Origin of the sequence: Microbacterium sp. OR21 (assembly GCF_047306785.1) — a bacterium.
Lineage (GTDB): Bacteria > Actinomycetota > Actinomycetes > Actinomycetales > Microbacteriaceae > Microbacterium > Microbacterium esteraromaticum_E.
Window position 1 is genome coordinate 398270 of the sequence record NZ_JAZEXJ010000002.1, and the last position, 57412, is coordinate 455681.

At 70.2% G+C, this 57412-nt stretch carries 51 protein-coding genes, 3 tRNA genes and 1 pseudogene (2 of these 55 cut by a window edge); 22 read left to right on the top strand and 33 right to left on the bottom strand.

The genetic code is table 11. The features are described 5' to 3' along the window. Positions 1-236, bottom strand: partial view of a PIG-L family deacetylase gene (locus tag V2S04_RS06440; protein WP_413637658.1) — the start only. It extends 3022 nt beyond the left edge of the window; the window shows 236 of its 3258 coding nt (coding positions 1-236); it begins with the start codon at positions 234-236; its stop codon lies beyond the left edge, outside the window. 178 nt (positions 237-414) lie between these two features. Between V2S04_RS06440 and V2S04_RS06445 the strand changes: the two genes are divergently transcribed. Continuing rightward, a complete protein-coding gene (locus tag V2S04_RS06445) occupies positions 415-1263 on the top strand; it encodes a hypothetical protein (RefSeq protein WP_413637659.1) in 849 nt (282 codons plus the stop codon). Here the strand turns inward: V2S04_RS06445 and V2S04_RS06450 are convergent. The 4 genes from V2S04_RS06450 to V2S04_RS06465 are packed head-to-tail and all read right to left on the bottom strand — an operon-like array spanning position 1253 to position 5045. Continuing rightward, on the bottom strand, positions 1253-2695 hold the full coding sequence (locus tag V2S04_RS06450) for a glycosyltransferase family 4 protein (RefSeq protein ID WP_413637660.1): 1443 nt from the start codon (positions 2693-2695) through the stop codon (positions 1253-1255). The genes V2S04_RS06445 and V2S04_RS06450 overlap by 11 nt on opposite strands. A 31-nt stretch (positions 2696-2726) precedes the next feature. Continuing rightward, positions 2727-4145, bottom strand: a complete 1419-nt coding sequence (locus tag V2S04_RS06455) for a lipopolysaccharide biosynthesis protein (RefSeq protein WP_413637662.1) — start codon at positions 4143-4145, stop codon at positions 2727-2729. Positions 4146-4164: 19 nt separating this feature from the next. Further along, entirely contained in the window at positions 4165-4779 is a 615-nt protein-coding gene (locus V2S04_RS06460; protein ID WP_413637663.1) for a serine O-acetyltransferase, read from the bottom strand. Positions 4780-4793: 14 nt separating this feature from the next. Beyond that, on the bottom strand, positions 4794-5045 hold the full coding sequence (locus V2S04_RS06465; protein WP_413637664.1) for a hypothetical protein: 252 nt from the start codon (positions 5043-5045) through the stop codon (positions 4794-4796). A 132-nt stretch (positions 5046-5177) separates the two neighbouring features. On the opposite strand from V2S04_RS06465, the gene asnB reads away from it, so the two are divergent. After that, a complete protein-coding gene (gene asnB / locus V2S04_RS06470; RefSeq protein WP_413637665.1) occupies positions 5178-7208 on the top strand; it encodes an asparagine synthase (glutamine-hydrolyzing) in 2031 nt (676 codons plus the stop codon). 1 nt (position 7209) lies between these two features. Then, positions 7210-8205 (top strand): NAD(+) synthase, encoded by a 996-nt coding sequence (gene nadE, locus V2S04_RS06475; RefSeq protein ID WP_413637666.1) that lies wholly within the window; start codon positions 7210-7212, stop codon positions 8203-8205. A 126-nt stretch (positions 8206-8331) separates the two neighbouring features. On the opposite strand, the pseudogene V2S04_RS06480 reads toward nadE, so the two are convergent. The 5 genes and pseudogenes from V2S04_RS06480 to V2S04_RS06500 form a co-directional block, all read right to left on the bottom strand. Next, positions 8332-8634: pseudogene (locus V2S04_RS06480) on the bottom strand (holo-ACP synthase); the annotation flags it as partial. Then, entirely contained in the window at positions 8631-9383 is a 753-nt protein-coding gene (locus V2S04_RS06485; RefSeq protein WP_413637667.1) for a hypothetical protein, read from the bottom strand. The pseudogene V2S04_RS06480 and the gene V2S04_RS06485, both read right to left, overlap by 4 nt. A gap of 80 nt (positions 9384-9463) precedes the next feature. Further along, the gene (locus V2S04_RS06490) at positions 9464-10957 is read right to left on the bottom strand and encodes a class I adenylate-forming enzyme family protein (RefSeq protein ID WP_413637668.1); all 1494 of its coding nucleotides are present in this window, start codon (positions 10955-10957) and stop codon (positions 9464-9466) included. A 298-nt stretch (positions 10958-11255) separates the two neighbouring features. Continuing rightward, positions 11256-12761: a hypothetical protein gene (locus V2S04_RS06495; RefSeq protein ID WP_413637669.1), complete on the bottom strand. Its 1506-nt coding sequence runs from the start codon at positions 12759-12761 to the stop codon at positions 11256-11258. After that, positions 12758-13528 carry a glycosyltransferase family 2 protein gene (locus tag V2S04_RS06500; RefSeq protein WP_413637670.1) on the bottom strand — a complete coding sequence of 257 codons (771 nt, stop codon included), beginning with the start codon at positions 13526-13528 and terminating at the stop codon, positions 12758-12760. Before V2S04_RS06500 ends, V2S04_RS06495 begins: the two co-directional genes overlap by 4 nt. Positions 13529-13589: 61 nt before the next feature. Here V2S04_RS06500 and V2S04_RS06505 point away from each other — a divergent pair, with 61 nt between their 5' ends. Then, a complete protein-coding gene (locus V2S04_RS06505) occupies positions 13590-14045 on the top strand; it encodes a GtrA family protein (RefSeq protein ID WP_413637672.1) in 456 nt (151 codons plus the stop codon). A 69-nt stretch (positions 14046-14114) separates the two neighbouring features. Here V2S04_RS06505 and glmM read toward each other — a convergent pair whose 3' ends face one another. The 5 genes from glmM to truA form a co-directional block, all read right to left on the bottom strand. Beyond that, complete coding sequence (gene glmM, locus V2S04_RS06510; RefSeq protein ID WP_413637673.1) at positions 14115-15479, bottom strand: phosphoglucosamine mutase; 1365 nt, start codon at positions 15477-15479, stop codon at positions 14115-14117. Between the two features lie 17 nt (positions 15480-15496). Further along, a complete protein-coding gene (rpsI, locus tag V2S04_RS06515; RefSeq protein ID WP_099195945.1) occupies positions 15497-15982 on the bottom strand; it encodes a 30S ribosomal protein S9 in 486 nt (161 codons plus the stop codon). 27 nt (positions 15983-16009) lie between these two features. Then, positions 16010-16456: a 50S ribosomal protein L13 gene (gene rplM, locus V2S04_RS06520; RefSeq protein WP_071640481.1), complete on the bottom strand. Its 447-nt coding sequence runs from the start codon at positions 16454-16456 to the stop codon at positions 16010-16012. A 193-nt stretch (positions 16457-16649) separates the two neighbouring features. Next, a complete protein-coding gene (locus tag V2S04_RS06525; protein WP_413637674.1) occupies positions 16650-17318 on the bottom strand; it encodes an endonuclease/exonuclease/phosphatase family protein in 669 nt (222 codons plus the stop codon). 63 nt (positions 17319-17381) lie between these two features. After that, complete coding sequence (gene truA, locus V2S04_RS06530; protein WP_413637676.1) at positions 17382-18230, bottom strand: tRNA pseudouridine(38-40) synthase TruA; 849 nt, start codon at positions 18228-18230, stop codon at positions 17382-17384. A 223-nt stretch (positions 18231-18453) separates the two neighbouring features. Here truA and V2S04_RS06535 point away from each other — a divergent pair, with 223 nt between their 5' ends. The 8 genes from V2S04_RS06535 (at position 18454) to V2S04_RS06570 (ending at position 27024) form a co-directional block, all read left to right on the top strand. Beyond that, positions 18454-18774 (top strand): GIY-YIG nuclease family protein, encoded by a 321-nt coding sequence (locus tag V2S04_RS06535; RefSeq protein WP_413637677.1) that lies wholly within the window; start codon positions 18454-18456, stop codon positions 18772-18774. A 355-nt stretch (positions 18775-19129) separates the two neighbouring features. Next, positions 19130-20305, top strand: a complete 1176-nt coding sequence (locus V2S04_RS06540; protein ID WP_413637679.1) for an ABC transporter ATP-binding protein — start codon at positions 19130-19132, stop codon at positions 20303-20305. A 23-nt stretch (positions 20306-20328) separates the two neighbouring features. Then, entirely contained in the window at positions 20329-21516 is a 1188-nt protein-coding gene (locus V2S04_RS06545) for a spermidine/putrescine ABC transporter substrate-binding protein (protein WP_413637680.1), read from the top strand. Then, the gene (locus V2S04_RS06550) at positions 21509-22399 is read left to right on the top strand and encodes an ABC transporter permease (protein WP_413637682.1); all 891 of its coding nucleotides are present in this window, start codon (positions 21509-21511) and stop codon (positions 22397-22399) included. The genes V2S04_RS06545 and V2S04_RS06550 overlap by 8 nt, the downstream gene beginning before the upstream one ends. Continuing rightward, on the top strand, positions 22396-23370 hold the full coding sequence (locus V2S04_RS06555; RefSeq protein WP_413637683.1) for an ABC transporter permease: 975 nt from the start codon (positions 22396-22398) through the stop codon (positions 23368-23370). The genes V2S04_RS06550 and V2S04_RS06555 overlap by 4 nt, the downstream gene beginning before the upstream one ends. Positions 23371-23470: 100 nt before the next feature. Further along, positions 23471-25108: an amidohydrolase gene (locus tag V2S04_RS06560; RefSeq protein ID WP_413637684.1), complete on the top strand. Its 1638-nt coding sequence runs from the start codon at positions 23471-23473 to the stop codon at positions 25106-25108. A 132-nt stretch (positions 25109-25240) separates the two neighbouring features. After that, a complete protein-coding gene (locus V2S04_RS06565) occupies positions 25241-26680 on the top strand; it encodes an NAD(P)/FAD-dependent oxidoreductase (RefSeq protein ID WP_413637686.1) in 1440 nt (479 codons plus the stop codon). Between the two features lie 23 nt (positions 26681-26703). Next, positions 26704-27024 carry a cupin domain-containing protein gene (locus V2S04_RS06570; protein WP_413637687.1) on the top strand — a complete coding sequence of 107 codons (321 nt, stop codon included), beginning with the start codon at positions 26704-26706 and terminating at the stop codon, positions 27022-27024. 125 nt (positions 27025-27149) lie between these two features. Here V2S04_RS06570 and V2S04_RS06575 read toward each other — a convergent pair whose 3' ends face one another. Beyond that, positions 27150-27818, bottom strand: coding sequence for a TetR/AcrR family transcriptional regulator (locus V2S04_RS06575; RefSeq protein ID WP_413637689.1), 669 nt, complete (start codon positions 27816-27818; stop codon positions 27150-27152). Between the two features lie 134 nt (positions 27819-27952). Between V2S04_RS06575 and V2S04_RS06580 the strand changes: the two genes are divergently transcribed. Together V2S04_RS06580 and V2S04_RS06585 are read left to right on the top strand one after the other, a co-directional pair. Next, positions 27953-28111, top strand: coding sequence for a hypothetical protein (locus tag V2S04_RS06580; RefSeq protein ID WP_193598081.1), 159 nt, complete (start codon positions 27953-27955; stop codon positions 28109-28111). Next, the gene (locus tag V2S04_RS06585; protein WP_413637690.1) at positions 28108-29547 is read left to right on the top strand and encodes a purine-cytosine permease family protein; all 1440 of its coding nucleotides are present in this window, start codon (positions 28108-28110) and stop codon (positions 29545-29547) included. The genes V2S04_RS06580 and V2S04_RS06585 overlap by 4 nt, the downstream gene beginning before the upstream one ends. A gap of 146 nt (positions 29548-29693) precedes the next feature. On the opposite strand, the gene V2S04_RS06590 is transcribed toward V2S04_RS06585, so the two are convergent. Beyond that, positions 29694-31316: a PucR family transcriptional regulator ligand-binding domain-containing protein gene (locus tag V2S04_RS06590; RefSeq protein WP_413637691.1), complete on the bottom strand. Its 1623-nt coding sequence runs from the start codon at positions 31314-31316 to the stop codon at positions 29694-29696. 195 nt (positions 31317-31511) lie between these two features. On the opposite strand from V2S04_RS06590, the gene V2S04_RS06595 reads away from it, so the two are divergent. From V2S04_RS06595 to V2S04_RS06605, 3 genes are read left to right on the top strand one after another with little or no spacing between them, the layout of a single operon-like run. Then, positions 31512-33062, top strand: coding sequence for a CoA-acylating methylmalonate-semialdehyde dehydrogenase (locus tag V2S04_RS06595; protein ID WP_413637692.1), 1551 nt, complete (start codon positions 31512-31514; stop codon positions 33060-33062). 7 nt (positions 33063-33069) lie between these two features. Beyond that, positions 33070-34440 carry an aspartate aminotransferase family protein gene (locus tag V2S04_RS06600; RefSeq protein ID WP_413637694.1) on the top strand — a complete coding sequence of 457 codons (1371 nt, stop codon included), beginning with the start codon at positions 33070-33072 and terminating at the stop codon, positions 34438-34440. Beyond that, positions 34437-35861, top strand: a complete 1425-nt coding sequence (locus tag V2S04_RS06605) for a gamma-aminobutyraldehyde dehydrogenase (RefSeq protein WP_413637695.1) — start codon at positions 34437-34439, stop codon at positions 35859-35861. The genes V2S04_RS06600 and V2S04_RS06605 overlap by 4 nt, the downstream gene beginning before the upstream one ends. A 64-nt stretch (positions 35862-35925) precedes the next feature. Here V2S04_RS06605 and V2S04_RS06610 read toward each other — a convergent pair whose 3' ends face one another. Beyond that, positions 35926-37281: an NAD(P)/FAD-dependent oxidoreductase gene (locus V2S04_RS06610; protein ID WP_413637697.1), complete on the bottom strand. Its 1356-nt coding sequence runs from the start codon at positions 37279-37281 to the stop codon at positions 35926-35928. A 109-nt stretch (positions 37282-37390) separates the two neighbouring features. On the opposite strand from V2S04_RS06610, the gene V2S04_RS06615 reads away from it, so the two are divergent. After that, complete coding sequence (locus V2S04_RS06615; protein WP_413637698.1) at positions 37391-37861, top strand: Lrp/AsnC family transcriptional regulator; 471 nt, start codon at positions 37391-37393, stop codon at positions 37859-37861. Continuing rightward, positions 37858-39267 (top strand): aspartate aminotransferase family protein, encoded by a 1410-nt coding sequence (locus tag V2S04_RS06620; RefSeq protein ID WP_413637699.1) that lies wholly within the window; start codon positions 37858-37860, stop codon positions 39265-39267. Before V2S04_RS06615 ends, V2S04_RS06620 begins: the two co-directional genes overlap by 4 nt. Before the next feature lie 289 nt (positions 39268-39556). Here the strand turns inward: V2S04_RS06620 and V2S04_RS06625 are convergent, their stop codons facing one another. The 3 genes from V2S04_RS06625 to V2S04_RS06635 are packed head-to-tail and all read right to left on the bottom strand — an operon-like array spanning position 39557 to position 45250. Beyond that, positions 39557-42910 (bottom strand): ATP-binding protein, encoded by a 3354-nt coding sequence (locus tag V2S04_RS06625; RefSeq protein ID WP_413637700.1) that lies wholly within the window; start codon positions 42908-42910, stop codon positions 39557-39559. Next, complete coding sequence (locus V2S04_RS06630) at positions 42907-43788, bottom strand: DUF4194 domain-containing protein (protein ID WP_413637701.1); 882 nt, start codon at positions 43786-43788, stop codon at positions 42907-42909. Before V2S04_RS06630 ends, V2S04_RS06625 begins: the two co-directional genes overlap by 4 nt. Next, positions 43781-45250, bottom strand: a complete 1470-nt coding sequence (locus V2S04_RS06635) for a DUF3375 domain-containing protein (protein ID WP_413637702.1) — start codon at positions 45248-45250, stop codon at positions 43781-43783. The genes V2S04_RS06630 and V2S04_RS06635 overlap by 8 nt, the downstream gene beginning before the upstream one ends. A 106-nt stretch (positions 45251-45356) precedes the next feature. Here V2S04_RS06635 and V2S04_RS06640 point away from each other — a divergent pair, with 106 nt between their 5' ends. Both V2S04_RS06640 and V2S04_RS06645 read left to right on the top strand, forming a co-directional pair. Next, positions 45357-45824, top strand: a complete 468-nt coding sequence (locus V2S04_RS06640) for a hypothetical protein (protein ID WP_413637703.1) — start codon at positions 45357-45359, stop codon at positions 45822-45824. After that, positions 45821-46819: a cation transporter gene (locus V2S04_RS06645; RefSeq protein WP_413637704.1), complete on the top strand. Its 999-nt coding sequence runs from the start codon at positions 45821-45823 to the stop codon at positions 46817-46819. The genes V2S04_RS06640 and V2S04_RS06645 overlap by 4 nt, the downstream gene beginning before the upstream one ends. A gap of 39 nt (positions 46820-46858) precedes the next feature. Here the strand turns inward: V2S04_RS06645 and V2S04_RS06650 are convergent. From V2S04_RS06650 to V2S04_RS06695, 10 genes are all read right to left on the bottom strand, one after another. Beyond that, positions 46859-46932, bottom strand: a tRNA-Met gene (locus V2S04_RS06650). Positions 46933-46964: 32 nt separating this feature from the next. Further along, positions 46965-47036, bottom strand: a tRNA-Thr gene (locus V2S04_RS06655). A gap of 66 nt (positions 47037-47102) precedes the next feature. Further along, positions 47103-48389 (bottom strand): peptidoglycan DD-metalloendopeptidase family protein, encoded by a 1287-nt coding sequence (locus V2S04_RS06660; RefSeq protein WP_413637705.1) that lies wholly within the window; start codon positions 48387-48389, stop codon positions 47103-47105. Positions 48390-48518: 129 nt separating this feature from the next. Next, the gene (locus tag V2S04_RS06665; RefSeq protein WP_413637706.1) at positions 48519-49313 is read right to left on the bottom strand and encodes an inositol monophosphatase family protein; all 795 of its coding nucleotides are present in this window, start codon (positions 49311-49313) and stop codon (positions 48519-48521) included. Further along, entirely contained in the window at positions 49310-50515 is a 1206-nt protein-coding gene (locus tag V2S04_RS06670; RefSeq protein WP_413637707.1) for a hypothetical protein, read from the bottom strand. The genes V2S04_RS06665 and V2S04_RS06670 overlap by 4 nt, the downstream gene beginning before the upstream one ends. Positions 50516-50590: 75 nt before the next feature. After that, positions 50591-51412 carry an enoyl-CoA hydratase/isomerase family protein gene (locus V2S04_RS06675; RefSeq protein WP_413637708.1) on the bottom strand — a complete coding sequence of 274 codons (822 nt, stop codon included), beginning with the start codon at positions 51410-51412 and terminating at the stop codon, positions 50591-50593. Positions 51413-51482: 70 nt separating this feature from the next. Next, positions 51483-51974, bottom strand: coding sequence for an FBP domain-containing protein (locus V2S04_RS06680; RefSeq protein WP_413637709.1), 492 nt, complete (start codon positions 51972-51974; stop codon positions 51483-51485). 141 nt (positions 51975-52115) lie between these two features. Beyond that, positions 52116-54797, bottom strand: a complete 2682-nt coding sequence (locus V2S04_RS06685) for a multicopper oxidase domain-containing protein (RefSeq protein WP_413637710.1) — start codon at positions 54795-54797, stop codon at positions 52116-52118. Continuing rightward, positions 54794-55861, bottom strand: coding sequence for a hypothetical protein (locus V2S04_RS06690; protein WP_413637711.1), 1068 nt, complete (start codon positions 55859-55861; stop codon positions 54794-54796). Before V2S04_RS06690 ends, V2S04_RS06685 begins: the two co-directional genes overlap by 4 nt. A 137-nt stretch (positions 55862-55998) precedes the next feature. Beyond that, the gene (locus V2S04_RS06695) at positions 55999-56658 is read right to left on the bottom strand and encodes a helix-turn-helix transcriptional regulator (RefSeq protein WP_413637712.1); all 660 of its coding nucleotides are present in this window, start codon (positions 56656-56658) and stop codon (positions 55999-56001) included. Between the two features lie 57 nt (positions 56659-56715). Here V2S04_RS06695 and V2S04_RS06700 point away from each other — a divergent pair, with 57 nt between their 5' ends. Continuing rightward, a complete protein-coding gene (locus V2S04_RS06700) occupies positions 56716-57033 on the top strand; it encodes a DUF2249 domain-containing protein (RefSeq protein ID WP_413637713.1) in 318 nt (105 codons plus the stop codon). Between the two features lie 51 nt (positions 57034-57084). Here the strand turns inward: V2S04_RS06700 and V2S04_RS06705 are convergent. Together V2S04_RS06705 and V2S04_RS06710 are read right to left on the bottom strand one after the other, a co-directional pair. Beyond that, a tRNA-Tyr gene (locus tag V2S04_RS06705) sits at positions 57085-57165 on the bottom strand. 86 nt (positions 57166-57251) lie between these two features. Next, positions 57252-57412 carry the 3' end of a PfkB family carbohydrate kinase gene (locus V2S04_RS06710; protein ID WP_413637714.1) on the bottom strand. It continues 745 nt past the right edge of the window, so 161 of the gene's 906 nt are visible here — the last part of the coding sequence; its start codon lies beyond the right edge, outside the window — the gene reads right to left on this strand; it ends in the stop codon at positions 57252-57254.

Consider the following 57412-nt stretch of genomic DNA (forward strand, 5'->3'; position numbering starts at 1 on the left):
TCGCCTGCGGTGAGGAAGAGGGTGGTGATGCACGCACCGGCGTCGAAGTCGTGCTGCAGGTCGGGATTCATGAACAGCAGGTCGTCGTCCTGATGGGCGACGATCGTCAGAGCTCTGCTCGTACACGCGTCGGCTGCCTGCGCAGGCAACGCGGCCAGACTCGTGAGCGTCGCGGCCATCACGGTGACGACGGCCGCCGAAAGCGCCCTCGCCAGTCTTCCCCTTGTTCTGAACACGTCAGATCCCCAGTGCGTGTCGACATCCGCCTCACAGCGGATGATCCCCATAAGACAGTCACCCCAGATGACTGCTGGCACTGACTCTAGTCGTAGCGCCTCTCGCGCACAATGAGATCCATGCTGGCGACGACCGCGCCGGTCGCCTACCCTTTCCCTATCACTGGGGGTGATCATCGTGGCCAAGCCCTACGCTCTGTGCGCCGTCATCGCCGCGTTCGGTGCCATGCTGATCGGCTGCACGGCATCGGCGGGCGCGCCCGCGCCCTCCCCGCCTGCGCCCTCCTCGCCTGCGCACACCGACACGGCGTCGCCGGCTCCGGCCTCCCCGACCGCCGCCGCCGAAGCGCCACCGCTGAGTCCCGAGGCCCTCGAGCGGGTCGACGAGCAGCGCATCTTCTTCGCCCACCGCTCGGTGGGCGAAGACATCGTGACGATGGGCATGCCCCAGGTCTTCAGCCGCTACGGAGTCGCACCGCTGCGCGTCGTCGACGGTCTGCCCGACGGTGCGGGGTCGCTGGGCGACCACTGGCTGGATCAGACCGACGATCCCGCCACCAAGCTCGACGACTTCGAGGCGTGGATCCGCGATGAGGGTGTGCCGGCGCATGCCGACATCGCGGTCATGAAGCTCGGCTATGTCGATGTGACCGCCGAGACCGACGTGCCGGCTCTCTTCGACGCCTACCGTTCGATGATGCAGGAGCTCGAGAGCGCGTACCCCGAACTCGCGTTCCTGCACGTGACCGTGTCGGTGACCGACTGGGTTCCAGAGAACAACGCCGCGATCGAACGGTACAACCAGCTGATGCGCGGGGAGTACGGGGCCGACGGGCGGCTCTTCGATCTCGCCGCGACGATCTCGACGTGCTCGGACGGCGAAGCGAGACTCGACATCACCGAGGCCGGCGAGACGTACCGTCGGATCTGCCCCGAGTACACGAGGGACGGCGGTCACCTGAACGAGCGTGGCGCCGAGGTGGCCGCGGAGGAGTTCCTGCGCCGGCTCGCCGCGATCAGCGGCTGAGCCGACGAGCTGTCTCGCCTTCGTCCGCCGGTGCGACCGACGCTGCCGCTCGCACGTCGGACAGCCCGTGCCCCGCGACGTCACGCAGCACACGCGCATGCGCAGACAGCATCGTCTCGAGCGCGAACACCTCCGGCAGCACCGCGGGTGGTCTCGACGTGCGCGCCGCCTGACGGTTCAGAGCGTCGGCGAGGAGGGCGCGATTGCTCTGATGATGACGGCGTCGCTCCCGTGCGACGGCTCGGTGCGAGACGTCGCGACTCGCGCGCGGCACCACTTCGCCCACCCGCGGATCGGACGCGATCAGCTGCCCTGCGAAGCCGACGTCGGAGAGCACCACGGGCACGCCCGCCGCGACCGCCTCCAGGGCCACCAGCGGCCCGCCCTCGGCGAACGAGTCCAACGCGAAGAGATCGGCCGCTGCCAGCAGTGCCTCGGGATCGGAGTCGGCGAGCAGGTGCACCCGATGCCCGAGCGGATGCCGGCGGCGCACGGCATCCGCTCGGCGCACCTCGAGCCAGCTCTCGGGAGCTCCGGCGACGACCAGACGCAGTCGCGGGTCTCTCTGTGCCGCGAGCAGAAGGGCGTCGACCAGCCCCGCCGCGTTCTTCTGGTCGCTGTAGCGCTGCAGCCCGACGACGAGCACGTCGTCGTCGGCGAGCGGCGTGCCGATGGCGGCCGACACCCTCGCGCGTGCCTCGACGCGGGCCGGCCGCGGGCGCGCAGCGGAGCCGGGAATGCCGTTGACGACGACGTGGATGTCGCGCGGGCCGAGACGGGCGACGAAGAAATCCCGCACTGCGGCGCTCACCGCGATGCTGGGCCCCGCGTGCGCGGTGAATTCTGCGAGCGCCCGCCAGGCCCGACGGTTCAGGTACGCCTCCATCGCGTGGAACACGACGACGCTCCGGTGCGCATACGGAGTGAGCGCGGCGAGCATGCCCGGTTCGAGGCGGTGCAGCTGGATCACGTCGGGGTCGCGGCCTCGCACGTGCTCAGCCAGCATCTCGGCAGGCACCACCGCGACGCGCCCACCGCGAGCACGGATGTCGTCGGCGCAGCGCCCGCCCGACGTGCAGACGACCTCCACGTCGACCCCCTGCGACGCGAGCCCGAGCGCGAGCGCGACGACGACCGCCTCCACGCCGCCCGTGTCCAACGCGCCGGCCACGATCATGCAGGTCGTATCGGACGCCTCAGCCGCGTGCGGGTCCGCCTCGGGGCACGCCGACGCATCGGGCCGCGCGACCCCGGCCGCCGGCCCGGCCGCAGGCTCGGCCGCCAGCCCGTCCCGTGGCACGCTCGGCAGCCCGCCGGGGAGGCGCAGCATGTCCATCGCGCGTCGCCAGTGTCCGAAACGGTATCGGGGCGGGATGACGTCGGTGATGACCGTCAGCGCCTGCAGCACGACACCGGGCACACCTCCGCGCATCCGGGTCTCACGACGCTCCGGCCGGCGACGCTCAGGCCGCGCCGCGCACAAAACGAAGCTCCCTTCGTCCCCATGTCCACATCGCGGCACCGTAGACCGCCACGGCGGCGAGGCCGCCGACCAGCAGCGCGACGATCGGCTCGTCGATGAGCATCCTCGTCACGGCGGCGACCGCGATCGCCGGCACCGCACCGAGCGTGGGGGCGAGGGCGTCACGCAGCACCTGGCGGATGCGCACGCCGGATGCGCGCAGCACGATCAGGTGCAGCGGCAGGATGACGATCACCGAGACCGCGACGTGCACCCAGGCCGCTCCTTCGATGCCGTAGTCGGGGATCGTCATGATCATCCCCGCGGTGAGCAGCACGATCCAGACGACCTGGATGTAGAGCACGGGCCGTGACCGGCCCTGCGCATAGAGAAAGCCCGTGGCGATGTCGAACACCACGCGCAGCGCGCCGTAGATGCCCAGTGCTGCCAGCACCGGCGCGGCCGGCAGCCATCGTTCGCCGTAGAGCACTCTGATGACCGGTGCGCTCAGCGCCGCGAGAAGTCCGCAGGTGGGCAGTGCGAGCGCCCAGCCGATCGCCATGAGCTTCGAGACGGCGCGACCGGCGTCGTCGGCGCGCGAGAAGTACGGCAGCGAGATCGAGCGCACGACCTGCGAGAGCGCGGTCATCGGCCAGCTCGCTATGTTGAACGCCAGCGTGTAGAAGCCCAGCGCCGTCACGCCTGCCATGCGCGCGAGCACGATGTTGTCGACGTTGAGCAGCGCCCAGGCGATGAGGTTCGCGGTGGCGATCGGCAGACCGAACGCCAGGATCGGGCGCAGCCGCTCGCGGTCGAGCCCGAAGCGGGGCCGCACCCCTGCGACCACGAACTGCAGGATCGATGCGATCAGCTGAGCGCTGACACGCCCGATCGCGAGCCCGACCACCCCGAACCCGAGGGCGACCAGCGTGAGAGTCACACCGGTGTAGACGACGAAATCGACGACCCCGATCCAGAACAGCTCCCGCTGCTGGAAGCCGCGCAGCATCATGGCGTAGGGCACGATGCTCACCCCCGCCAAGAACAGTGTCAGCGAGAGGATCGCCAGCGCCGGGGCGGCTTTCGCGCTGCCCAGCAGCTCCGCGAGCCCGGTGCTGGTCACCATCGTCAGAGTGGTGGTCACCACCCCGGTGATCAACCCGAGCGTCGCGATCGTCGGCGCGATCCTCTCTGGCTCCTCGCTGCGCACCAGATCCGACGACAGGCCCAGATCGGCCACGGTCATGACGATCGACTGCACCGCCAGCGCGATCGCGAAGACGCCGAACTGCTCGGGTGTGAGGATGCGGGCGAGGATGATCCCCACCACCAGGCTGCCGGCTCGTAGCACGATCGAGCTCACACCGCTCCAGGCCGCCCCGCGGACCGCCCTGGTGCGCAGCGAGCGATCGTCGCTCACCGTGCTCCGACCCGCGCGCTCACGCAACGACATGACCGAGCATCTCGCGATTGTCGTAGTCCTGCGTCACCACGCGGCCGGGCACGCCGGCGACGAGTGCGCGCGCAGGCACATCGCGCGAGAGCACGGTGCCCGCCGAGATGGTCGCACCCTCGCCCACCCGGATCCCACCGACGATCGTCGCCCCCGGGCCGATCCAGACGTTGTCGCCGATCTCGGGAAGGCCGTGGTCGCCGCGCGACACCCGCTGCCCGATCGTGACGTTCTGGTGGATCACGACGTTCCGGCCGATCCGCGATCCGCCGACGATCACCCCGTGGCGGTGCATCAGCAGCAGACCTGGACCGATGTCAGCATGCGTCGAGATGTCGCAGTGGTCGATGTGCGTCGTCCAGCGATTCCAGAGACGATGCATGACGATCAGCGGTAGAGCCGCGATCGGCGCGCTCGCCCGCATCCGGTCGGCCAAGCGCCCGAACCGATAGCACGCCACGCAGTGCAGTTCGGAGTTCGAGAGCACGAACGCGATGCGGCGCCACATCGGCGTGCGATCGCCGTCGAGGATGGACGCGATCATGCGCGTGAAGTCAGCGGCGAGCGCGCCTTGCGGGCGCCTCGCGGTGGTGTTCGACATCTCGGCGGACGAGATCAGGAGCGCGTCTTGGACGCGACGAAGCGTGTGAGGTTCTCGATCGAGTCGAGGTTCTCGGGCACCGATTCGTCTTCGAGCACCTGCAGATCGAACTCCGTCTCCAGGAATTCGATCAGCTCGAGCACACCGGTCGAGTCGATCACCCCGGTCTCCAGCAGCGACTCCGTTCGCGACGGCATCCTCTCGGCATCGCCGAACAGGAAGCTGCTGAGGATGAAATCCTCGATGCGCGCGTCGACAGTGAGCATGGTCGTTCCCCTTTTCCCCAGACGCGGTGAGTGCTGCTCCCCTCAGAACAGCCTCTTGTCCCCAGACCCGCGTGCTCTATTGTGCTTAGCACGGCAGCGTTGCCGGACCTCGCTCAGCCAGAAGGATACTCCATGTGCGGCATCTGCGGCATCTACGATCCAGGCGGTCCTCCGCCGGATGATCTGATCCTGCGTATGATCACCGCGCTCAGCCATCGCGGACCCGACGGCAGCGGGTGGTACCGCGACGACGTGATGACCCTCGGACACACCCGGCTGTCGATCGTCGACCTCGCCGGCGGCACTCAGCCCATGGCCGGCGAGGATGAACGCGTCTGGGTGGTCTTCAACGGCGAGATCTTCAACCATGTCGAACTGGCGCGGGAGCTGAGGGCACGCGGACACCGGTTCCTGACCGCCTGCGACACCGAGGTCATCGTGCACGCCTGGGAGGAGTGGGGGGCGGACTGCTTCCGCCGGTTCAACGGGCAGTGGGCGCTCGCCCTGTGGGATCGTGACGCCCAGCGCCTGGTGCTCTCGCGCGACCGCTACGGCATCCACCCGCTCTTCTACGCCCAGACCGGCCGGCGCGTCGCCTTCGCCTCCGAGATCAAGGCGCTGTTCTGCGATCCGCGCGTCCGTCGCGAGCTGGATGCGGACGGCCTCGACGACCTGCTGACCACGTGGTCGCCCACCGCACCGAGAACCCTGTTCGAGGGCATCCGGCAGGTGCAGCCCGGAACCTGGCTTAGGATCGACGCCGACGGGATCACCGCACACGAGTACTGGAATCCCGTCTTCCCGCCGGAGGGCGAGGAACCCGATAGCGACATCCACGAGAACGCCGAGCGACTGCGCGCGGCCGTGATCGACGCGACCCGGCTGCGCTTCCAGCGAAGCGATGTGCCGGTCGGAGCATATCTCTCGGGTGGGATCGACTCGGCAGTCACCGCGGCGGTCATCGCCGAGTTCGCAGAGACGGACGTGCACACGTTCTCGCTGCGCTTCGCGGATGCAGAGTTCGACGAGGGGCACCATCAGCAGCTCATGCACGAGCGGCTGGGCACGACGCATCGAGAGCTCGTCGTGCACGGCCGCGACATCGCCGAGGCGCTTCCCGACGCTGTGTGGCACGCCGAGAGCGCCCTGCTGCGCTCCGCGCCCGCCCCCATGATGCTGCTGTCGCGGCTGGTGCACTCCGAGGGGTACAAGGTCGTGGTCACCGGTGAAGGGGCCGACGAGGTGCTCGCCGGCTACGACATCTTCCGCGAGGCGAAGGTGCGGTCGCTGATGGCCGCCGAGCCGGATGCCGACGCCCGCGTCCGGCTCGTCGAGCAGCTGTACCCGTGGATGCGCCGGTCGCCGGCGCAGGTGCCCGCCTTCGCCCAGTCGTTCTTCAACCGGCCTTTCGACCCGGACGACCTCGCCCTCTCGCACCGGCCGCGGTGGCAGACGACCTCTGCGATCCGCAGCATGCTCGCACCGGAACGTCGTTCGAACGCCGATGGGGCGGCAGACCGCGTGATCGGCTCGATGCCGGCGGGCGCCGCCGGCTGGGATCCGCTCTCGCGAGCGCAGTGGCTGGAGATGCGCACGCTGCTGCCCGGCTACCTGCTCTCGTCGCAGGGCGACCGCATGCTCATGGCCGCTTCGGTCGAGGGGCGCTTTCCGTTCCTCGACCACCGGGTGTTCGAGGCGGTGGCGCGGGTGCCGGCCGAGCACAAGCTGCGCGGGCTCGACGAGAAGCATCTGCTCAAGCGAGCCTTCGCCGACCTCGTGCCACGCGAGATCATCGATCGCCCCAAGCAGCCCTATCGCGCGCCGGACGCAGCGAGTATCTTCATCGCTGATGCCCCTGACTGGGTGGCAGAGGCCATGTCGCCCGGAGACGTCGCCTCTGCCGGCATCTGGAATCCGCGGGCCGTGCAGCTGCTGTGGGACAAGGCCCGCCGAACCGAGGGGCGCGGCATGGGAAACACCGACAACATGCGCGTGATGGCCGTGCTGACCTCGCAGCTGCTGCATCGGATGCTCGTGCGGGACTGGCATCCGCCCGACCCGATGCCGCCCCCACCGGTTGCGTCTTTCGACCGCTCGACCACCGGCGCCCGAGCCGGCGAACACAGGATGTCCGGTATGGGGCCGGCTGATCAGGGGAGATGACATGACGGATTTCTCATCGCAGAGCCTCGCGATCGACGAGGCGGCGGAGGTGGAGCGCATCTGCGAGCGACTGCGACGATACGTCTCGGCGGCGAGGCGACGCGGGCTCGTGGTGGCGGTGTCGGGAGGCATCGACTCGAGCGTGGTGGCGGCGCTGAGCGTGCGTGCGCTGGGGCCCGAGCGCGTGTTCGCGCTGCACCTGCCGGAGCAGGAGTCGTCGACGCAGACGCTGTCGTACAGCACCGAGCTCACGGACTGGCTGGGGGTGGACTCGGTGACCGAGAACATCACGCCGATCCTCACGGCCGCCGGATGCTATCGCCGCCGCGATGACGCGATCCGCTCGGTGATCCCGCAGTTCGGCGAGGGGTGGAAGTCGAAGATCGTGCTGCCGAGCGTCGTCGACTCCGATTCGCTGCGGCTGTTCTCGGTGGTCGCCGAGTCGCCGCAGGGCGAGCAGGTGACCGCCCGGCTGAGCGCCGCCGCGTATCTCGAGATCGTCGCAGCATCGAACTTCAAGCAGCGAACCCGCAAGATGCTCGAGTACTACCACGCCGATCGGCTGAACTACGCCGTCGCGGGCACCCCGAATCGCCTCGAGTACGACCAGGGCTTCTTCGTGAAGCTCGGCGACGGCGCGGCCGACATCAAGCCGATCGCGCACCTGTACAAGACGCAGGTGTACGCCCTCGCCGCTTACCTCGGCGTGCCGGAGTCGATCCGCTCACGTCAGCCCACCACCGACACGTACTCGATGCCGCAGTCGCAGGAGGAGTTCTACTTCTCGCTGCCGTATTCGCTGATGGACCTATGCCTCTTCGGCATGAACCACGGCGTCGATGCCGAGACCGTGGCAGAGGCGGCGGGTCTGCGAGCCGATCAGGTCGAGCGCGTGTTCCGCGACATCGAGCAGAAGCGGCGCAGCACGGCCTACCTGCACGAGGCGCCGGTGCTGATCGAACCCGTCCCCGAGCGGGGTCGTCTCGACCTCGGCTGACCCCTGACCGGATGCCGGGCGCGTGACGTGCTCGGCATCCGGGACGACGGCCGTGTGCGCGATCGCCAGAGCGACATCGCCGAGGGTGCGGGAGTGCGCACCGACCCGGAGGCCCTCCGGCGCGCGGGCACCCACCCAGCCGCGCAGCTCGACACGCCAGCGATCGGCCCGCGCATCGGCGCGCACGGTGATCTCCCGCCAGGGCACCGGGTCGCCGGGGCGGGCCACACCGATGGCCTTCCACGCGGCCTCCTTCACCGCGAAGCACACCGCGAACGCGAGCCCGGGATCGGCAGCCGACGCGGCCATGTCCCGCTCGGATGCCGAGAACCAGCGCGCGGTGACGGCATCGCCGCGCCCGATGATCCGTGCCATCCGAGGCACGTCGACGACATCGATGCCGACACCGTGCAGGGCCGGCTCACTCATCGAGATCGGCGATGACGCGCATCAGCTCCGCCGCGGCCACCCGCGCCGACCTCGTTCAGGTGACCGGCATCGGCTCCGAGCGCGTTGTTGAGCACGTGATACCGCTCCCCGTGATGCTCCCGGGTCATCGGGTCGGTTGACAGGGTGGCCTCCACCGCCGCGATGTCGAAGAGGCGGCCGCTCGATGCGTACTCGTCGCGGATGAGCGTGTTGTAGGTCTCCCGCACGAGGTTGTCGGCCGGGCCGCGCTGGTCGTCCGACCCGAAGAGCGCCTTGAGATTGGCGCGCCAGCTGCGGTCTGTGGTCAGCGGAACCGTCGCGTACAGGAACGTGATGTCGGGATGCCGCATCTCGAGGTCGGACATGAGCGCACGATACTCCTCGAACACCTTCTGCGCGTCGGTCGTCGAGGTGATGTCGGTGTAGCAGAGCTTCACCAGGGCCACGTCGGGCGCCGCACCCGCCGTCGCGTCGACCAGCTCGCGGAAGGCGTCGAACTTGCCGAGCGGGTCGCCGTTCACGCCGACGAAGGCGTGCACGATCGACGGGCCGTCCTCGGTTCCGGTGGCGCCGGCCTCGACGATGGTCGGCGGCGGGCGCGACGCGTCGTGGTACACGCCGGCGATGCCGTCGAGGACGTTCATGCCCACCGACTGGTGTCCGAACAGCAGAGAGGTGCCGGAGAGGGCGTCGAGCTGCTCGTCGCTCACCGTCGGAGCCGCCACCTGCGCGACCGGTCTGGGTGCCACGAACCACACTCCTATCCCGACGAGCGTCGCGAGCGCCGCCGAAGTCACGATCCATCGCCATCTGCGCTTGACCGACCATCTCATGCCGGCACGCTCCCTGCGGTCACGAGGTCGCACAGGCGCTCGCGGACGTCGCGCTTGAGCACCTTGCCGCTGCTGTTCAGCGGCAGCCGATCGACGGCCTGCACGAGGTCGGGCACCATGTGCTTCGGCAGCCGCGCTCGGCAGTGCGCGATGAGTTGCTCGGAATCGAGCGTCGTGCCGGATCTCGTCACGACGGCCAAGGCCACCACCTCCCCCGCCAGAGGATGCGGGACCCCGACCGCCGCAACCGAGACGATCTCGGGCAGCTCCATCACCACCGCCTCGACGTCCTGGCTCGCGATGCGGTGGCCCCACGACTTGATGAAGTCCTCAGCGCGGTCGACGACGTAGATGAAGCCGTCGGCGTCGACCGTCGCCAGGTCGCCGGTGTGCAGCACTCCGTCCGGCATCTTCTCGGCGGTGCGCTGCGGATCTCGCAGGTACCCGGGCGAGACGTTCGCGCCGCTCGCCCAGATCTCACCGACCTCCCCCGGGCGCACGCCGGAGCCTGTCTCGTCGACGACCCGCAGAGACACGCCGCGAAGCCCACGGCCGATCGACCCGGGTCGCACGTCGATCTCCTCCGGCGGCAGGTACGACAGCCGTGCCGTCGCCTCGGTCTGGCCGTACATGATCAGCAGCCGGGCATCCGGATGCGCGGCTCGCAGCTCGTCGATGATCGCGGGCGGCAGCTTGCCGCCCGCCTGCTGCATGTATCGGAGATCGGGCAGCCTGCGCGACGCGAACGAGCTGTTGCGCATGAGCGCCTGGTACGTCGACGGCACGCCGGCGATGCCCGTGCAGCGCTGTGCTTCGAGCCTGTTGACCACGGTCTCGAGATAGACGAACGTCGGCTGGTTGACCAGGCAGGCGCCCGCCCGCAGATGCGTGTGCAGCAGCGATGCGCCGAAGACGTAGAAGAAGGGCAGCACTACCAGCATCCGGTCACTCGACGCGATGTCCGCATAGTCGAGGATCGACTCGGTGTTGGCGCGGATGTTGCCGTGCGTGATGCGCACCACACGCGGAGCGGCCGTGGTGCCCGACGTGAACAGATAGGCGGCATCCTGATCGTCGTCGACGTCGCGCGCCACGAACCGCTGCTGCCTCGCGTCGCTGAGGGCCTGCTCGCCGATCACCGGCATGTCGGCTGGAACGGCGTCACGGGGTGCGCCACGGGCACCGAGCAGCACTGCCCGGCATCCGACCCACTCCATCCTCGAGCGTGACTCGGCCGCTGTCAGAGCCGTCGACATCGGCACGCTCACCAGCCCGGCGGCCAGGGTCGCAAGGTATCCGGCTGCCCAGAAGAAGCTGTTCTGACCGAGGAGAGCGATGGGAGCCCCCGGCGGAAGATCGAGTTCGAGCAGGCGTGCCGCGAGAGTGGCGGCGGCGACCCGAAGATCGCCATAGCTGTGCGTCGTGTCCCCGTCGACGAACGCGGGCGCGTCATCGGGCGCCGTCTGCAGCAGATACCGCGCAATGTTCATGACTCCCCCATCGAGTCAGCGACTCCCCCACAGAGCCGTGCACGATCAGATCATACGCGCAGAGATGCGGCACGGGGAAGGCGACCTGACGCGTCATCGACCGCGTCGTGGCTAGACTTGATCTGCGGCATCGTCACACGTGCCGCTGGCGCGCCCGGCATCCCCAGTGCCTGTGCGTCAGGCTCGGAGCTTCCCCAGAGCTCCAGGTCAGCGGCCTCAGCCGAGTCCCCACTCGCTGGGGCCGCGTGTCCTTCATGCGGCTTCTCCGTGCCGGTTGCGCCGAGAGCGCGGCGCCTGTTCAGCGCGCGGGCGGGGCGCAGACCCGGTAGCGCGAACCCTCGACGAGGGTCTCACTGTCGCACGGCATGCCGGTGAGTCGCGGCACACCTCCCATGGCGGGCGCATCGAACAGGCCGACGTGCGCTCCCGACATCACGATCGGCGCGACTGCCGCGCCCCACGGCTGGGCGGCCAGCCACTCGGTGCCGGTCTTCTCGACCCAGTCGGCGATCACCGCGACATCCGCCCGCTGCGTGGCGAGCGTCTCGTTTCGCGGAAGCGTCGTCTGCTGCACATGCCCCGCGACGCTCCATGCGAGCGATGCCGCCAGCGCGGCCGCCGTGACGCCGCCGGCGATGCGACGCAGGTTCACCGGCTCCTCGGCGCCGTTCACCGGCGCGTCGCGCAGGATGCGCGCGGAGGCGAGCTCACGCGCTCCCCAGCACGCCACGATCACGAGCACGGGGAAGAAGGCGAGAACACCCACCGCCGGATGCCTGACCCACAGCGGAGTGTGCGCGGCCGTCGCCCACCACCCCACGAACGCCACCGATCCGACGCCTCCGGCGAGCGCCAGCGCCATGGATCGGCGCTTCAGCCGGCCGCGCCGGCGCACCTCGACGAAGCCGCCGACGATCAGCACGATCACCAGTGCGGCGGTCAGCCAGGCCACCCAGCCCGGCACGAACCACGCGCTCGTCAACGTGTCGAGCTTCTGCGCGACGGTGGTCGACTGCCCTCGCTGACCACCGCTGCGCACGAAGCGCACCATCTCGCGCAGATGCTCGACGAATCCCGCAGGCCCCAGAGACACCAGAGCCCACAGCTCGAACAGCAGCGTCGGCACGCCCGCGAGAAGCAGCGGCAGCCAGCCGCGCCGGACGGTCTGCCCGATCCGCGACCATCCGCGACCCGGAGAGCGCACCCAGATCGCGACGGCGAATGCGGGCAGGGCGAGCAGCGCGATCAGCTTGCACTGCACCGCGAGTCCGACGAGAAGACCCGCGAGCCAGGGCCGCCGACGCAACGTGATCAGCGCCCAGACCAAAAGCGCCGCCGCGGCGACCTCGCCGAGCAGGTCGGCCGGGCCCTGGATGGGCGAGTAGCTGCCGAGTCCGTTGAACGCCAGCGGAGCGGCCGCGCCCGCGAGCGCCGCCCATCGGCCGGCGACGCGCCAGCCGAGCAGTGCGAGGCCGGCGATCAGCAGTGCCCAGAAGGCCACGGGCACGAGACGGGCGCTGATCACCGGATCGCCGCCGAAGAGCAGCATCCCGGCGACCGGCAGAAGCACGACGGGACCGGTCGAGATCCGCGCGTCAAACGGCGTGATCGTCGATCCCGAGAGCGCACCGTCGCTGGAGTATCCGAGGCCGGCGAGCAGGTTGAGCGGAACCGTGAGGTTGAACGCCTCGTCCTCCCAGAACCGCGCGGTGAGGCTGTGCTGGATCACGATCAGGTGACACACCAGCAGCGCGGCCGCGAGAAGCCAGAACGCGATGGTGCGCAGCCGCCGCCTCATGCTCACGGCTTCCGGATGCTGCGCAGCGGGGCGTTCGGGCGCAGCGACAGCGTCCACGCCTCGCGCAGCGCGCCGGCGACGAACGCCCGCAGCCGCGGCGGCGGCACGAGGGCTCGGACTCCCCCGCCCCACATCGTGCCGCTCTCCGATGCGCCCCGACGCGGGATGCTGGTCACAGCGAGGTAGCGCACCACGAAGCCGCCACGGGCCTCGGCGAGCGAGAAGTGCACGTGCGGCACCAGCGCCTCGACCGGCACGGCGTCGATCAGCCGCTGCAGCGCCCCAGGGCGGTAGGCGCGCAGTGGGGTGTTGACGTCGGGCACGCGTCGTCCGGCGGCCGAGGCGATCAGCACTCCGACCGCACCGGTGAGCACCCGCCGGTACCACGGGTCGGTGCGGCTGCGTCGCACGCCGTGCACGACGTCGGCACCGGTGCTCTCGGCCGCGAGAACCAAGCGGGTGAAGTCGGGCCCGATGAACTGCCCGTCGCCGTCGACGTGCACGAGCAGGTCCGGCTCGAGCGCGAGTCCCGCACGGTAGGCGGCCAAGGCCGTCGGGCCGTGTCCGCGATTCACGGGCTGCGGGTGCACGTGCACGTCATCGATCCGATTGAGGGCCGCGACCGTGGCATCCGTCGAGCGATCGTCGGCGACGGCGAAGGTGACCCGCTCGACGAGCGGAGCGACGTGCTCGCGGATCTCGTCGATGAAGCCGCGAATGCCCTCCTCTTCGTTGTAGGCGGGCATCACGATCACGAGATGGGCGACGGTCACACGGGTCCTCACACGCTCAGCGAGCACGGGCGGTCGCACTCCCTAGTAGCCTAGTGGAGCCATGAAGATCCACCCCCGACTGCGTCGGCTCGCCTCTGTCGGGAGTCGCTTCCTCATCGTCGGCGCCGTCAGCACCCTGATCGAGATCGGCGTCTTCAATCTTCTCGTCTACGCGATGGGCGTCGATGTCGTCTGGGCGAAGATCATCGCCTCGCTCGTGGCGCTGGTGAACGCGTACATCGGCAACCGCGAATGGACCTTCAAGCACCGCGACCGTCGCGGCCGGGTGAACGAGCTGGTGCTGTTCGTGCTCGTCAACGCCGCCTGCACCGGGCTCGGGGCGCTGCTGCTCTGGCTCGGCGTGCAGATGGTCAGCACGGTGCTCGACCGGCCTGCGGGGCCGATCGCGGTCAACGTCGTCAACCTCACGAGCATCGTGATCGTCGTGCTCGTGCGCTTCGCGCTGTACCACGGTGTCGTGTTCCGGCCGGGCAGGAGCGCGACAGTCGAGTCCTGACCCGGGCCTGTCCCCGAACACGAAGAAGGCGGCCACCTCGGGGTGACCGCCTTCTTCTGCCAGGGTGTGTCAGAGCGTGAGGTGCTTGCGCACGACATCCGCGAGCGACTCGGCGTGGGCGTTCGCGGTCTCGGCATCCGCTGCCTCGACCATCACCCGCACCAGCGGCTCGGTACCGGACTTGCGCAGCAGCACGCGACCGGTCGAACCCAGCTCGGACTCGACGGTCCTGATCGCGTCCTGCACGCCGGCGTGATCCGAGACGGCGTCCTTGTCGACGTCCTTCACGTTGATCATCACCTGCGGGTACACCGTCATGATCGACGCGAGCTCGGCGATCGACTTCTTCTGCCGCGCCATCTCGGCGACCAGGTGCAGGCCGGTGAGCAGGCCGTCGCCGGTGGTGGCGAACTCGCTCATGATCACGTGACCCGACTGCTCGCCGCCGAGAGAGTAACCGCCGGCGTTCATGTCTTCGAGCACGTACCGGTCGCCGACCGCGGTCTGGCGCACGGTGATGCCCTGCTCGCGCATGGCGACGTGCAGACCGAGGTTGCTCATCACGGTGGCGACGAGGGTGTCGTCGACGAGCTTGCCGCGGCTCTTCATCGCCACGGCGAGGATCGCCATGATCTGGTCGCCGTCGACGATGTTGCCGTCGGCGTCGACCGCGAGACAGCGGTCGGCGTCGCCGTCGTGCGCGATGCCCACGTCGGCTCCGACCCGGATGACCTCGGCCGCGAGCTTGTCGAGGTGGGTCGATCCGACGCCGTCGTTGATGTTCAGGCCGTCGGGGTCCGCCCCGATCACGGTCACCTTCGCGCCGGCGGCGGCGAAGACCTCGGGCGAGGCGCCGGATGCCGCGCCGTTGGCGCAGTCGAGCACGACGTGGATGCCGTCGAGGCGGTGCGGCAGCGAGGCCAGCAGGTGCATGACGTAGCGATCCTCGGCATCCGAGAAGCGGATCACGCGACCGACGTCGCCACCGGTGGGCTGCAGCTTGACGCCCGACTCGATGTGCTCTTCGATGCGCTGCTCGACGACGTCAGGAAGCTTCACTCCCCCGCGCGCGAAGATCTTGATGCCGTTGTCGGGCGCGGCGTTGTGCGAGGCCGAGATCATCACGCCGAAGTCGGCGTCGATGTCGGAGATGAGGAAGGCCGCAGCGGGCGTGGGCAGCGTCCCGGCATCCAGCACGTCGACGCCGGAGGAGGCGAGACCCGCCTCGACGGCGGCGCTGAGGAAGTGGCCCGAGATGCGCGGATCACGCGCGACGACGGCCGTGAGCCGCTTGCCGACGGCGCGGCGCGCGTCGGCGATACGGCCCTGGCCCAGGACGACAGCAGTCGCCTGGGCCAGGTGGAGCGCAAGCTCGGCGGTGAGGAGCTGACCATTGGCCAGCCCCCGCACGCCGTCCGTTCCGAACAGTGCCATAGAGGGAACTGTACGGGTCAGCGCTTCGAGTACTGAGGAGCCTTGCGGGCCTTCTTGAGACCGGCCTTCTTGCGCTCGATGACGCGGGCGTCGCGCGAGAGGAAGCCGGCCTTCTTCAGGGTCGGGCGGTTGTTCTCGGCGTCGATGTTGTTCAGCGCACGGGCGATGCCGAGACGCAGCGCGCCGGCCTGGCCCGAGTCGCCGCCACCCGAGATGCGGGCGATGACGTCGTACGCACCCTGCAGGTTCAGCACCGTGAAGGGGTCGTTGATCAGCTGCTGGTGCAGCTTGTTCGGGAAGTAGTCCTCGAGCGTGCGACCGTTGATCGTGATGGTGCCCGAGCCGGGAACCAGACGCACGCGGGCGATGGCCTGCTTGCGACGGCCGACAGCGGCGCCGGGAACGGAGAGCACGGGGCGGGGAGCCGACTCCTGAACCTCGGCCTCAGGGCTCGAGGTCGAGAAGTTCTGCGGGAATTCGGTGGTGTCCTGGATTTCAGCCACGAGTATGTCCTTAAGTCTTTATGGCGCTTACTGGGCGACCTGGTCGAGGGTGTACGGCGTGGGCTGCTGAGCGGCGTGCGGGTGCTCGGCACCTGCGTAGACCTTGAGCTTCGACAGCTGCTGACGACCCAGGGTGTTCTTCGGGAGCATGCCGCGGACGGCCTTCTCCACGGCGCGAACCGGGTGCTTCTCGAGGAGCTCGGCGTACGAGGTGGCCGTCAGACCGCCCGGGTAACCCGAGTGACGGTAGGCCATCTTCTTCTGGAGCTTCTGACCCGTGAGGGCGACCTTCTCGGCGTTGACGATGATGACGAAGTCACCGGTGTCGACGTGGGGAGCGAAGGTGGCCTTGTGCTTGCCGCGCAGGATTGCTGCTGCGTGCGAAGCCAGACGGCCGAGAACGACGTCGGTGGCGTCGATGACGATCCAGTCACGCTGGACCTGCCCGGCCTTCGGGGTGTAAGTGCGCGTCACGATAGTGCTGCTTTCTTGATTCGAACGGAGAGGTTCGTGAATCCCACTCCGGGGTGGGTTCCGCCTCGATGATCCGAGAGGGAACACGCGCCAGTGGAGGGCTCACGTTCGCGGGTGCGACCGCAGTTGATCACACACCAAGGGTCAAGACTACAGCATCCGGAGCCGGAGGACGAACCGGGGTCACCCGACGCTACTCGACCTCGGCGGTGATCAGGATCGGGCGGTGATCGCTCGTGGCCTGCGGCAGCGTGGTGATCTTCGAGATGTCGAAGCCCACCGAGGTCGCGAAGTCGTAGTGCCCCTTGAACACGCGGTAGCGGGTGTAGGTGCGGTCGTCGCTGAGCGTGAGCGTGTAGCCGTGATCGCGCACCGACTGGCCGAGGCTCTCTTTGAAAACAGGGTAGTTGTAGTCGCCGACCATGAGCACGGGCATTCCGGGGCCGAGGGCCTGCAGGGCATCCAGCCCCGCCCTGATCTGGTTACGGCGCAGGGAGTTCAGGGCGGTCAGCGGCGCCGCGTGGAACGAGGCGACGATCAGCCCCCGCCCGGTGTCGATGTCGCGCAGCCGCGCTCCGAGCACCCGCTCGTGCGCGGGCTTGAGCACCCGGTCGTGCAGCGACTTCTTCAGCCCGATGGTGCGCACCTTCTCGACCTGGAACGTGTTGCTGCGCAGGTACATCGCGAGCCCCAGCCGGTTGCCGCTGGTGGTGTGCACGAGGGAGAGTCCGCCGATGGCATCCGGAAGCGCCTCCGTGTCGCACTCCTGCAGGCAGAGGATGTCCGGGTCGTGCTCGGTCACCAGCCCGATGAGCTCAGTCGCGGCGCGGTGCTTGCGAAGGTTGTACGAGATGACTCTCATGCCCGACACGTTACCGCCGGGATCCGAGCGCGCGACGGGGTTGCGCCGCACGCCCGCACCGCACTAGCCGTCGTCGCGGTCGCGTCGGGCGCGGGTCTGCTCGGCGCGGGATGCCAGCAGCTCGTCGGCCGGATATCCGACCTCCGCGAGGGTGAGCCCGCGCGCCGGCAGCACCTTGAACGCGCTGGTGCGGGTGAGCTCGTCGCGCAGCCGCGCGACGTCCGCGACCTCGAGCTTGCCCTCCCCCACCGCCGCGCACGCTCCGACCAGCGCGCGCACCATGCTGTGGCAGAACGCGTCGGCTTTCACCGTCGCGATGAGCACGCCGTCGCGGTCGCGCGTCCAGCGGTACTCGAGCAGGGTGCGGATCGTCGTCGCCTCCTCCCGAGGCTTGCAGTACGCGGCGAAGTCATGCAGGCCGATGAGGGTCTGGGCCGCGGCATCCATCCGCTCGACGTCGAGCGCCGCGCGGATCGTCGTGGTGTCGTTGCGGCGCATCGGGTCGTAGCCGACGATCGCGTCGGCCAGGCGGTAGCTGTACCGGCGCCACACGGCCGAGAAGCGCGCGTCGAAGCCCTCGGGCGCGACGCTCGTGCGGGTGACCGTCACGTCGGGGTAGTTGCCGAGCACTCCCCGGATGCGCCGGGCGAGAGACCCCGCCGGATCCGTGGCGGCCTGACCGTGGCGCGTCTGCACTCGGGCCCACTGCGCGTCGTCGAGATCGACATGCGCGACCTGGTCGGCGGCATGCACCCCGGCATCCGTGCGTCCGGCGACGACCAGCTGCGCCTCGGAGCCGAGGATGCGCGCGAGCGCCGCCTCGATCGTGCCCTGCACCGTGCGGAGGCCTGGCTGCTTCGCCCAGCCGCGGAAATGCGTGCCGTCGTAGGCGATGTCGAGGCGGATGCGCACCGGTCAAGCCTATGCTGGACGGTCCTCCCCACCATCACGCCACTCAGCCACTGCTATCGATGACGCCTTCTTCGCCGCACCTCCCGCGCTATGCAGGGGTCCTGAGCGAGCGCAGCGAGACGAAGGGCGCCCCGCCCTACCCCGGGATGGCTCCTGTGGATAACTTGATCGCGCCCCTCAGCATCCGGCTTACCGTCTTCTCATGCTTCCGATGAATGTGTATATGCTCAGGTGCTCCGACGGCAGTTACTACGTCGGCAGCACGCGCAATCTCGAGATCCGGCTGGCGCAGCATCAATTCGGTGAGGGCGGCGATTACACGAGCAGGCGACGTCCGGTCGAACTCGTCTGGCATTCCGAGTTCGAGCGGATCGACGAGGCGTATTCGTGGGAGCGACGGATCCACGGCTGGTCGCGGGCGAAGAAGGAACTGCTGACCGCGGGAAAGTACGACGAGCTGCAGGGGTGGAGCAAGAGGCAGAGGGATGCCAAGAGGGCTGCGTCCGATCCCCGCTCGCACTCCGGCTCCTCTCCCGGTTCCTGAGCAGCACACCCCTCCCGGATCCTGAGCGAGCGCAGCGAGACGAAGGACGCCCCCCAACCACACACGAGACGCCCTTCGTCTCGTCGCTGCGCTCCTCGCTCAGGACCCGAAGAAAGAGGAACGTCGCTGCGCTCCTCGCTCAGGACCCAAAGAAAGAGGAACGTCGCTGCGCTCCTCGCTCAGGACCCGGAAAGCCAGGAACGCGCTACCGGACAATCTGTCTGGACGACGGGGGCGGCAGGCGAATCCGTCTGGTTCCCTGCCGCCGCATTGCGCCGCCGCGGTGCTCCAGGATTGAATCGCGAACAGGGCGATGCAGCCCGCACAGGGCGAAGCAGCCCAGATGGAGGTACAGGTGTCGACCACCAGCCTGATTCCCGAGCAGACCCGCGAGGAGACCGCCACGGGAGCGATCCGGATCGAGCACGTCACCAAGCGGTACGGCAATCAGGTCGCGGTGGACGATCTCTCGCTCGACATCCATGCCGGCGAGTTCCTCTCGCTGCTCGGACCATCCGGCTGCGGCAAGACCACGACCCTGCGCATGATCGCCGGATTCGAGGCGCCCGACGCCGGCGACATCCACATCTCCGGACGCTCCGTCCTGGGACAGCCCCCGTACAAGCGCAACGTCAACACCGTCTTCCAGGCCTACGCGCTGTTCCCCCACATGACGGTCGCCGAGAACGTCGCCTACGGACTGCAACAGCGCCGGGTGCCGAAGTCCGAGATCCGCGAGCGGGTCACCGAGTCGCTGAACATGGTGCAGATGCGCTCGTTCGCCGACCGACGGCCTACCCAGCTCTCGGGCGGACAGCAGCAGCGCATCGCGCTCGCCCGCGCCCTGGTCAACCGCCCCGCTGTGCTGCTGCTCGACGAGCCCCTGGGCGCCCTCGACCGGCAGCTGCGCGAGGAGATGCAGCTCGAGCTGAAGCTCATCCAGTCGCAGTTGGGTATCACCTTCGTCTTCGTCACCCATGACCAGGGCGAGGCGCTGTCGATGAGCGACAGGATCGCCGTGATGCGCGCCGGACGCATCGAGCAGCTCGCCGACTCCGACACGATCTACAGCGCCCCAGCCTCGGCATACGTCGCCGCCTTCGTCGGGCAGCAGAACTTCTTCGACGGCACGGTGTCGGCCGACGGCCTGGCGGTCGAGTCCGCGCACACCGTGCTGCGCCCCGCGCAGCCCATCCGCGACATCGCCCCCGGCACCCCGGCGCGCGCCGCAGTGCGCCCCGAGTTCGTCGACATCCTCACCGAGCGCCCCTCCTCCGACGTCAACGTCGCCGAGGCCCGGGTGATCGGCGTCTCGCACCTGGGCGAGACCATGCAGTACCTCGTTCAGTTCGGGCGCGAGATGTCGATCATCTCCCGCCGCCCCACCCCGGATGCCCCGCGCGCCGCGGTCGGCACGACGGTGTGGTGCGCCTGGCACCCCGAGTCCGTGCGCGTCTTCCCCGTCGACGAGTCCGCCGCCCACGGCGGGTACGTCGAGCTCCCCACCACCCGAACCATCCGCACACGCTGACGCCCCCAGCGAGAGGAAGAGCCATGACCGAACACAGCACCGTCCGCATCCTCGCCGACAACAGCACCGCCCGCCGCATCGTCGGCGAGATGACCCGCCGCCGCTTCTTCTCGCTGGTCGGCGTCGTCGGCGGCACCGCACTGATGACCGCCTGCGCGCCCGGCGGCGGCCCCGGCGGCAAACCCGCACCGGCAGCCACCGGCGGCGAGCTCGAGAGCAAGCTGTCTATCTACTCGTGGGGCGACTACGACTCCCCCGACGTGCTGGCCGCGTTCACCAAGGACCTCGGCCCCAAGCTCACCGTCGACTCGTTCGGGTCGAACGAAGAGCTCATCGCCAAGCTCATCGCGGCCAAGGGCACCGGCGGCTACGACATCATCGTCCCCACCGGCCCGTACATCCCGCAGATGGTCGAGAACGACCTGCTGCTCAAGCTCAACAAGGATCTGATCCCCAACCTCGAGCACATGGACCCGGCCTTCCTCGGCCGCGACTGGGACAAGAACAACGACTACTCGATCTGCAAGGCCTGGGGTACGACCGGCTTCGTGTACGACAAGACCAAGATCACCCGTGAGCTGAAGACCTGGAACGACTTCCTCGACTGCGCGCAGAACGAGGCCAGCGGCGCCACCAGCGTGCTCGACGACCCGGCCGAGATCACCGGCATGTACTACTGGGCCAACGGCATCGACTGGAACACCACCGACCAGGCCGAGATCGACGCCTGCGAGGACTTCATCGTGAACAAGCTCGCCCCGCACATCGCCGCGTTCGACTCGTACCCCGGCAGCGGCGCGATCCCGCAGAGCTCGCACGCCCTGATCGAGGTGTGGAACGGCGATGCACGCCAGGGCATGAACAACTCCGACGACCCCGACAAGTGGCAGTGGGTGCTCGGCTCGCCCGAGACCGAACTCTGGATGGACAACTGGGCGATCTCAGCATCCGCCCCGCACCCCGAGGCCGCGCACGCCTTCATCAACTTCGTGCTCACCCCCGAGAACCAGCTCGCCAACGTCGACTACATCGGCTACCACACCGGCGCGAAGGACATCGAGGAGAAGGCCCGCGAAGCCGGCCTCGAGCGGCTCGAGCTGGTCTTCTTCACCCCCGAGCAGCTGGCGACCATGCGCGACAAGGCGGTCAACGACGCGCAGGCCCGCACGGTCGAGATCTACAACAAGGCCAAGGCGGCCGCGGGTGCGTAAGACCCGCCTGCCCGGCTTCCTGCTCGCCGTACCGGCGTGGCTCTGGCTGCTGGCCTTCTTCGTCGCCCCGGTGCTGGTGGTGTTCTGGTACAGCTTCGGCTACAAACCGGGGCTGTTCGGAACCCACGCGAACGACGTGCTGTCGTTCGACCGCTACGCCGAGGTGCTCACCCCCACCTTCTTCGACACCTTCTGGAACACTCTCTGGATCGGCATCTCGGGCACCCTGCTGTGCTTCGTGATCGGTGCGCCGGTGGCGTACTGGATGGCGCTGAAGGCCCCCGCCCACCGGCGCGGCCTGCTGCTGGCCCTCGTGCTCGTGCCGTTCTGGACGAACTTCCTGGTACGCACGATCGGCTGGATGGTGCTGCTCTCGCCCGAGGGCTGGATCTCGACCGCGATGCAGGCGATCGGCCTCTCGCCGCTCGACGTGCTCTACACCCGCCCCGCCGTGCTGTTCGGCGTGGTGTACAACTACCTGCCGCTGATGATCCTGCCGCTGTTCGTCGCTTTCGACCGCGTCGAGCTGCCGGTGCGCGAGGCCTCGCAGGACCTCGGCGCCGACAAGTGGCGCACCTTTGCCCGGATCACCTTCCCGCTGGCACGGCCGGGCATCATCGTCGGCGCACTGCTGGTGTACATCCCGCTGATGGGCGACTACATCACCGCCACCGTGCTCGGCGGCGCGAAGGGCAACATGGTCGGCCAGCTCGTGGCATCCCAGTTCCAGACCGCGCAGAACTGGGCGCTGGGATCGGCGATGGCGGTGACGCTGATCGTGGTGATCCTCATCTCGGTCGTCGTGATCGCCGGGATGCTGTGGCTGATCGCCCTGCCGTTCCGCCTGCGCAACCGCATCACCCTCGAGGAGTTCGCATCATGACGTCCGTCGAGCCCGGAACGGGCACCCTGCCCGTCGCCGCCGTCGACCTCGGGACCGGCGACGCGAACCGCGCCGGCGGAGCGCACCGTACAGGCAGCCCGCACGCGCAGACCGAGCCGCGTCAGCATCGGCAGCGTCGCGTGCTGACCGACCGGCTGCTGAAGGCGTGGAGCGTGCTGGTGTACGTCTTCCTCTTCATGCCGATCCTGGTGATCGTCGTCTACTCGTTCAACAACGGGCGTCTGCTGGTCGCGTTCGACAGCTTCGGCTTCGACGGCTATCTGGCGCTGTTCCGCAAGCCGGCGATCGCCGATGCGGTGATGGTGTCGCTGCGCACCGGCGCGATCGCCGCCGTGCTCGCGTCGCTGCTGGGCACCCTGGCCGGCATCGCGCTGGCCCGCCGCCCCGGCAAGTGGACGGGCTGGTTCATCGGGATGCTGCTGCTGGTGGCCGTCACGCCCGAGATCGTCGACGCGGTCTCGCTGCTGCCGTGGCTGGTCTTCCTCGGGCAGGACATGGGCCTGTGGCTGTTCAACGACGGCACCTTCCGCCTGGTGATCGGCCACTCGCTGTTCTCGGTCGCCGTGGTGACCTACATCGTCCGCGCACGGCTGATCGGCCTGCCGGCGAACCTCGAAGAGGCCTCAGCCGACCTGTACGCCCCGCCGCTGCGCACCTTCTTCAAGGTCACCCTGCCGCTGGCGATGCCCGCGGTGCTGGCCGGCCTGCTGCTGTCGTTCACGTTCAGCCTCGACAACACCATCGTCTCGGCGTTCGTGCAGGTGTCGGGTTCGACCCCGTGGCCGGTGTACGTGCTCAGCTCGCTGCGCAGCGGACTGCGCCCCGAGATCGCCGGCGTGTCGACGATCATGCTGATCGTCACGCTGCTCGCGCTCTCGGTGGTCGCGATCGTGCTGCGCCGCGCCGGCGACTCGGCGGCCGACATCGCCCGCACCATGTCCGGCGGGTAGTCCGCCGCGAATCAGCATCCCTCCCCCGACCCCGTCCCGGCATCGGGACCGACACGCACGCCCCTCGCGCGCCACCGGCGCCGTCAGCAAAGGAGTCATCATGCCGTACGCCGACCTCGTGTTCACCGGCGGGCCGGTCTTCACCGCCGACGCCGTGCGCTCCCGCGCGAGCGCGGTCGCGGTCGCCGGCGGACGCATCGCCGCCGTCGGCCGCGACGTCGACGATCTCATCGGCCCGGCCACCGAGGTGGTCGATCTCGGCGGGCGGATGCTGGTACCCGGCTTCCAGGACGCGCACGTGCACGCGCTGTGGGGCGGACTCGACATCCTGCGCTGCGACCTGTCGGCGTGCTCGACGCAGCCGGAATACCTCGAGACCATCGCCGCCTACGCCGCGGCGCACCCCGATGACGAGTGGGTGCTCGGCGGCGGCTGGGCGATGTCGGCGTTCCCGGGTGGCACGCCCACGGCATCCGCCCTCGACACCGTCGTGCCCGACCGGCCGGTGTTCCTGCCCAACCGCGACGGACACGGCGCGTGGGTCAACTCGGCGGCGCTGCGCATGGCCGGCATCGACCGGCACACTCCCGACCCCGCCGACGGGCGCATCGAGCGCGACGCGGCCGGCAACCCCACCGGCACCCTGCACGAGGGCGCGATGACGCTGGTGAACCGGCTGCTGCCGGTCGAGCCGCCCGAGCGTCTGGTCGACGCGCTGCTCGAGGGCCAGCGCTACCTGCACTCGTACGGCGTCACGGCCTGGCAGGACGCCATCGTCGGCGCGTACGGCGATGCCGGCGACCCGGGCCCCGCCTACGTCACGGCGGCGAACGACGGGCGGCTGACCGCCCGCGTCGTCGGCGCCATCTGGTGGGACCGCTCGGCGGGGCTCGAGCAGATCCCGTCGCTGCTCGAGCGCCGTGAGCGCTACCGGGCAGGGAGGTTCGCAGCGACGAGCGTGAAGGTCATGCAGGACGGCGTGGCCGAGAACTTCACCGCCGCCATGCTCGAGCCGTACTGCGACGGGCACGGGCACCCCACCGACAACTCGGGGATCTCGTTCGTCGACCCCGAGATCCTGAATGAGGCAGTGCCGCGGCTCGATGAGCTGGGCTTCCAGGTGCACTTCCACGCGATCGGCGATCGCGCCGTGCGGCAGTGCCTCGACGCGGTCGAGCACGCCGTTCGGCGCAACGGCCGCGGCGACAACCGGCATCACATCGCGCACCTGCAGGTGGTGCACCCCGAAGACATCCCGCGGTTCCGCGAGCTCGGCGTCGCGGCCAACATGCAGTCGCTGTGGGCGTCGCTGGAGCCGCAGATGGTCGAGCTGACCCTGCCGTTCCTCGGCGAGCGCCGCGCGGGCTGGCAGTACCCGTTCGGCGATCTGCAGCGCTCGGGCGCCGTGCTGGCCGCCGGCAGCGACTGGTCGGTGTCGAGTCCTGACCCGCTGGCGGCGATCCACACCGCCGTGAACCGGCGCGACGTCGGCGATGCCGAGCAGGAGCGCTTCCTGCCCGAGCAGGCCATCGACCTGGCGACTTCGCTGACCGCCTACACGGCGGGCTCGGCCTGGGTGAACCACCTCGACCGCAACACCGGGACGATCGAGGTCGGCAAGTACGCCGATCTGGTCGTGCTCGACCGCGACCCCTTCGGCGGCCCGATCGACGAGATCGGCTCGACGCGGGTGCTGCAGACCTTCGTCGAGGGCGAGCGGGTGTACGCGACGGGCTGACCGCGAAGCCCGGCCGGGCGGCTCGGGACAGTCCGTCCGGCCGCACCCCCAGAACGCGACACCGCGCCGCTGCGGCCGCTCGCACCCATCCGCGAGGATGAGAACGACCCCTCTGATCGGAGCTGATACACCGTGGCATCCACCGTCTTCGAGCGGAACCGCCCCGCCGAGTCCGTCGTCGAGCACGCCCTGCAGGGCACCGCGCACTCGGTGTTCTGGCGCGACGACCTGCCCGCCGCGCTCACACCCGACCGGCCGCCGCTGCGCGGCGCGCACGACGCCGACCTGGTCGTCGTCGGCGGCGGGTACAGCGGGCTGTGGACGGCGCTGCTCGCCACCGAGCGGATGCCAGGAGCACGCATCGCGGTGATCGAGGCGCAGCGGGTGGGCTGGGCCGCCTCGGGCCGCAACGGCGGATTCTGCGAGGCGAGCCTCACCCACGGGCACCAGAACGGCATGTCGCGCTGGCCCGACGAGATGCCGCTGCTCGAGCGGCTCGGGCACGAGAACCTGGATGCCATCGAAGCGGCCGGCGCGAAGTACGGCATGGACTTCCAGTTCGAGCGCACCGGCGTGCTCTCCCCCGCCCTCGAGCAGCACGAGCTGACCTGGCTGCACGAGATGCGCGACGAGGCGATCGCCGACGGCGACGACCACATCGTCTTCCTCGACCAGGACGCCGCGCGCGCCCAGGTGAACTCGCCCACCTACCTCGGCGCCATCTGGGACAAGAAGGAGGGGATGCTGCATCCCGCCCGCTTCGCCGCAGAACTGGCGCGCGTCGCCGAGGAGCGCGGCGTGGTGATCTTCGAGCGCTCCCGGGTGTCGGGGCTCGACACCTCATCGGACGGGGTGGAGGTGGTCACCGACGGCGGGCGGGTGCGCGCACGTCAGGCGGTGCTCGCCACGAACGTGTTCCCCTCGCTGCTCAAGCGCAACCGCCTGATGACGGTGCCGGTGTACGACTACGTGCTGATGACCGAGCCGCTCTCTGACGCGCAGATGGCCGAGATCGGCTGGCAGGGCCGACAGGGCATCGGCGACATGGCGAACCAGTTCCACTACTACCGGCTCACCAAGGACAACCGCATCCTCTTCGGCGGTTACGACGCGATCTACCACTACGGGCGCAAGGTGCGCACCGAATACGAGAACCGCCCGCAGAGCTGGCGCCGCCTCGCCGAGCACTTCTTCACCACCTTCCCCCAGCTGGAGGGGCTGCGGTTCACGCACCAGTGGGCCGGGGCGATCGACACCAGCACCCAGTTCACCGCGTTCTTCGGCACCGCCCGCGGCGGGCGCGTCGCGTACGCGGCCGGGTTCACCGGGCTGGGCGTGGCCTCGACCCGGTTCGCCGCCGAGGTGATGCTCGATCTGCTCGGTGGTGTCGAGAACGAGCGCACCGGGTTGCGGATGGTCAGGCGCCGGCCGCTGCCGTTCCCACCCGAGCCCGCCGCCGCGATCGGCATCAACCTGACCCGCCGCTCGCTCGACAAGGCCGACCACAACGAGGGCCGGCGGGATCTGCTGCTGCGCACGCTGGACGCGCTGGGTCTGGGGTTCGACTCATGAGCCGGATGGATGCCGGAAGCGCCGTGCCTGTGACATCCCTCGCTCTGCCTTCCGAGCCGATCGACGAGGCGCAGGTGCGCGGCGGTGCGCCGCGGGCCGGGCACGTCGTGCTCGATGAGGCCGGCGGACGCTCGATCGGGGTGTGGGAGCACACTCCGGGGGTGTCGACCGACGTCGAGGCCGATGAGGTGTTCGTCGTGGTGGCGGGTTCGGCGACGCTCGAGTTCGAGCATCCGGCGCTGCCGCCGGTAGAGCTGCGCCCGGGCACGGTCGTGCGTCTGGATGCCGGGATGCGCACGGTCTGGACCATCCACGAGACCCTCCGCAAGGTCTACGTGGCCTGACCCTGGCACCCTCTCCCTCGCGCCCCTCACCCCGCGCCTCCTTCGCCGCGCGCCCTCCTTCGCCGAGACCCCCACTTCCCGTCGAGACCCCTAGCTGCGGACGTCGGTAACCAGGGGTCTCGACGCTAGCTAGGGGTCTCGGCGGGATGGGTGCGGGCGGCGCGGGCGGCGGAGTCGACGATCGTGCGGGCGCCCTGCTCGTAGAGGTCATCGTCGACGAGGCCGAGGATCTGCTCGCGCCAGCGGCCGACCAGTGGCTGCGCGGCGCCGGCGTGCAGGGGCGCGTCCATCCACGGCACACTCGCCTCGCGGGCCACGCCACGCGCAGCGCGCGAGCGGGCGATGCCGGCCGCCCGGGCGAGGGTGAAGCTCGAGAACAGGCCGTAATGGCGCACGAGCTCGTCGTCACGCAGACCTGCGGTGTGGAAGGCCGCCATCATCAGCTCCATGGCGTTCAGCTCGCCCTCGCCATAGGTACTGAGCACCACGGCCTCGCTGCCTATCGCCGGATACTGCACGAACACGTCGCGCACCGCGGCGGCGAACTGCATGAGGCGCTCCTGCCAGTCCTCCTCGGGGGCGGTGACCGCGTCGACGGCCTGCTGCAGCATGCTGTCGAGCAGCATCCGAACCAGCTCCTCTTTGTTGCGCACGTGCCGGTACAGCGCGGTGTGGTCGACGCCGAGCAGCTTGCCGAGGTCGCGCAGCGACACGCTCCCGCCACCGGGGCGGGCGGCGAGCTGACGCGCGCCCTGCATCAGCGCTTCACGATCGAGGGGTGTGCGGACCTTCACGAATGTCTCCTCAGCGCCGATGCGGATGCTGTGACACTACCAGCAGTCACCACCGTTGACACCAGCGTTGCGCCCACCTTAGACTGCACCGCAGGCGCAACGACGCGCGCACATCGACTCGATGAGGAGAAGAGATGGCAACGCAGGCTGAGATCGAAGAGCGGCTGCGGGTCCTGGAGGGTCCCGACAAGCTCGACCGCCCGTTCAGCACCCGAGACTTCCTGTCACTCGCCTGGCTGGGGCTCTTCCTCCCGATCGTGCTGATCGTCATCGGGTGGGGGCTGGGCGCATGAGCAGGCAGACCACCTCCGATGCAGGTTTCGAGAGCAGCATCCCCCTCTCCCGCGCCGAGAAGAACTGGGGCGGCCTCGCCGTCTTCGGCAACACCTCCTCCGCCGCCGTGGCGACCTGGTGCTTCATCAGCGGCGGCTTCGTCGCCGCGTACCTCGGCGCGACCCAGGGTGTGCTGGCCATCATCGCCGGAACCCTGATCGGCGTCTTCGTCGTGCTGCTCGCAGCTCTCCCCGCCGCCAGCCGATACGGCATCGAGGCGGTGCGCTCGACCCGCACGATCTTCGGAGTGCGGGGCTCGTACCTCACCGTCGTGCTCGCGCTCACCATCCTGATCGGATGGAACGCCGTGCTGATGATCTCGCTCTCGGATGCATCGTCGGCGGCGCTGGCCCAGTTGGGTGTGATCGGAGAAGCGGATGCCGGAGTCTGGGCACCCGTCTTCTCACTGCTCGGCATCGTGGCGGTGTTCCTGCTGCTGCGCCGGGGCAACCGCACGCTGCGCTGGGCGGGTCCGGTGGTGGCCGTCACCGTGCTGGCACTGGCGATCTGGATCGGCGCGACGCTGATCGCCGAGTTCGGTCTCGACCACATCCTCTCGGCCAAGGCGCTCGCACCGTTCGGCGACAACCACCTCGACTTCATGCTCGTCGTCGAACTCGGCGTCGCGGGTGGCCTGTCGTGGTGGCCGTACGTGGGCAGCCTCACCCGCAACGCGAAGTCGATGCGGCAGTCCGCCTTCCCCTCGGTCGCCGGTCTCGGCCTGATGATGGGCCTCGTGCTGGCGATCGGCATGATCGCCGCCCTCGCCGTACCCGCATCGGGCGGTGACCCGACCGCCTTCCTGATCGAACTGGGCGGGCCGGTGTTCGGGGTGTTCGCACTGCTGTTCCTGGTGTTCGCCAACATCGGCACGGTGATGGTCGGCGCCTACTCGGCCGCGCTCGGGCTGAAGCAGCTGCCCGCCGTCGACCGGCGGATTCCGTGGGCGTGGGCCGTGGTGATCGTGCTCGCTCCGGTGGCCCTGGTGGCGACCGTGCTCTCGGAGCTGTTCATGGCGAATTACGGGGCGTTCATCACACTCGCCGGCATCCTGCTCGGCCCGATCTGCGGCATGCAGATCGTCGACTACTTCCTGATCCGGCGCCAGCGCCTCGATGTGCGCGGACTGTTCAGCGACGGCCCGGGCGGCGGCTACTGGTACTTCGCCGGGTTCAACCCCGCCGGACTCGTCTCGATCGTGGTCGGAGCGGTGACCTACCTGGTGCTGCTCGACCCGTTCACGTACGTGCCCGGGCTCGAGATCGGCTTCATCTCGGCATCCATCCCCTGCGCGATCACCGCCGGTGCGAGCTACTACCTGCTCATGCGCCTCGTGCCCGGTCTCTGGACCACCCGCACCGCCGCCGCCCCGTCAGCCACCCCCGCCCTGCGCTGACCCCCTCCATCCCCACCTCCCCACCCACACCATCCGCCGAGACCCCTGTTTCCCGTCGAGACCCCCAGCTGCGGACGTCTGCAGCTGGGGTCTCGACGGGAGGTGGGGGTCTCGGCGAAAGAGAGAGTGGGACGGATGAGGGACGCTCAGCGGCGGGCGGCGCCGCTGCGGCGGACGAGCAGGGCCAGATGCAGCGCCGTCTGCGTCTCGCCGTCGTCGAGATCGAGATCGAGCAGCTCCTCGATCAGTGTGATGCGCTGGTAGAACACCGAGCGCGACAGGTGCGAGGCCGCTGCCGCCGCGGTGCGGTTGGCCGGATGCGACAGCACGGCCCCCAGCACATCGAGCAGGTCCCCGCCGCGGGCCAGGTCGTACTCGATGAGCGGAGCCAGCATCCGCTCACCATGCTCGAGCAGCCGATGATCCTCACGCAGATTCGTCACCAGCCGCACCAGCGGGCGGGAGTCGGCACGACGCAGCTGCGCACCGCGGCGATCGCCGCGCAGTCCGCCACGCGAGAGGCCGATCGCCTCCTGCAGCGAGCGCAGCGCCTCATCGAGCCCACCGGCCGCCGAGCCCACCGACACCGCCGCCCCATCACCAGCCGCCGCATTCGCGAAGGCGATCGCGGCATCGTCGGAGAACACCGCCTCGGCAGGCAGCGACAGCAGGAGAGTGGCAGCCAGTCCGCCGGCCCCTGCGGGCGCTGCCCCGACGATGGCCCGTCCGCCGATCGCCCGCGCCGCGGCATCCGCCTTCGCCGCCGTCACCTCGGCGCGCGAGATCACCAGCCCGAACAGCCGCCGGCCCTGCACCGGAAGGCCGGCGGCATCCAGCCGCGCCGCCGCGCCGGCGACGCTCGCGAACCGTCCCGCCAGCAGCCGATCGACCAGGCGGCGGCGAGCCTGACGCTCCCACTCGTCGTCAGGCCCGTCGGCGAGCCGCCCCAGCGCCAGCGCGATCGCGCCCTGCTGCAGCACTCCCAGCCGGCCGGCCGGATGCTCGGGGCCGGGCAGTGCGAGCAGGTGACCCCACCGGGTGCCGCGCGCCTCGACGGGCACCACCAGCCAGCCCGACTCTGTGACGCCGTGCGCTCCCGCCGCCTGGTGCGCCGCCCGCGACCGGCGCTCCCAGTCGCCGAACAGCTCCTCCTCCCGGGCCGGAGGCACCTCGGCCGCCACCACCTCGTGCGCGAGGTTCTCGAGCACGACCGGAGCGGCGAGCGTGACCGACAGCTGCTGCACCACGTAATCGGCGGGCGATCCGCGCAGGATGAGCGCGGTGAAACGGTCGCGCACCTCGTCGCGGGCACGCAGCGCCGCCGTCTGCCGGTCGATGATCAGTCGGTGCACGACCTCGGTGAGGGTGACGTACTTCACCTCGCGGTGCAGGGCGACCAGGACCAGCCCGTGCGCTTGCGCGGCCTCGACGATGACCGCCGGCGCCCAGCGATAGTGCGTGCCCAGCTCGAGCACCAGCCCGGCGATGCCGACCTCGACCAGCTCGGCGATGAAGGCGCGCAGCGCATCGGGATCCTGCGGCCACCCCGACCCGGTCGACAGCAGCAGCTCGCCGCCGTTGAGCAGCCGGGCCACGCCCGCGCTGTCGGACACGTGCACCCAGCGCACCCTGCCGTCGAGGTGCTCGGCGCCGCTGAGCACCTCGGGCACACCCTCGGCCACAGCATCCAGTCGCAGCACCTCCCGCACCGTGGGCAGGGCGAGGTGGGTGTCGGCACGCTCTGCCTCATCACGAGCAGCGCTGATCATCGGCATCCTCTCGGTGTGCGGATCTCGGGTTGCCTCATCCTAACCGGACAGTGCGTCCGAACAGGCCGCAAGTTCGCGACGATCGTCCCCTTCGGCCGGCCGCGCTGGCCTGTAAAACTGGGGAACATTCACACCTGGCGGCCCCGGTCGATCTGTCCGATCGACGACAGCGCCGCAATCGCTGAAAGGACGCCCATGACCATCGCGCAGACCGAGTCCGTCGACTCGGCGGCCGAGCGCCGCACCCTGATCGGACACTGGATCGACGGCGCACCCCGTGCCGGTGCGAGTGGACGCACCGCACCGGTGTTCAACCCGGCCACCGGCCAGACCACCGCCGATGTCGCCCTCGCCGATGAGGCCGACATCGCCGCAGCCCTCGCATCCGCCCAGCGCGGCTTCGAGACCTGGAGCCGCTACTCGATTGCCCGCCGCCAGCAGGTGCTCTTCGCCTTCCGCGAGCTGCTGAACAATCGCCGCGGCGAACTCGCCGCCATCATCACCGCCGAGCACGGCAAGGTGCTCTCCGACGCGATGGGTGAGATCGCCCGCGGCCTCGAGGTCGTCGACCTCTCGTGCGGCTTCCCCTCGATGCTGAAGGGCGGGTTCAGCGAGAACGTCTCGACCGACATCGACGTCTACACGATCCGCCAGCCGCTGGGCGTGACCGCCATCATCTCCCCCTTCAACTTCCCGGCGATGGTGCCGCTGTGGTTCTTCCCCGTGGCGCTGGCCGCCGGCAACGCCGTCATCCTCAAGCCCAGCGAGAAGGACCCGTCCGCGGCGCTGTGGATGGCGCGGCTGTGGCAGGAGGCCGGCCTGCCCGACGGCGCGTTCACCGTGCTGCAGGGCGACAAGGTCGCCGTCGACGGACTGCTGCAGGCCGAGGCCGTGCAGTCGGTCTCGTTCGTGGGCTCGACCCCGATCGCCCAGTACATCTATGAAGAGGCCTCGCGCACCGGCAAGCGGGTGCAGGCCCTGGGCGGCGCGAAGAACCACATGCTCGTGCTGCCCGACGCCGACCTCGACCTCGTCGCCGACCAGGCCATCAACGCCGGCTACGGTGCGGCCGGCGAGCGCTGCATGGCCGTCTCGGTCGTGCTCGCCGTCGACAGCATCGCCGACGCGCTCTCGGCGAAGATCCAGGAGCGCATCGCCCGGCTGCGGGTCGGCAACGGGGCAGGGTCGGATGAGGGCGAGCCCGACATGGGCCCGCTGATCTCGTCGGCGCACCGCGACAAGGTGTCGGGCTATGTCGACATCGCCGAGACCGACGGCGCCGAGATCGTAGTCGACGGCCGCGGTTGCACGGTCGCCGGCCACGAGGACGGCTTCTGGTTCGGGCCGACGCTGATCGACCGCATCCCGACCGCCTCGCGCGCCTACACCGAGGAGATCTTCGGACCGGTGCTCTCGATCGTGCGCATCAGCACCTTCCAGGAGGGGCTCGACCTGATCAACTCCGGGCGGTTCGGCAACGGCACCGCGATCTTCACCAACGACGGCGGCGCCGCCCGCCGCTTCCAGTCGGAAGTGCAGGTGGGCATGATCGGCATCAACGTGCCCATCCCCGTGCCGGTCGCCTACCACTCGTTCGGTGGGTGGAAGAGCTCGCTGTTCGGCGACGCCAAGGCCTACGGCACGCACGGCTTCGACTTCTTCACCCGCGAGAAGGCCGTCACCGTGCGCTGGCTCGACCCCGCCTCGCACGGCGGGATCAACCTCGGATTCCCGCAGAACGATTGAGATCATCATGACCGACACGCTCACCTCCCCCGCCGTCGACCTCACCGCCGACGACGCCGTGCGCGCCGACGATCGCGGACACGTCTTCCACTCGTGGAGCGCGCAGGCGCTCATCGACCCGCTGCCGATCGCAGGCGGCGAAGGCGCGACGTTCTGGGACTACGCCGGCAACAGCTACCTCGACTTCTCGAGCCAGCTGGTGAACCTGAACCTCGGGCACCAGCATCCCGATCTCGTCGAGGCCATCCAACGCCAGGCGGGACGCCTGGCCACCATCCAGCCGGCCATGGCCAACGACGTGCGCGGCGAGCTCGCCCGACGCATCAGCGAGGTCGCCCCCGACGGGTTCTCGAAGGTGTTCTTCACGAACGGCGGAGCGGATGCCAACGAGAACGCCGTGCGCATGGCGCGCGCGTACACCGGACGCCGCAAGGTGCTCTCGATGTACCGCAGCTATCACGGCAGCACCTCGACCGCCATCACGCTGACCGGCGACCCGCGTCGCTGGGCGAACGAGCCGGGCGACGGTTCGGTGGCGCACTTCTTCGGCCCGTACCCGTACCGCTCGCCGTTCCACTCCACCTCTCTTGAGGAGGAGACGGCGCGTGCGCTCGAGCACCTCGAGCAGACGATCGTGCTCGAGGGCGCGTCGACGATCGCCGCGATCATCATCGAGTCGATCGTGGGCACCAACGGCGTGCTCGTCCCGCCGCCCGGCTACCTGACCGGGGTGCGCGAGCTGTGCGACCGGTACGGCATCGTGTACATCGCCGACGAGGTGATGGTCGGTTTCGGCCGGGTCGGCGAGTGGTTCGCCTTCCAGGCGTTCGACGTGGCGCCCGACCTGATCACCTTCGCCAAGGGCGTCAACTCGGGGTACGTGCCGCTGGGCGGTGTGGTCATCTCCGACCGCATCGCCGGGCACTTCGACACCGTGCCGTTCCCGGGCGGGCTGACCTATTCGGGGCATCCGCTGGCGTGCGCTGCGGGTGTGGCGACCTTCGAGGTCTTCGAGCGCGACGGCATCCTCGAGCGTGTGCGCGACCTAGGCAGCCGCGTCGTCGAGCCGCGTCTGCGCGAGATCGCCCGCCGACACCCCTCGGTGGGCGAGGTGCGCGGCATGGGCCTGTTCTGGGCGATCGAGCTGGTGCGCGACCGCGACACCCGCGAGCCGCTGGTGCCATTCAACGCCTCCGGCGCCGAGGCGGCGCCGGTCGCCGCGGTCGCCACGGCGTGCAAGAAGGCCGGCGTCTGGCCGTTCACGCACTTCAACCGCGTGCACGTCGCCCCGCCTCTGGTGATCGCCGAGGACGAGCTCGTGAGAGGGCTGGATGCCATCGACAGCGCCCTGCACGCGGCAGACGAGTACGCATCATGACGGGCGTGCTGCACAACATCATCGACGGCCGCCCGGCAGCATCCGCCGGGGAGCTGCTCGACCTCATCGACCCGTCGACTGGCGAGGTGTACGGCCGCGCGCCGATCTCGACGGCCACCGAGGTGGACGCGGCGTTCGCCGCGGCATCCCGCGCGTTCCCGGCCTGGCGCGACGCGACCCCCGCGCAGCGTCAGCTGGCACTGTTCCGCCTCGCCGATGCGCTGGCGGAGCACTCCGAGGAGTTCGCCGACCTCGAATCCCGCGACACCGGCAAGCCGCGCGCGACCCTCGTCGCCGACGAGATCGAGCAGTCCGTCGACCAGCTTCGGTTCTTCGCCGGCGCTGCGCGCGAGCTGAACGGCCGCGCCGCGGCGGAGTACGCCGAGGGCTTCACCTCGTACGTGCGCCGCGAGCCGATCGGCGTCGTCGCGCAGGTGACGCCGTGGAACTACCCGCTGAACATGGCGATCTGGAAGATCGGCCCGGCGCTCGCCGCAGGCAACACGGTCGTGCTCAAGCCCAGCGAGACCACCCCGTCGACGACGGTGCGGCTCGCCGAGCTGGCCGCAGAGATCCTGCCGGCGGGGGTGTTCAACGTGGTGCTCGGCGACCGCACCACCGGGGCGCTGCTGACCGAGCATCCGGCGCCCCAGCTGGTGGCGATCACCGGCTCGGTGCGGGCGGGTCAGGCGGTGGCCGAGTCGGCCTCGAAGCAGCTCAAGCGGGTGCACCTGGAGCTCGGCGGCAAGGCGCCGGCGGTGGTCTTCGCGGATGCCGACCTGCCGCGCGCCGCACGGGGCATCGCGGAGGCTGCGTACTTCAACGCCGGTCAGGACTGCACCGCGGCGACCCGCGTGCTCGTGCATTCGTCGGTGCACGACGCGTTCGTGCAGGCGCTCGTCGCGCACGTCGAGGCGGAGATCCGCACCGGCGCCCCCGATTCGGGCGCCTTCTTCGGCCCGCTGAACAACGACGGCCAGCTCGAGCGCGTGGCCGGGTTCGTCGAGCGGCTGCCCGCGCACGCCCGGGTCGAGACCGGCGGCCGGCGCCAGGGCGAGAAGGGATGCTTCTTCGAGCCGACCGTGGTGACCGGCGTCCGCCAGGACGACGAGGTCGTGCAGAGCGAGGTGTTCGGCCCCGTGCTCACGGTCCAGCCGTTCGACGGTGAAGATGAGGCGGTGCGACTCGCCAACGGCGTGCCCTATGCCCTCGCGGCCTCGACCTGGACCACCGACCACGCCACCGCGATGCGGATGACCCGTGCGCTGGACTTCGGCTGCGTGTGGGTGAACGCGCACATCCCGTTCGTGTCGGACATGCCGCACGGCGGGTTCAAGCAGTCCGGCTACGGGAAGGATCTGTCGATCTACGGATTCGAGGACTACACGCGCCTCAAGCACGTGATGTCGAGCCTGGAGTAACCCGGCTCGATCAGCACAGAAGACCGCCGCGCCCATGATGCGCGGCGGCCTTCTGCTGTCTCTGTCAGTGCCCCGAGACGAGGCCGGCGAGCCGGGCGATCGGCGCCGTCGTCCCACGCCCACCGGCCTCCTGCCGGTCGGCGATGCCGTAGGCGGTGTAGATGGCGTTGACGGCCAGCCAGCGCAGCGGCTCGATCTCCCAGCGGCGCACCCGGTGCCCCACCCACGGCAGGTGCACGAGGTCGGTGTCGCGGCCGAGCACGAGATCGGCGAGGGTGCGGCCGGCGAGGTTGGTGGTGGTCACGCCGGTGCCGACGTAGCCGCCCGCCCAGCCGAGGCCGGTCGCGGGGTCGTGGCCGACGGATGCCGCCCAGTCGCGGGGCACTCCGAGCACGCCCGACCAGGCGTGTGCGAGCGGGATGCCGGATGCCGCCGGGAACGCCCGGTGCAGCAGTTCGGTGAGCACGGCGACCGTGCGCTCCTGGGTGCGGCCATCGGTGTCGACGCGCGAGCCGTAGCGGTAGGGCACGCCGCGGCCGCCGAAGGCGATGCGGCCGTCGGCCGTGCGCTGCGCGTAGGTGTACACGTGGGCCATGTCGCCGAGGGTGTCGGCGTGCGTCCAGCCGATCTCGTCCCAGGCCTGCGCCGGCAGCGGGTCGGTGACGATCAGCGAGGAGTTCATCGGCAGCCAGGTGCGGTGCTCCCCGCGCAGGTTCGCGGTGAATCCCTCGGTCGCCCGCAGCACGTGCCCCGCGCGCACCACGCCCCGGTCGGTTTCGACCCGGCCCGGTTCGATCGACAGAGCCCGGGTGTTCTCGTAGATCACCGCGCCGGCGCGTTCGACGGCGTCGGCGAGTCCGCGCACGAGCTTGGCGGGGTGCACGCGCGCGCAGTGCGGATGCCACACGGCCCCCAGCGGGCGGGCGACGCCGACCCGTTCGCGGGTCTCATCGGGCGACAGTTCGATGAGGTCGGCGCCGGGCCAGTCGGCCTCCGCCGCCGCGAACCGGCGCATCCGCGCGAGCTGGGCGGGCGTGTAGGCCACGTTCAGCTCGCCGCCCTTGGCGATGTCGGCGTCGATCCCCTCAGCATCCGCCACCCGGATGACCTCGTCGACCGCGTCGTTCAGCGCCGCCTGCTGCCGGATGCCGCCGTCGCGGCCGTAGCGGTCGCGACCGCCCGTGACGGTGTTGGTGAGCCAGCCGCCGTTGCGACCGGATGCCCCGAAGCCGGCGAACCGCGCCTCGATCACCGCGACCCGTACCGACGGGTCGAGCTTTCGCAGGTAGTACGCGGCCCACAGGCCGGTGTACCCGGCACCGACGATGGCGACATCGACATCGACATCGCCCGGCAGAGCCGGCCGCGCCGCGGGCCGGCCGATCTGCTGCCACCAGAAGGACACCTCACCGTTGAGCATCCGCCACCTTCCTTCTACGGATTTCGTTGTTGCATCTGATCCTATGTGCGGAATCCGTCTTGTAGGCAGACTTTGACCCCTGATATCGTCTCGCACAGGAGGTGCAGTGATGCCCGGAACCAATCGCACGGCGATCGCGCTCGACGAGACATCGAAGGCGATCATCGAGCAGCTGCAGGCCGACGGCCGCCGCTCCTACGCCGACATCGGCCGCTCGGTCGGACTCAGCGAAGCCGCGACCCGGCAGCGCGTGCAGCGCCTCGTCGACAGTGGCGTGATGCAGATCGTCGCCGTCACCGACCCGATGCAACTCGGATTCGCCCGCCAGGCCATGATCGGCATCAAGGTCACCGGAGACGTCAGCGTCGTCGCCGACGCCCTCGCCGAACTCCCCAGCGTCAGCTACGTCGTCATGACCGCCGGCTCCTTCGACCTGCTCGCCGAGGTGGTCTGCACCAGTGACGACGAGCTGATCGGCATCCTCAACCACGACATCCGCGGCCTCGACGGCGTCGTCTCGACCGAGACGTTCGTCTATCTCAAGCTCCACAAACAGTTCTACGACTGGGGGACACGATGAACTCCGCACCCGCCACCACGGCTGCGATCCGCAGCGACGCCGATCTGCAGCAGATGGCACGCGACCACCTCTGGATGCACTTCGCCAGGCAGTCGGTGATGACCGAGGGCCCCGGCGTGCCCATCATCGTCAAGGGCGAAGGCCACCACATCTGGGACTCGCAGGGCCGACGGTACATCGACGGCCTCTCAGGTCTGTTCGTCGTCAACGCCGGGCACGGCCGGCGCCGACTCGCCGAGGCTGCGGCGCGCCAGTCCGAGCAGCTGGCGTTCTTCCCGATCTGGTCTTACGCGCACCCGGCCGCGATCGAGCTGGCCGATCGGCTCGCCGACCATGCCCCCGGCGACCTGAACCACGTCTTCTTCTCCACCGGCGGCGGTGAGGCGGTCGAGACGGCGTTCAAGCTCGCCAAGCACTACTGGAAGCTGCAGGGCAAGCCCACCAAGCACAAGGTCATCTCGCGGTTCATCGCGTACCACGGCACCACCCAGGGTGCGTTGGCGATCACCGGCCTGCCGGGCATGAAGTCGATGTTCGAGCCCGTCACCCCCGGCGGCTTCCGCGTGCCGAACACCAACTACTACCGCGCCGGCGAGATGGGCTTCCCCGGGGGCACGCCTGAGGAGTTCGGCCTGTGGGCCGCGAATCGCATCGAGGAGATGATCCAGTTCGAGGGCCCCGAGACGGTCGCGGCCGTGTTCCTCGAGCCGGTGCAGAACTCGGGCGGATGCTTCCCGCCGCCGCCCGGATATTTCAAGCGGGTGCGCGAGATCTGCGACAAGTACGACGTGCTGCTGGTCTCGGACGAGGTGATCTGCGCGTTCGGGCGCATCGGCGAGTACTTCGCCTGCGACGCCTACGGTTACCAGCCCGACATGATCACCTTCGCCAAGGCGGCCACCAGCGGGTACGCGCCGCTGGGCGGCACGATCGTCAGCGACCGGGTGTACGAGCCGTTCGCGCACGGGCAGGAGTCGTTCCCGCACGGCTACACCTTCGGCGGGCATCCCGTCTCGGCGGCCGTGGCACTCGAGAACCTCGACATCTACGAGGACGAGGGGCTGCTGCAGAACGTGCGCGAGAACTCCCCCGCGTTCCGCTCGACGCTCGAGCGGCTCACCGATCTGCCGATCGTCGGCGACGTGCGCGGCGACGGCTACTTCTTCGGCATCGAGCTGGTCAAGGACAAGAACACGAAGGAGACCTTCGACGAGGAGGAGTCCGAGCTGCTGCTGCGCGGGTTCCTGTCGAAGGCGCTCTTCGACGCGGGGCTGTACTGCCGCGCCGACGACCGCGGCGACCCCGTCATCCAGCTCGCTCCGCCGCTGACCATCGGCCAGCCCGAGTTCGACGAGATCGAGCAGATCCTGCGCGGCGTGCTCACCGAGGCCTGGACCCGCCTCTGACCTTCCGCCCGCCCCCTCCGGGTCCTGAGCGAGCGCAGCCCGACCCTCCCCGGATCCTGAGCGAGCGCAGCCCGACCCTCCCCGGATCCTGAGCGAGCGCAGCCCGACCCTCCCCGGATCCTGAGCGAGCGCAGCGAGACGAAGGACGTCCCCCACGCCCTTCGTCTCGTCGCTGCGCTCCTCGCTCAGGACCCGAGAGGAGGAAACCTGCGCTCCTCGCTCAGGACCCCAGAGGAGGAAACCGGCGCTCCTCGCTCAGGACCCGGAGAAAGGGACCCGGAAAAGAAAGCTACGCGTCGACGGCGACCTTCGGCTTCGCCCACGACCGGCCGCGAGTGTCCTTGAGGATCGTGTACTCGACATCCACGTGCGGCTCGATCGCGCTGTACTTGTCGTTCGGCGCGCCGATCACCAGCTGGAAGCCGAGCCCACGCCACGCGCCGATCGCGCGCTTCGTGAAGTGGGCATCGGCCTTGATGAGGGCCTCGTCCATGAACACCGGCGCGTACCGCGGGCGCGACGCCCCGGCATCCCCCAGCTGATACCGCAGAGCCGCGCCGACGATGAAAGCGACCAGCTCCTGCGACTCGCCACCCGACTTCTCGCCGATGTGGTCGTACAGCGCGACGTGCTCGCCCGTCGCCGCCAGCACCCGCTCGGCAGACACCCGCACGTGATTGCGCACGTCGATCAGCTCGGCGAAGTCGGGAGCGCTGCGGCGCATCCGCCCGATCAGCCGGCTCATCCGCTTGTACGCGTGCTCGCGCTCGGCGTCGGTCGACGCCGCCTCGATCAGCCCGCGCACCTCGCGCAGCTCGCGGCGGAAGCGCTTGCGCGCCTCGGACTGGTTCTCGCGCGGCGAGATCTGCAGGCGATGCTGATCGTCGTAGAACGGCAGCTCGCGCATGATGCTGTTGATCGGCTCGATGCGCTCCTTGATCTCGCGCACCGATCGGCTCAGCGTCGAATCGAGGCTGGTCAGGTCGTTGCCCGACAGCTTCAGCAGACTGTCGCGCCACTCCCCCTCCAGCTCGTGCAGGCCGTTCGTGCGCAGCGCCTCGAGGATGCCCTCGAACTCCGCCACCGAGGCATCCGGATCCGGCAGCAGGTTCAGGTTCGGCCAGCGCTCGAGGAACGACGTCATCAGCTGCCGCATCCGCTCGCGCTGCTCGTCATGCGCCTCCTCGGCCGCGCGGCGGTCGGATGCCAGGCGCGCCGCGGCAGACTTCAGCGCGAGGTCGAGCCGCGCCAGCCGGTCGCTCGCCGACAGCCCCTCGCCGTCGCCAGACCCGGAGAGCATGAATCGCTCATCGAGGAACGCCGCCTGAGCGGCATCCACCGACATCTCCGACGCGTCGTCGACGATCCGCTGGCACTCGTCGACGTCGTCGGTCACCGCGCCCCAGCGCTCCTGCGCCGCGGCGCGCTGCGCCCCGACCGCGCCGATCTCGTCGCGCAGCACCGCCGCACGCACCTTGAGACTCTCGGCCCGCTCGCGCAGGTCGGCGATCTCGGGACTCGCGGTGGTCACCTCGGCCTCGACGGCCGCCCACCGCTCGACCTCCTGCGCGACGGAGGCGACGTCGATCTGCTCCCAGGTCAGGTCGTGGATCATCGCGAACGCCGTCGAACGCTGCTCGATGGCATCCATCGCGGCCTCCGCCTCGGTCACCGCCGCCGTGGCCGCGGCGACCTCGGCCTCGAGAGCCGCGGTCTGCTCGTCGAGCGCACGCAGCCGCCGTTCGTTCGAGAAGCCCAGCACGTTCTCGCGCCCGTGCCCGCCGTGCGCGCCGCGACTGCCCTGCGACATCTGACCCGAGATCGTGAGCGCCATCGCGTGCGCGCCCAGCTGCACCGACGAGTCGACGCACACGAAACCGAAGCGCTCGTCGAGACGCTGCTGCAGCCATCCGGTGAACGGCGTCGAGCGGTAGTCGAGGCGGCCCGGAAGAGTGCGCCCGTCGGTGCTCGGCAACTCGGCGAGCCCGGTCTGCACACCTTCGTAGCGCAGCCGGATCGGCAGGCGCTCGGCGTCGATCGCGGCGCGGAATCGGTCGAGGTGCGCCGCGTCGATGAGCAGCGTCGTGGCGAACCCACCGAGCGCGAGGTTGAACGCCTCGCGCCAGGGCTCGAACTCGGTGCGCACCTCGATCAGCTCGCCGACGAACGGCAGGTCGCCGGCGTCGAGACCCGCGGCCTCGGCCAGCAGCGTGCGGGCACGATCGAGGGCGGCGGGGATGCTGCCGCGCTGCCGATCGGCCTCGGCGCGCTCTTCGGCGAGCGCGCGACGGCGCTTCGCGAGCGCCTGCCGCGCCGACTCCGCCTCGGCGAACGTCGCCCGCGCCTCGCGGCGGACGGATGCCTCGGACTGCGCCGCACCGGCCGCGGCCCGCACCTCGGCGAACTCCTTGGCCGTCGACGCCGACAGCCCCAGCTCACGCAGCACGCCGTCGACCCGGTCGCGCTCACGCTGCACGTCGGCGAGACGCCGCTCGGCCGCTCGCAGCTCGCGCTGCGCGGTCTCGAGGCGGTCGCCGCCCGACTGCCGCAGCAGATCGAGCAGACCGTCGCGCTCGGCCTCGGCGGCGTCGACGAGCGCCTTCTTCTCGCGCAGGGTGAGATCGAGCGCACGAGTGCGATCGCGCAGCTCGGTCTCGACCTCGCGCAGCAGATCGAGCCGGCGTTCGGCCCGCCACAGCGTCGCCCGCGAGTCGGGAGAGGCGAAGTCGCCGACCTCGTCGATCAGGCGCACCTGCTCGGCCGCGGCCGCGATCCGCTCCCGGATGCCCTGGATCGGCTCGAGCGCGCTGACCTGCTGCCGCGCGGTGATCATGCTCGTGCGGGTGCTCTCGAGCTCGTCGAAGTGCGCGACCACGGCATCCGCCGTCGCCATCGTCTCGGGCTCCTCCAGCACGAGACGCTTGTACAGGTCGTCGACCGTGGTGATCTGCTGACCGGCCTGGATGCGGGCGAGCAGGCTCATCGCCTTCGCGCCCGACCCCGCGGCGCCGATGCCGAGCACGGCGTGCAGCCGCGCGGAGAACTCGCGGTCGGTGGCCAGGGTCTCGAGCCCCAGGGCGCGCAGCGCCGAGTCGGCGAGCCGCGGCGTGGCGGCCTCCTCGAGCCGGGCAAGATCGAAGAACCCGTCGGCGGTCGCGCGCACGCGCACCGTGTCTTCGAGGATGCGAGCGCCCGCCGGGATGTACCAGGCGCGCAGCGCCGTGAAGCGCGAGCCGTCGTGGTCGAGCCACGTCATCGCGATGGCCGTCCAGGTGTCTTCCCCGTCACCGCGCAGCACACGCAGCCTGGTGCCCTCGTCGGTGCGCGACTCGTCGATCTTGCCGCGGCCGTAGGAGAGGATGTTGCGCTGCTCGTCACCGCGGGGTCGCCCGGTGATGCCGCCGTTCGAGGCGCCGTTGAAGGGCGTCGTATGCGGCATCATGAGCGCGATGTAGGCATCCATCAGGGTGGACTTGCCCGACCCGGAGCCGCCGCACAGCATGGTCGCGTTCGGCGAGAACCGCACGCGGTGCGGGCCGCCGTCGTAGCCGCCCCAGTTGACCAGCTGCAGGTCTTCGGCGACCCACTGCTGCCCGCGGGACTCGGCGGGGATGAGTCCGAAGAGCGTGTCGAGCATCGTCACAGCGCTGCCTCCTTCTGCGCCTTCTCGGCACGGGATGCCTGCTGCGCCGCCTGCTCGCGCAGCCAGGTGCGCAGCTCGGCGAGCTTCTCGGCGCTGAGCACCACCTCGACGAGCGGGCTGATTCGGTAGCGGCCGAGGGTCTCCTCGTCGATGACGCCCTCGCGATCGAGCCGGTCGAGCGCCGCGCGGATCGCCTTCTGCTGGCGGGCGGTGCTGCCGTCGGCGTCGGTGAGGTAGCTGAGCACGGTCTGCTCGATGTCTTCGATGTCGATGCGCGGTGCCGGCTCACCCGCCGCCGATTCGCGCTGGAAGACCGTCCGCAGATGCACGAGCACGAGCGTCTCGGTGCGGTTGTACGGGGCATCCTTCAGCAGGATCGGCACCTCGAACTCGTCGGAGCGGACCTGCTGCTTGTACGCCACCCCGCGGCCGAGGTCGACGACCAGGCGCAGGTACATGTCGTGCATCCGCGACTCGATGAGCTGCTGATGCTCGAGCAGCAGGGCCCACTCGGTGCGGCTGTCGGCGCTGAGGAAGCGCCGCTGCAGCACGTGCACGAGAACGCGCCGCACCTCGGGGTCGAGCGTGCCGCGGTCGCCGGGGAAGAGCTCGTCGGGGTCGTCCTCCATCGCGACGGGCGCGATGAACGGCGCCTCGGGCTGCGCGTCCGCAGGGCCGTCAGCCTGTTCAGGGATGCCGAACGCCGGTTCCGCGGCATCCGCACCGGCGTTTCCCATCCCCGACCCGGATGCCCGGCCCGCAGCCGTCGCTTCAGGAATGCCGAACGCCGGTTCCACAGCATCCGCACCGGCGTTTCCCATCCCCGATCCGGATGCCGGCCCCGCGGCCGGGCCCGAAGCAGCAGTCTCGTCAGTCATCGTGGTCCTCCCCTGCTGCGCGAGCGGTCGCCGAGACGAACGCGAAGCGTCTCGTCGTGCCGTCGGGGCGCAGCGTCTCGACGGTCGACAGACCGTCGGTCTCACTCATGCCGTTGCGGTGCGCGATCTCGAGCAGCCCCACCAGGTCGACCGGGCGCCGCGTGTCATCGGGGGCGCCGGCGAAGGCATCCGCCAGATCGAACGGGCCGCCAAGACCCGCGACGTACGCCTCGAGCTCGGCGTACCGAGGACCGCCCCATGAGCGCGAGTCGACCTCGAGGTATTCGACGTCGTCGGCATCCGTCAGCGGCGCGGGCGCCCCCGGCGGGCGCACGTCGCCCACCGTCTGACGCAGCCGGCCCAGGTCGATCAGCGGCAGGCTGCGCACCGGGTCGACGGTCGCGTTCGACGGCGCCGTCTGAGCCCACTGATGCAGACCCGAGATCACGTCGCGCAGCAGGTCGTCGATCTGCCGGTCGCGCAGCGGGTCGTGCGTCTTGACCTGCCCGGTGATGACGTGCGAGGCGCGGCGCTGCGCGGCCAGCACCTCCTCCACACCCAGCTCGACGCGGCGGCCGATCGCGTCGAACTCCGCCCGCTGGCGCGGGTCGAGATGGCGCGAGAACGGATGCGCGAGCAGGTCGTGCAGCTGATCCGCGAGCGCGTCGATCCGCTCGGGGTCACCGATCAGGCGCAGCGCGCCGGCGAACGCGCGCCCCTCGGGGGTGGCCTGCATGACGTCCTTAGCGCGCTGCAGGTACTCGCGCAGCACCTCGCCGGTCGGCCGCTCGTCGCGTCGCAGATGCGCCACGACATCGCGCTGCATGGCCTTCAGCGACTCGGCCACCCGGGTGAAGTCGGCGGGCAGCTCGCGTGCCAGGTGCAGGATGTTCTCCGCCTCTTCGTACAGCTCCTCGTCGTCGACGGGAACCGTGCCCTCGGCCTGCACGCGCAGGATCTCGGCGTCGAGGGCGTCGCGCTCGGCGGTGAGGCGGGCGATGCGCTTGACCGGATCGGCCTCGGCGTCGTCGGCGAGCCGTTCGACGGCCTCGAGCAGGGTGCGCACCCGGGAGTTCGACACGCGGGTGCGACCGCCTCCGGTGCGGCCGGTGATCTCGAGCGCCTCGACGGCGTGGGCCGAGAGCCGGTACACCTCGACGTCGTCGTCGATCTGCTGCACCAGCCAGCCCTGCTTGGCCCAGGTGCGGCACACCTCGCGGCCGCCGCCGGACGGGATCCGCCGGTCGTCGTCGTCGTGCCCGGCCGCACGCAGCTCGTCGAGGGCTTCGGCCACCTCCGCGTGCGCATCCGCGACCGGCACCGACGGCCGGTCGGCCGAGAAGAGCATCGTCAGCGCGGCGATGACGAAGGGCGCCTGGCGACCGTGAAGCAGCCCCAGCGTCGGCGTCCGGAACGCCGCGAGGGAGCGAGAGTATGCCGCCTCGGCACGCGCGCCAGTCACACATTCCAGTTTATCGGTCGTGCCGCGGCGGACGATCCGCTCGCCTCTTGTCAACCACGTTCCGACCGAGGCATCCGGTCGACACGATCGAACCATGCGTCACCGGATGAGACGTCTTCTGACCGCGGTCGCGACGGCGATGCTCGCCGCGACCATGGCCGGCTGCGGGATGAGCTTCCCCGCCGACCCCGACGGCACACTCGACCGGGTGAGCGGCGGCGAGCTGCGCATCGGCGCCTCGCCCGACCCGGGACTCGTCGACGTCGAGTCGTCGACGCCGACCGGTCCGCTGCCCGACCTCGCCGAGAAGTTCGCCGCGACACTCGACGCGGAGCCCGAGTGGACGGTCGGCAGCGAGGAGACACTGGTCGGGATGCTCGAAGCCGGCGACCTCGACCTCGTCGTCGGCGGCTTCACCGAGAAGACGCCGTGGATCGACAAGGCGGGCATCACACGCGGGTACAGCGGCATCGAGGGCGCGGACGGCCGCAAGATCGTGCTGCTCGTGCCGCTGGGTGAGAACGCCTTCCTCACCGACCTCGAACGGTTCCTCGACAAGGAGGTCGGGTCGTGAGCGGCGACCGGCAGCTCGCGTCCCACCAGTTCGGGCGCACCGATCTGCCGGACGAGCAGCACAAGGCGCTGAAGAGCGCGGTCCGCTGGGAGATCTTCACCATCTGCTACACGTCGGTGACGATCGCGGTCGTCGCCTTCGTGGTGGGCAACTCGCAGGCCATGCGCACGGCATGGATCGAGGACATGCTCTCGCTCACCCCTCAGATCGCGTTCCTCGTCGCGCTGATCTTCGTGCGCCGTCGACCCACCCGCACGCATCCCTACGGGCTGCACCGCGCCATGGGTGTCGGCCATCTGGTCGCCGGTGTGGCCCTTCTCGTGATCGGCGCGAACCTCGCGGTCGAATCGATCATCGGACTGGTCTCGGGTGAGCATCCCACGATCGGCACGGTGCAGGTCTTCGGGCAGACGATCTGGCTCGGCTGGCTGATGGTCGCCGTGATGGTCGTGGTCGTGGTCGGGCCGGTCTTCATCTACGGCCCGGCGAAGGCGAAGCTCGCGCCCGTGCTGCACAACAAGCTGCTCTATGCCGACGCCGACATGGCGAAGGCCGACTGGCAGACGAACGTCGCCTCGATCGTCGGCGTGCTCGGCATCGGCATGGGCGTGTGGTGGCTCGACGGCGCGGCCGCCATCTTCATCTCGCTGGGCATCGTGTGGGACGGTTGGCGCAACACGAAGGGCGCCGTGCTCGACCTCATGGATCAGCGGGCCACCACGCACGACGACACCCGCCCGCATCCGCTGGCCGGGCGGATCGTGCAGGAGCTGCGTGCGCTGCGCTGGGTGGCGGATGCCGCGGTGCGCGTGCGCGACCTCGGCCAGGTCTTCCAGGTCGAGGCGTTCGTCGTGCCCGATCGCCGCAGGGTGCGGGTGGCGGATGTGGACGCGGCGTCGGAGATGATCGCCGCGCTCGACTGGAAGGTGCAGGACGTCGTGGTCATCCCCGTGTCGGAGCTGCCCGCCGAGGCGGACAACAACCCGATGGACTGAGACGACAAAACCCCCGGCTTCACCGGGGGTTTCATTCTGTAGCAGGAGCGGGGCTTGAACCCGCGACCTCACGATTATGAGTCGTGCGCTCTCACCAACTGAGCTACCCTGCCGCAGGGCATCCGATCGAAATGCGAATGCTGCGAGCCCCGAGTCAGGATTGAACTGACGACCCCTTCCTTACCATGGAAGTGCTCTGCCACTGAGCTATCGGGGCGTGCTGCCCGTCTCCGGGCAACCAGATGAGATTATCACCTCACGGTGTCTCGTGCGAAATCGGAGCTCAGTACTCGTACCGCCCGGCGTTTCGCTTCAGCCAGGGCAGCGGATCGACCGTCGTGCCGTTGATGATGATCTCGAAATGCAGGTGCGCGCCGTACGAGCGGCCGGTGTTGCCGACCTTGCCGATGATGTCGCCGACCTTGATCTTCTGGCCGTTCTTCACCTGCAGCGAACCGTACTGCATGTGCGAGTAGTGGCTGGTCACCAGCTGGCCGTCGATCACGTGATCGACGTATGCCGTGACGCCGTAGTTGCCGCCCGACTCGGTCGCGAGGCGCACCGTGCCGTCGGCGATGGACTGGATGGGCGCACCCGCGCCGGGAACCAGGTCGATGCCCGCGTGCAGACGGCCCCAGCGCTGGCCGTAGCCGGAGCTCATCGCCACACCGACCTTGAACGGCCACTGGATCGCCGCGTCGGGGTCGTTCGTGTACAGGCTCTGCGAGAAGGCGATGCCCTCGTCGGCGGCGACCTCGGCGAGCGAGACCGTCGAGAACGAGTCCGAGCGCACCAGCGCCTCGTCCTGCACGTCGGCGGGGGCGACGAACGCCTGGATCTCATCCTCGCCGGCCTTGGACGACGCGGGCGCGGCGGTCTGATCGGCGACCAGCGAGGCGGGCACGCCGCCCTGCGTGGCCGCGACGGCGGAGACGGGCAGCGTCATCGACACGGCGATGAGTCCGGCGACGCCCATGACGCCGAGGCTGGCGCCCGCGGCGACGACGCGGCGCGGCGCGCGCCGACGGCGCGGAGCGACGTGCGCGACCACACCGGCGGCGACCGGCTCGTGGGCGACGGGAACGGCGACGGGTGCGTCATCCTCGACGGGCTGGAACCCGAAGGCCGCGGATGCCGCGGCGAACGCGTCGGCGTCGCACGCGTCGGCGGCCAACGCGTCGGCGTCGCACATGGCGGGCTCGGTGATCGGGGCCACGGCCTCGGGGGTCTCGTCACGTACGGCCGGCGCGGGGCCGGGGGTCGCGGCGGATGCCAGGGCGACGATCTCGGCGATCACGGCGGCCGGCTCGGCGACGACCGACTCGGGCTCGACGACCGGCTGCACCTCGGGGCTGCCACCGGCTGCCATCCGGCGGGCGCGACGGCTGGTCGCGGCGGCGGAGACGGCGGCAGCGGTCACGGCTGCCGCGGCGGCGACGGCGGATGCTGCAGACGGGACGACCTGCTCCTCGTGCGGAGCGGCCGAGTTCGCGGGGTTCGCCGAGGCGGCGCGAAGTCGATTCGAACGACGCGTGGGGGCAGCGGCGTTCTCAGTGTGCTCAGGGGGCAAAACAGAATCTCTCGGGTGTCGGGCCAAGCTGGGGCGGCTTGATCACTCTCGCCTATCGGGTGACGAAAGTAACGATCAGATAAACGATAGCGCGATCATGCTGAAAAAGCCATGAGTCCGAACATACCGTCAGGCGCCGGACTGCGTGACCAGGCGGCGCAGCCTGTCGTGCACATCGAGGCCGCCCGCGATGAGCATCGGCCGGGACGCGTCGAGGTCGAGACGCGACACCGCACCGCCGGCCTCCTGCACGAGCAGGGCGCCGGCGGCGAAGTCCCAGGCGTTCAGGCCGCGCTCGAAGAATCCGTCGAGGCGCCCGGCGGCGACGTACGCGAGGTCGATGGCCGCCGAGCCCATCCGGCGCACATCGCGGGCCATGCTCATCACGCGTCGCACGGTGGCGAGGTCGCCGTCGTGGGTGGCGGGGTCGTAGCCGAATCCCGTGCCCAGCAGCGCACCGGCCGGAGTGTCGGTCGTGACGGCCAGGCGCGTGCCGTCGTGCCACGCGCCCTCGCCGCGGACGGCGGTGAACAGCTCACCGAGCGCGGGCGCGCACACGGCGGCGGCCACGCCTCGCCAGCGCTCGAACTCGGGCTCGCCTTCGACCACGGCGACACTCACCGAGTAGCCCGGGATGCCGTAGGCGTAGTTCACCGTGCCGTCGATGGGGTCGACGACCCACGTGTATCCGCTCGAGCCGCGCTCTGCCCCGGTCTCCTCGCCGAGGAACCCGTCGTCCGGGCGCTCGGAGCGCAGCCGGTCGCGGATGAGCTGCTCGACCTCGCGATCGGCCTCGGTGACGATGTCGGCCATGGTCGACTTCGTCGCGGCGAGCGCGACGCCCTCGGCACGGCGGCTCCGGGCGAGCTCACCCGCCTCCTGCGCGATGTCGGCGACCAGGGCGCCGAGATCGGCCGCGGTCACTGCTGACCACCCGCAGCGTGCGGCGGCTGCGGGGCCGGCGGCATGGGAGGAACCGGGGGCGCGGCGGGAGCATCCCCCTCTGTGGCCGGCGCCGGCGGCACCGCCGGCGGCACCGGCGTACTCGCGTCCCCGTGCGAAGCGGGAGGCGCCGGAGGCGCAGGCGGGGCAGCGGGCGGCGCAGGCGGGGCAGCGGGCGGTGCAGCCGGAGCGGCGGGCGGTGCAGGCGGGTTCGCCGTCGGGCCGGCCGGCACGGCGGAAACGACACCGTCGCCGTGACGCCCCTCGATGTGGGCGATCGGCTGACCGGCATCCGGAGTGGTCTCGACGCGCGGGGCCACCGACGGCGACCCACCCTGCCCGTACGGATACTGGGCGGCTTCCAGGGTCGGGAAGCTCGACGCCTGCTGCTGCGGCGCGTAGGTCGGCCGACCGGTGTAGTAGGCGTTGAAGTCGGGGGTGCCGTCGGGCAGGACCGGCAGCGGCGTGCGACCGTCGGCGTAGGTGGGCCACATCTGCTGCTGCGGTGCGACGGCCGGGGCGGGACGCGGGCCGCGCGGCGCGAACAGGGCGTTCAGCAGCGGGATGAGCGTGGTGCCGACGGCGGCGAGGATCGCGAGCGCGATCACGATGCGCCAATACAGGTCGTCGTAGACGAACTGGTCGGGGAAGCTCAGGTGGAACACGAGCATGGCGATCAGGCCCGCGAGCATCGCGAAGGTCACGATCACGATCACGCGGGTGAAGGTCGTGACGTAGCGGCGCGACGCCTTCACGAACAGCCGCAGGTGCACGAGGGCGAGCTGCAGGATCGCGATCACGAGCAGGAACTGGAAGAACCGGGCGCCCACCCACCCGAACGACTCGGCGATGTGGTGCGGCAGCCAGATCTTCACCGCGCCGACGAGCAGCACGATGATCCAGCTGACCATGCTCGCCAGCGCCAGCCAGTCGGGGCGACGCTCGGCCAGGTGCGCCTCGGCGATCGCGACGCCGGCGAACAGCGCGAGCAGCAGGATCGTCAGGAACGCGCGCCCGATGATGCCGTCCTGATCGCCGATCAGTACCCAGACCACGCAGACCAGGGCAGCGGCGATCAGCGCGCCGATGGCGATCCAGATCGCGCCGCGCAGCAGCTTCGACGACATCGGCTTGTGCTCGTCTGCGGTCGTCGGATGTTCTGCTGACGATGTCACGTCGGACATGATGAGATCCTCCCCGGGTCGGTGCTCTCATCCTCGCACGCACCCGCTCGCGACGACGGAGGCTGTGGATAAGCGTCAGCGCGTGCGCGACGCCGCCGCGAAGCCCGCGATCCGGGCCTGCGCGTCGGGGGTGTCGAAGGCGGCGCCGATCGAATCGGCCTCCACGCTCAGCTGCTCCTCGAACGATCGCGACGGCTGCGAGCGCACCAGGCGCTTCGCCTGCCCGTAGGCGCCGGCCGCACCGTCGAGCCACGAGCGCGCGATCTGCTCGGCGCGCCGCCGCACGGCATCCGCCTCGGCATCGGGCCCCGCCTCGGTGCCGGCTCCCGCCTCGGCGCCCGGGGCGGCGACCGCCTCTGCGACGAGGCCCCAGGCGACGGCTTCGTCGGCCGAGAGCATCCGGTCCTGCAGCAGCAGCTGCAGCGCGCGGCGCTCACCGACAGCCCGCGCGAGCTGGGCCGAGACCGACAGGTCGGGCGTCAGGCCGATGTTCGCGTACCGACTGCCGATCTTCGAGCTCGCGCCGACCACCGCGTAGTCGCTGCACATCAGGATGCCCAGGCCGCCGCCCGCCGTGGTGCCGTGCGCGGCCGCGACGACCGGAACGGCCGAGGTGGTGAGCGACAGGATGCCGGCGTTGATGACGTGCGCGAGCGCGGTGATCTCGTGCCCTCCGGCCATGCCGGTCGACATCGCGATCACATCGCCGCCGGCGCAGAACGCCCGGCCATTGCCCTCGATCAGGATCGCGCCGACGTCATCGCGGCCGACCGCCTCGGCGGTGGCGTCACGCCACGCGTGCGCCAGATCGGCGTCGAATGCGTTCAGGCTGGCCGGACGGTTGAGCGTGAGCCGGGCGAGGCCCCCGTCGATCGTGAGCAGAAGCGGATCGGTCATGGCTCTCCTTCGATGCGCAGGACGGAGTTCCAGACTAACCGGCACTCAGTCCTACCGCGACGCGCTCAGGTCAATCCTCGGAGAGCACGCGGACGACGAAGTCCTCCATACGGTGCTTCGTGCCGTCGAGTCGCTGGTCGACCTGGCCGGGTGCGCGCACCTCGCTGGGGGCGAGCGGATGCGCGAGACGCACGTTGTCGTGACACGACAGGTCGGCGCAGATGTAGGTGCCCGCGCTGTCGCCGCGGCGCCCCTTCGCTCCCCCGCGACGCGCGGTGAGCAGCGCCACCTGATTGCCCGGCTGCATGGTGCGGCAGATGTTGCACATGCCCGAGCGCACGCGACTGGGGTCGGTCGAGCGCAGCACGATGCCCATCGGCCGGCCCTCATGCTCGACGACCACGACGGCGCGGCGGCTCGACTCCGGGTCGCGCCAGGCGAGGAAGTCGATGTAGTCCCAGTCGGTGAGGATGAAGTCGTGCGGCATGCCGATCTGCGCGATCTCCTCCGCATCGGCGTTCTTGATCGCCTCGCGGACCTGGGCCTCGGTCAGTGGTCGCATCGATCCAGTCTAGGAAGACTGCGGCGCGGTGAAGGCCGCATGCTCAAACCGTCGAGTGCGAGCACGGCGGAGACCGCCATCAGGGCTGTGCGGAACGCGGACATGCAACCTCCTCCGGAAACCCAAATGGTATACCAGGACTCATTCGACGGCGAAGAGCCCGTGCGCCCCGCGCTCCGCGTCGATCATCAGATGCGACACGAACGGGTAGCTGCCCTTCTCGGGGAAGGTGAGCTCGACGAAGCCGCCCTGGGCGGGCTGCAGCCCGAGCGCCTGCGATCCCGTGTCGGCCGACCGCCGCAGCAGGTAAGCGCCCTCCGACCAGACCGTGTCGAACTGGCCGCCGATGACATGGAAGCTGCTCGGTCGTTCGATCCCGGCATCCAGCACCCACACCCGCACCCGCTCGCCCACCCGCGCCGGAAGCGGCGCGTGGTCGTACTGGTTCGCGTATCCGTTGAACGTGACGAGATCGGGGTCGCCCGTCGCGATGCGGTCGAGGTCGACCACGCCGCCGTCATGATCGCCGAGGTAGTACTCGCCCTGCACCAGCACGTAGCTGCGGTCGACGGCGGGAAGGTCGTCGGGCTCGATGATCACCGCGCCGTACATGCCGTTCGCGATGTGCGCCGTCATCGGCATGGTCGAGCAGTGGTACATCCAGATGCCGGCGCGCGTCGCGGTGAAGGTGTAGGTGAGGCTCTCGCCCGGCGGGATGGTGCGCATCGGCCGGTCGGGGGCGAGTGAGCCGGCGTGGAAGTCGATGGAATGCCCCATCGTTCCCCTGTTCTCGAGGGTGATCACGAACCGGTCGCCGACTCGGCCGTGCAGCAGCGGCCCGGGCGCGGTGCCGTTGTACGTCCACAGCGTCTGCGTGACACCGGGCGCCACCTCGCGCTTCTCGTCGCGGACGGTGAGGGTCAGCTCGCGGGTCACCGGACCGTCGGATGCCGGGAGAGCCGGCACCCCCGCGTCGTAGGGCTCGAACTCCGGGCCGGGATCCGCCGCGAGGTCCGGCGCGGTCGACGACCCGTCCGAGGCCGCATCGGACGGGGCGCCGGACGCCGTGCCGCCCATGTGACCCATATCGTGCCCACCGGCATCCGGCTTCGCGCTCGAGCCGGACTCTGCTGAGGCGCCGGTGGCGACGATCTGCATCGTCATGCCCATCTGCCGGTGACCGAGGATCGAGCACCACCCGTCGAGATCGGCGGTGATCACGCCGACGTCGATGGTCTGCTTCTCGCCCGGGGCGAGCCGGCTGCCCGCGATGCCGTTGGCGAAGACGAGGTCGTGCACCTGCTCGGCGTCGGTGTTCGTGACCTCGATCACCAGGCGCGTGCCGGCCGGCACCTCGATGCGGCTGGGGGTGAAGCGCATGTTCGCCGCCTCGACCTGCACGGTCTGCACCGGCGCGTCGGCATCGCCCGTGGGCGCGGCGCTCCACCCCATACCGGCCGGGTCGACCGCGGCGAGACCGGCCGAGACGAGCACCACGGCGAGCAGACCGGCCACCGCCTGCCCCGCGCGACGCCCCGGCGGCTGCTCGCCCTCGGGGACGATCGGACCGCGGCGGCGCGGGCGCGCGCTCTCGTCCTCCGCGCCGGAGCCCGCGCCTTGGCCCTTCGCACGCCGCTGGGCGCGCATGGCGCGCCACATCACGACGAGGAACGACGCCATCGCGACGAGATACATCATCGATGCGACCACCCGCATGAGGCTCGAGACGGGCAGCGCGCACACGGCGAGCGCGACGTTGGCCACGGTCACCCGCAGGATGCCGGCCGCATCGAACGCCGCCGTGCCGACGCGCACCGGAGCGGGGCCGCCGCCGAGCACGACGGGGATGAGGTAGCTCAGCGCGCCGACGAGCACCTGCGCCGCGAAGCCGGCGGCGAGGTAGGGCACGGCCCGACCGAAAAGAGCGTCGAGGGCGGCGAAGCCGGAGCCGTCGACGGCGGCGACGATCGCGCCGGCGGCAACCATGCCGACTGCCCCCGCCCACCAGATCAGGGCCGCACCCACCGACAGCGCGGCGAAGCTGTGCGGAGCCTTCTGCCGCGCCGCGCGCAGCAGTGAGAGGAAGATGAGCGCGAGCCCGGCGAGGTACGCGACGAGTCCCGCCGCGACCACGAGCAGCTGGGCCAGCGCGGCGCCGGTCGCGGCGACGACGACACCCCCGGCGAGGACGGGCAGGGCTCGGGATGCCCCGGTCGCGGCGTTCTCGTCGGCGCGGGTGCGCAGGATCGTGGGCCACAGGGTCACGACGGTGCCGGCGACCGTGAGCCCGATCCAGCCGAGCACGTTGATCAGCGCGTGCGCGATGACGAGGTGCGGTGCGGAGTCTCCGCGGGCCAGCCACGCGCCGAGTGCGGCGCCGAGCGTGAGCAGCGCGGCCGAGGCGATGTAGTACCGGATCGTGCGTCCGAAGCGGCCCGGCATGCTCCCGCGCATCCGGGCGAGCAGGGTCGCCCCGTGCCAGCCGACCGCGACGACCAGCGCGGCGGCTCCGGTGACGGTGATCGCCCAGACCCCGCTCAGCACACCGGCGATCACCAGCGCCGCGGCGGAGTTCGACAGGATCAGCCGGATGCTCTGCCGCCGGCGATCACGGTCGGTCGCGGCGCTGCGCAGCAGTGCGAACGAGAAGTACTGACTCCACACCAGGATCGCGTGCGTGACGGCGCCGAGCAGCAGCAGGTGGATCATCAGCCAGCCGGGCATCGGCAGCGACCGGTGTGCGAGGGCCGCGACGACGGTGAGCAGCAGCCACAGCACCGTCGGGATGTCGCGCATGGGCCAGAATCCGCGGCTCTTCGTCATGCGGAGCCCTCCTCTGCTATCGGCGCGGCGGCAGGCCCGCGCAGCGCACTGTAGAGCGCCGTCAGCACGAAGAGCACGAGCGCGATGACGCCGAGCACTCCCCCGATGCGCCAGGCCACCGGCATCCCGAGCCCGTCGCCGATCCACACCCGCACCACCAGCGCCACCTGCAGCAGCGCGATCGGCGCCCAGAACGCGGGTCGGTACGGCAGCGCGATGCGCAGCACCGCGGGCAGGATCGTCGTCGCGTGGGCCATGATCATCGAGAACGTGTACCCGAGGAAGACGGCGTGCACCACGGCGTCGTAGGCGGGCTGCGCCGCGGGCATCCCGAGCAGCAGCACGAGACCGGCGACCGTCAGCCAGACGTACCCGGCGAGGATGCACGCGGCCATGTACCGGGTGACCCCGCGCGCACGGATCGTGCGGCGCGCGACGTCGTGCATGACGAGCCAGCCGGTGAGCGAGAGCAGGGCGAGGCCGAGCATGATCGCCCCCGCGTCGGGGAGCACCAGTCCGACGACGAGCGCCGCGGTCACCGCCCAGGCGTGGATGAGAAGGCGGATGCCCGCGCGCGGCCCCATCGTGATGCGGGCGAGCTCCACCCGCTCGGCGGCGATGGTCAGCACGAGGAAGCCGATCAACCAGGGGACGACGCGGGTCAGGGCATCCTGCCCGATCCAGATCAGCGCGCCGGCGAGCGCCAGCCCGGCGGCGAGCAGCTGAGTCAGCAGCGCGTGATCGTACTGCCGGCGCCACAGCGGCACGTAGAGCACGACGACGCACGCCGCGCCCACCGCGAGCACGATCTTCGCGATGACCAGCGGCACCGCCGGCACGACGAGCAGGATCCCGCCGAGGCCGAGCACCGCGGGCGCGAGGTAGCCGAGCGGGCGTGCGAGGGCGGTCGCCCGCTCGAGGCTGATCAGCGTGCCCACGAAGCCGAGCACCAGCAGCATCCCGTGCACGGCGGGCAGCCGCTCGGCCGTCACCGGGGCGGGCAGGCCGAGCAGCAGCAGTCCCGCGTCGAGGCCGGCGAGCAGCGCGAGGCCAGCCGGCAGCATCCACACCAGGCGGAGCCCGGGTCGGCGCCCGCCCGACCCCCGCGAGAAACCACTTCCCGCGTGGGAAACCATGCGCGGGGTGGTTTGCGGCGCAGGGAGTGGTTTCTCACCGGAGGCGACCGGACGCGCCGCGCCGGTCACGATGCGGCCCGCACGTGCAGCGCGCAGGCGCCGTCGGCGTGGAACGGCAGCAGCGTGGCATCCGCCGTCGCGTCGCGGGAGCGCAGGATGCCCGCGATCATCCCCTCGTGCACCGCGCAGACCACGTCGGCGCGGCGGGCGGCCGCGGCGAGCAGCGGGCACCGGTGCAACAGGATCTCGTCGCCATCGTCGGCCGGGGCGAACCCCTGCTCGCGCATGACGTCGAGCACCATCGCGCGGGGCGCGGCCGCGGCATCCGGATGCTGTGCCGCGATCTCGCCGCCCCACTGCTCGCCCGAGGCGCGGGCCTCGGCGACCGGATCGGCGGCGACCCGGGACAGCGTGTCGGCGAGGGTGAGCGCGAGGCCGGCGTAGGGGTTCACGGTGTCGGCTGGCGGCGCCTGCCAGCGCCAGGCGGGCCGGCCGCGGCCCTGCGCCTCGGCGCGCACCCGGCGCAGCCGCCCATCGTGTCGGAGACGTTCGAGGTGATCGCGCACGGTGTTCTCGTGCAGACCGGTGGCGGCGACGATGTCGGAGGTGGATGCCGTGACGCGCGATTCGACCTCGCGGAGGATCCGCTCCCGCGTCGACGAGTAGCGGCGACCGTCGGCGCCGCGGCGAGCCGGCACTTCTCCGGCCGCGTCCTGATTTTCCACGGTACTTATTGTAATAAAATCGACGGCGTACGCCCACCTCGCGAGACGGAGAAAATCATGGGAAGCATCGAGATCCACCGGTCACGTTCGGAAGCGACGTCGCAGACGACCGGAAGCACCGGCTGCGCGTGCGGCGGCCATGACGAGGAGCTGCCCGAGCTCGACGCGCAGGCCATTCCGCATGCGGTGCGTCACGCGGCGATCTTCGGCGCGATCGAGTCGCTGCGCCCCGGCGCGGGCCTGGTGATCTCGGCCACCCACGATCCCGTGCCGCTGCTGACCCAGCTGCGCGGAAAGCACGGCGACACGTTCCACACCCGCTACCTCGACGAGGGCCCCGAGCGCTGGCGGATCCTGGTGCGCAACGCCGGCTGAGCCCGGAAACGACGAAGGCCCCCGCGACGCGAGGGCCTTCGTCAGTTTGTGTGGCAAGTGAGGGATTCGAACCCCCGAAGCTTACGCGGCTGATTTACAGTCAGCTCCCTTTGGCCGCTCGGGCAACTTGCCAGTGCACACCCGTCCGGCTTTCTCAGCCAACCGGGGGCGCGAAGATCAAGCATACCCGCCGAGGCCGGTCGCGAGAAATCGAGCGATCAGCTGCCGAACACGCCGCGCTCCCCCTCGTGCAGCGACTCCGGCGTGCGCAGCAGACCACCCTCCGCGCGGCAGGTCGCGGCCGCGATGAGCATGGCACGGTCGAGCAGCTGCTGCCACTCAGCATCCGACCGGGGCAGACTCTGCGACAGCCCAGCGG

Bases quoted from the DNA above. Each gene is read 5' to 3' on its own strand.
- V2S04_RS06450 (WP_413637660.1), bottom strand. From the start codon at position 2,695: ATGCGCGGAGGTGTGCCCGGTGTCGTGCTGCAGGCGCTGACGGTCATC.
- V2S04_RS06460 (WP_413637663.1), bottom strand. From the start codon at position 4,779: ATGTCGAACACCACCGCGAGGCGCCCGCAAGGCGCGCTCGCCGCTGAC.
- V2S04_RS06465 (WP_413637664.1), bottom strand. From the start codon at position 5,045: ATGCTCACTGTCGACGCGCGCATCGAGGATTTCATCCTCAGCAGCTTC.
- asnB (WP_413637665.1), top strand. From the start codon at position 5,178: ATGTGCGGCATCTGCGGCATCTACGATCCAGGCGGTCCTCCGCCGGAT.
- nadE (WP_413637666.1), top strand. From the start codon at position 7,210: ATGACGGATTTCTCATCGCAGAGCCTCGCGATCGACGAGGCGGCGGAG.
- V2S04_RS06490 (WP_413637668.1), bottom strand. From the start codon at position 10,957: ATGAACATTGCGCGGTATCTGCTGCAGACGGCGCCCGATGACGCGCCC.
- V2S04_RS06505 (WP_413637672.1), top strand. From the start codon at position 13,590: ATGAAGATCCACCCCCGACTGCGTCGGCTCGCCTCTGTCGGGAGTCGC.
- glmM (WP_413637673.1), bottom strand. From the start codon at position 15,479: ATGGCACTGTTCGGAACGGACGGCGTGCGGGGGCTGGCCAATGGTCAG.
- V2S04_RS06525 (WP_413637674.1), bottom strand. From the start codon at position 17,318: ATGAGAGTCATCTCGTACAACCTTCGCAAGCACCGCGCCGCGACTGAG.
- V2S04_RS06535 (WP_413637677.1), top strand. From the start codon at position 18,454: ATGCTCAGGTGCTCCGACGGCAGTTACTACGTCGGCAGCACGCGCAAT.
- V2S04_RS06545 (WP_413637680.1), top strand. From the start codon at position 20,329: ATGACCGAACACAGCACCGTCCGCATCCTCGCCGACAACAGCACCGCC.
- V2S04_RS06555 (WP_413637683.1), top strand. From the start codon at position 22,396: ATGACGTCCGTCGAGCCCGGAACGGGCACCCTGCCCGTCGCCGCCGTC.
- V2S04_RS06560 (WP_413637684.1), top strand. From the start codon at position 23,471: ATGCCGTACGCCGACCTCGTGTTCACCGGCGGGCCGGTCTTCACCGCC.
- V2S04_RS06580 (WP_193598081.1), top strand. From the start codon at position 27,953: ATGGCAACGCAGGCTGAGATCGAAGAGCGGCTGCGGGTCCTGGAGGGT.
- V2S04_RS06585 (WP_413637690.1), top strand. From the start codon at position 28,108: ATGAGCAGGCAGACCACCTCCGATGCAGGTTTCGAGAGCAGCATCCCC.
- V2S04_RS06590 (WP_413637691.1), bottom strand. From the start codon at position 31,316: ATGATCAGCGCTGCTCGTGATGAGGCAGAGCGTGCCGACACCCACCTC.
- V2S04_RS06595 (WP_413637692.1), top strand. From the start codon at position 31,512: ATGACCATCGCGCAGACCGAGTCCGTCGACTCGGCGGCCGAGCGCCGC.
- V2S04_RS06600 (WP_413637694.1), top strand. From the start codon at position 33,070: ATGACCGACACGCTCACCTCCCCCGCCGTCGACCTCACCGCCGACGAC.
- V2S04_RS06605 (WP_413637695.1), top strand. From the start codon at position 34,437: ATGACGGGCGTGCTGCACAACATCATCGACGGCCGCCCGGCAGCATCC.
- V2S04_RS06610 (WP_413637697.1), bottom strand. From the start codon at position 37,281: ATGCTCAACGGTGAGGTGTCCTTCTGGTGGCAGCAGATCGGCCGGCCC.
- V2S04_RS06615 (WP_413637698.1), top strand. From the start codon at position 37,391: ATGCCCGGAACCAATCGCACGGCGATCGCGCTCGACGAGACATCGAAG.
- V2S04_RS06620 (WP_413637699.1), top strand. From the start codon at position 37,858: ATGAACTCCGCACCCGCCACCACGGCTGCGATCCGCAGCGACGCCGAT.
- V2S04_RS06630 (WP_413637701.1), bottom strand. From the start codon at position 43,788: ATGACTGACGAGACTGCTGCTTCGGGCCCGGCCGCGGGGCCGGCATCC.
- V2S04_RS06640 (WP_413637703.1), top strand. From the start codon at position 45,357: ATGAGACGTCTTCTGACCGCGGTCGCGACGGCGATGCTCGCCGCGACC.
- V2S04_RS06670 (WP_413637707.1), bottom strand. From the start codon at position 50,515: ATGTCCGACGTGACATCGTCAGCAGAACATCCGACGACCGCAGACGAG.
- V2S04_RS06675 (WP_413637708.1), bottom strand. From the start codon at position 51,412: ATGACCGATCCGCTTCTGCTCACGATCGACGGGGGCCTCGCCCGGCTC.
- V2S04_RS06680 (WP_413637709.1), bottom strand. From the start codon at position 51,974: ATGCGACCACTGACCGAGGCCCAGGTCCGCGAGGCGATCAAGAACGCC.
- V2S04_RS06685 (WP_413637710.1), bottom strand. From the start codon at position 54,797: ATGACGAAGAGCCGCGGATTCTGGCCCATGCGCGACATCCCGACGGTG.
- V2S04_RS06690 (WP_413637711.1), bottom strand. From the start codon at position 55,861: ATGCTGCCGGCTGGCCTCGCGCTGCTCGCCGGCCTCGACGCGGGACTG.
- V2S04_RS06700 (WP_413637713.1), top strand. From the start codon at position 56,716: ATGGGAAGCATCGAGATCCACCGGTCACGTTCGGAAGCGACGTCGCAG.